This window comes from Alteromonas sp. McT4-15 (assembly GCF_020515205.1).
Taxonomy (GTDB): domain Bacteria; phylum Pseudomonadota; class Gammaproteobacteria; order Enterobacterales; family Alteromonadaceae; genus Alteromonas.
Genome location: NZ_JAJALG010000013.1, coordinates 57,672 through 98,818, shown reverse-complemented (window position 1 = coordinate 98,818; position 41,147 = coordinate 57,672). Strand labels below are relative to the sequence as shown.

The 41,147-nt window shown below is 43.1% G+C and carries 37 protein-coding genes and 1 other annotated feature (1 of these 38 only partly in view); of the genes, 17 read left to right on the top strand and 20 right to left on the bottom strand.

Going from position 1 to position 41,147, the window contains the following annotated elements; all coding sequences use genetic code 11:
• Positions 1–280: 280 nt before the first annotated feature.
• Positions 281–682, top strand: coding sequence for a hypothetical protein (locus tag LHL20_RS11485; protein WP_226433429.1), 402 nt, complete (start codon positions 281–283; stop codon positions 680–682).
• A gap of 20 nt (positions 683–702) precedes the next feature.
• On the opposite strand, the gene LHL20_RS11480 is transcribed toward LHL20_RS11485, so the two are convergent.
• The 5 genes from LHL20_RS11480 to LHL20_RS11460 all read right to left on the bottom strand — a co-directional run bounded on the left by LHL20_RS11480 (position 703) and on the right by LHL20_RS11460 (position 4,789).
• The gene (locus LHL20_RS11480; protein WP_226433428.1) at positions 703–1,848 is read right to left on the bottom strand and encodes a RelA/SpoT domain-containing protein; all 1,146 of its coding nucleotides are present in this window, start codon (positions 1,846–1,848) and stop codon (positions 703–705) included.
• 88 nt (positions 1,849–1,936) lie between these two features.
• Entirely contained in the window at positions 1,937–2,197 is a 261-nt protein-coding gene (locus tag LHL20_RS11475) for a hypothetical protein (protein WP_226433427.1), read from the bottom strand.
• 63 nt (positions 2,198–2,260) lie between these two features.
• On the bottom strand, positions 2,261–2,638 hold the full coding sequence (locus tag LHL20_RS11470) for a hypothetical protein (protein WP_226433426.1): 378 nt from the start codon (positions 2,636–2,638) through the stop codon (positions 2,261–2,263).
• 330 nt (positions 2,639–2,968) lie between these two features.
• Positions 2,969–3,943, bottom strand: a complete 975-nt coding sequence (locus LHL20_RS11465) for a MarR family transcriptional regulator (RefSeq protein ID WP_226433425.1) — start codon at positions 3,941–3,943, stop codon at positions 2,969–2,971.
• A 618-nt stretch (positions 3,944–4,561) separates the two neighbouring features.
• Positions 4,562–4,789, bottom strand: a complete 228-nt coding sequence (locus tag LHL20_RS11460; protein ID WP_226433424.1) for a hypothetical protein — start codon at positions 4,787–4,789, stop codon at positions 4,562–4,564.
• A 363-nt stretch (positions 4,790–5,152) separates the two neighbouring features.
• On the opposite strand from LHL20_RS11460, the gene hsdR reads away from it, so the two are divergent.
• The 10 genes from hsdR (at position 5,153) to LHL20_RS11410 (ending at position 19,437) form a co-directional block, all read left to right on the top strand.
• Entirely contained in the window at positions 5,153–7,597 is a 2,445-nt protein-coding gene (gene hsdR, locus LHL20_RS11455; protein ID WP_226433423.1) for an EcoAI/FtnUII family type I restriction enzme subunit R, read from the top strand.
• Positions 7,598–7,641: 44 nt separating this feature from the next.
• The gene (locus LHL20_RS11450) at positions 7,642–9,117 is read left to right on the top strand and encodes a type I restriction-modification system subunit M (protein WP_226433422.1); all 1,476 of its coding nucleotides are present in this window, start codon (positions 7,642–7,644) and stop codon (positions 9,115–9,117) included.
• The gene (locus LHL20_RS11445) at positions 9,117–10,868 is read left to right on the top strand and encodes a restriction endonuclease subunit S (protein ID WP_226433421.1); all 1,752 of its coding nucleotides are present in this window, start codon (positions 9,117–9,119) and stop codon (positions 10,866–10,868) included. The genes LHL20_RS11450 and LHL20_RS11445 overlap by 1 nt, the downstream gene beginning before the upstream one ends.
• Before the next feature lie 15 nt (positions 10,869–10,883).
• Positions 10,884–12,122, top strand: a complete 1,239-nt coding sequence (locus LHL20_RS11440) for an SIR2 family protein (RefSeq protein ID WP_226433420.1) — start codon at positions 10,884–10,886, stop codon at positions 12,120–12,122.
• 12 nt (positions 12,123–12,134) lie between these two features.
• The gene (locus LHL20_RS11435) at positions 12,135–13,859 is read left to right on the top strand and encodes an ATP-binding protein (RefSeq protein WP_226433419.1); all 1,725 of its coding nucleotides are present in this window, start codon (positions 12,135–12,137) and stop codon (positions 13,857–13,859) included.
• A 410-nt stretch (positions 13,860–14,269) separates the two neighbouring features.
• Positions 14,270–15,214 (top strand): hypothetical protein, encoded by a 945-nt coding sequence (locus tag LHL20_RS11430; protein WP_226433418.1) that lies wholly within the window; start codon positions 14,270–14,272, stop codon positions 15,212–15,214.
• Positions 15,215–15,220: 6 nt separating this feature from the next.
• A complete protein-coding gene (gene recR / locus LHL20_RS11425) occupies positions 15,221–15,820 on the top strand; it encodes a recombination mediator RecR (protein WP_226433417.1) in 600 nt (199 codons plus the stop codon).
• A gap of 159 nt (positions 15,821–15,979) precedes the next feature.
• The gene (htpG, locus tag LHL20_RS11420; protein ID WP_226433416.1) at positions 15,980–17,902 is read left to right on the top strand and encodes a molecular chaperone HtpG; all 1,923 of its coding nucleotides are present in this window, start codon (positions 15,980–15,982) and stop codon (positions 17,900–17,902) included.
• A 323-nt stretch (positions 17,903–18,225) separates the two neighbouring features.
• Positions 18,226–18,870, top strand: coding sequence for an adenylate kinase (gene adk / locus LHL20_RS11415; protein WP_202261948.1), 645 nt, complete (start codon positions 18,226–18,228; stop codon positions 18,868–18,870).
• Positions 18,871–19,041: 171 nt separating this feature from the next.
• Positions 19,042–19,437 (top strand): MAPEG family protein, encoded by a 396-nt coding sequence (locus LHL20_RS11410; RefSeq protein ID WP_159626337.1) that lies wholly within the window; start codon positions 19,042–19,044, stop codon positions 19,435–19,437.
• Between the two features lie 66 nt (positions 19,438–19,503).
• On the opposite strand, the gene LHL20_RS11405 is transcribed toward LHL20_RS11410, so the two are convergent.
• Complete coding sequence (locus tag LHL20_RS11405; protein ID WP_226433415.1) at positions 19,504–22,098, bottom strand: TonB-dependent receptor; 2,595 nt, start codon at positions 22,096–22,098, stop codon at positions 19,504–19,506.
• Between the two features lie 203 nt (positions 22,099–22,301).
• Positions 22,302–22,940 (bottom strand): signal peptidase I, encoded by a 639-nt coding sequence (lepB, locus tag LHL20_RS11400; RefSeq protein WP_226433414.1) that lies wholly within the window; start codon positions 22,938–22,940, stop codon positions 22,302–22,304.
• 298 nt (positions 22,941–23,238) lie between these two features.
• Between lepB and LHL20_RS11395 the strand changes: the two genes are divergently transcribed.
• Complete coding sequence (locus tag LHL20_RS11395; protein WP_226433413.1) at positions 23,239–26,145, top strand: M16 family metallopeptidase; 2,907 nt, start codon at positions 23,239–23,241, stop codon at positions 26,143–26,145.
• A 141-nt stretch (positions 26,146–26,286) separates the two neighbouring features.
• On the opposite strand, the gene LHL20_RS11390 is transcribed toward LHL20_RS11395, so the two are convergent.
• The 9 genes from LHL20_RS11390 to hisG form a co-directional block, all read right to left on the bottom strand.
• Positions 26,287–27,213 (bottom strand): LysR substrate-binding domain-containing protein, encoded by a 927-nt coding sequence (locus LHL20_RS11390; protein WP_226433412.1) that lies wholly within the window; start codon positions 27,211–27,213, stop codon positions 26,287–26,289.
• 377 nt (positions 27,214–27,590) lie between these two features.
• Positions 27,591–28,208: a bifunctional phosphoribosyl-AMP cyclohydrolase/phosphoribosyl-ATP diphosphatase HisIE gene (gene hisIE / locus LHL20_RS11385; protein WP_226433411.1), complete on the bottom strand. Its 618-nt coding sequence runs from the start codon at positions 28,206–28,208 to the stop codon at positions 27,591–27,593.
• Positions 28,205–29,017, bottom strand: a complete 813-nt coding sequence (hisF, locus tag LHL20_RS11380; RefSeq protein WP_014950033.1) for an imidazole glycerol phosphate synthase subunit HisF — start codon at positions 29,015–29,017, stop codon at positions 28,205–28,207. The genes hisIE and hisF overlap by 4 nt, the downstream gene beginning before the upstream one ends.
• Positions 28,999–29,736, bottom strand: coding sequence for a 1-(5-phosphoribosyl)-5-[(5-phosphoribosylamino)methylideneamino]imidazole-4-carboxamide isomerase (gene hisA / locus LHL20_RS11375; RefSeq protein WP_226433410.1), 738 nt, complete (start codon positions 29,734–29,736; stop codon positions 28,999–29,001). The genes hisF and hisA overlap by 19 nt, the downstream gene beginning before the upstream one ends.
• Positions 29,736–30,377 (bottom strand): imidazole glycerol phosphate synthase subunit HisH, encoded by a 642-nt coding sequence (gene hisH, locus LHL20_RS11370; protein ID WP_226433409.1) that lies wholly within the window; start codon positions 30,375–30,377, stop codon positions 29,736–29,738. The genes hisA and hisH overlap by 1 nt, the downstream gene beginning before the upstream one ends.
• The gene (hisB, locus tag LHL20_RS11365) at positions 30,377–31,447 is read right to left on the bottom strand and encodes a bifunctional histidinol-phosphatase/imidazoleglycerol-phosphate dehydratase HisB (protein ID WP_226433408.1); all 1,071 of its coding nucleotides are present in this window, start codon (positions 31,445–31,447) and stop codon (positions 30,377–30,379) included. Before hisB ends, hisH begins: the two co-directional genes overlap by 1 nt.
• Positions 31,444–32,523, bottom strand: a complete 1,080-nt coding sequence (gene hisC, locus LHL20_RS11360; protein ID WP_226433407.1) for a histidinol-phosphate transaminase — start codon at positions 32,521–32,523, stop codon at positions 31,444–31,446. The genes hisB and hisC overlap by 4 nt, the downstream gene beginning before the upstream one ends.
• Positions 32,523–33,827 (bottom strand): histidinol dehydrogenase, encoded by a 1,305-nt coding sequence (gene hisD / locus LHL20_RS11355; RefSeq protein WP_226433406.1) that lies wholly within the window; start codon positions 33,825–33,827, stop codon positions 32,523–32,525. Before hisD ends, hisC begins: the two co-directional genes overlap by 1 nt.
• 14 nt (positions 33,828–33,841) lie before the next feature.
• Positions 33,842–34,744 (bottom strand): ATP phosphoribosyltransferase, encoded by a 903-nt coding sequence (gene hisG / locus LHL20_RS11350; RefSeq protein WP_226433405.1) that lies wholly within the window; start codon positions 34,742–34,744, stop codon positions 33,842–33,844.
• A gap of 51 nt (positions 34,745–34,795) precedes the next feature.
• Positions 34,796–34,914 (bottom strand) — a sequence feature (His leader region).
• Between the two features lie 236 nt (positions 34,915–35,150).
• On the opposite strand from hisG, the gene LHL20_RS11345 reads away from it, so the two are divergent.
• A complete protein-coding gene (locus tag LHL20_RS11345; protein WP_202261937.1) occupies positions 35,151–35,396 on the top strand; it encodes a hypothetical protein in 246 nt (81 codons plus the stop codon).
• Here the strand turns inward: LHL20_RS11345 and LHL20_RS11340 are convergent.
• The 4 genes from LHL20_RS11340 to LHL20_RS11325 form a co-directional block, all read right to left on the bottom strand.
• On the bottom strand, positions 35,393–36,163 hold the full coding sequence (locus tag LHL20_RS11340) for a ParA family protein (RefSeq protein WP_226433404.1): 771 nt from the start codon (positions 36,161–36,163) through the stop codon (positions 35,393–35,395). The genes LHL20_RS11345 and LHL20_RS11340 overlap by 4 nt on opposite strands.
• 98 nt (positions 36,164–36,261) lie before the next feature.
• Positions 36,262–36,834: a YSC84-related protein gene (locus tag LHL20_RS11335; RefSeq protein WP_202261935.1), complete on the bottom strand. Its 573-nt coding sequence runs from the start codon at positions 36,832–36,834 to the stop codon at positions 36,262–36,264.
• Positions 36,835–36,993: 159 nt separating this feature from the next.
• Positions 36,994–37,239 carry a DUF6482 family protein gene (locus LHL20_RS11330; RefSeq protein WP_159626303.1) on the bottom strand — a complete coding sequence of 82 codons (246 nt, stop codon included), beginning with the start codon at positions 37,237–37,239 and terminating at the stop codon, positions 36,994–36,996.
• Between the two features lie 82 nt (positions 37,240–37,321).
• A complete protein-coding gene (locus LHL20_RS11325; RefSeq protein WP_226433403.1) occupies positions 37,322–37,810 on the bottom strand; it encodes a DUF2244 domain-containing protein in 489 nt (162 codons plus the stop codon).
• A gap of 226 nt (positions 37,811–38,036) precedes the next feature.
• On the opposite strand from LHL20_RS11325, the gene LHL20_RS11320 reads away from it, so the two are divergent.
• The 4 genes in view from LHL20_RS11320 to LHL20_RS11305 are tightly spaced (at most 60 nt apart) and all read left to right on the top strand, a layout consistent with a single transcriptional unit that may run on beyond the window.
• Positions 38,037–38,897, top strand: coding sequence for a sulfite exporter TauE/SafE family protein (locus tag LHL20_RS11320; RefSeq protein ID WP_264180903.1), 861 nt, complete (start codon positions 38,037–38,039; stop codon positions 38,895–38,897).
• A gap of 60 nt (positions 38,898–38,957) precedes the next feature.
• Positions 38,958–40,265, top strand: coding sequence for an alpha-amylase family glycosyl hydrolase (locus tag LHL20_RS11315; RefSeq protein WP_226433401.1), 1,308 nt, complete (start codon positions 38,958–38,960; stop codon positions 40,263–40,265).
• On the top strand, positions 40,246–40,572 hold the full coding sequence (locus LHL20_RS11310; RefSeq protein ID WP_226433400.1) for a TVP38/TMEM64 family protein: 327 nt from the start codon (positions 40,246–40,248) through the stop codon (positions 40,570–40,572). The genes LHL20_RS11315 and LHL20_RS11310 overlap by 20 nt, the downstream gene beginning before the upstream one ends.
• Positions 40,573–40,590: 18 nt before the next feature.
• Positions 40,591–41,147, top strand: the 5' portion of a protein-coding gene (locus tag LHL20_RS11305; protein WP_226433399.1) for a phosphatase PAP2 family protein. It continues 175 nt past the right edge of the window; 557 of the gene's 732 nt are visible here — the first part of the coding sequence; the start codon lies at positions 40,591–40,593; the stop codon falls past the right edge of the window.

The following is a 41,147-nucleotide window of genomic DNA, read 5'->3' as shown; positions in this document are numbered from 1 at the left end:
ATCCGATCACTTAAGGTAAAACTGGCAAGGACGAAAAAGAAGAAGAAAAAGTGATCGGATAAAACCGAAATGACCGTTCGGATTCACCGAAATACGCAACTGCTAACTTCAATTTCATTGACTGCGATAGCTCAGCAGCAATGTGATTGCCAAATCGATTCGCTTCACCTTCCAAATATTCTATATTTTAATGCTTCGTCCAATATATGGCGTTAGCTTTTCACAAAATTCCCCTGGAGAGTGGCTAGTTAGTTCTGAGGTTTACTATCAGGACTTATAAATGAGCAACAAGACAAATACACATGATCTGAATATCAAGTTTATTCATCAATTTAAACGTTCAACCAGAACAGAGTGGCCGGATAAGTTCCGTCTATGCTGGTTCTTTGACCCAAATACACTCGATTATATTTACGAGCATAAAGACGAATATTTCATCACTAATGGTTTTGTTCTGTCAGATGCTCTAGTACAGCAACTACCGGAGGGGTTTCAAAAGAAGTATTTTGAACCCCATGAGCGATGTTTATTGTTTTTGCTATTCGAGATTCAAATCGTCAATTTCATCAACTCTGATGTTGTTGACGCTGACGAATTTGAGAACACGTTTGGAGTTTCAAAAAAGCGGTATTTTTCTGCTGATGCGATTGACGAATGGACTGAACAGATCGATTTACTCTAGGGCTGCTTTGCAGCCCTTTTTTAGAAGAGATTCGACATAGTTCGTCTTATTACGCTTTGTCGAACGATTTTTTCAGCATGTATTAGGGTTGTTAAATGTTCAATAAACCTAGAGGAGTCTGCAAAAAAGTTGGGATAAGCTTCCTTTACATCTTCTATACTGCTCGTATAAACGAGAGCAACAATTAAATTATTGTGGGGGGAGGCTGCAACACTTTCTTGATGTGCATACTTTTCTTGTGCTGAGTCTGAATCTCTTTGGTTGAAGATAGTGTATTCCAGCTGACCATTATCTGGATCAATCACTAACAAAATATACCCAGCTTCTTCGTGATCTTTAAGCTCGTCACCAACAATTTTTAACGAATTAGCAAACGATGAAAATAACTTTACAACATCAAGCTTTCTAATTATTTTTGCTAAGCTGTCTAACATTTCGCCAGTGTCGACTTTTGACTGTTCAGACTTGATGAAATATCCACTGATACGATCTTCTAGACTGAGATTATGATAGTTAGTAACTTTATCAAGTACAGAAAACAAACTTCCAACGAGCCTGAAGAAATCTTCCCATTCCTTTTTTCCCTGGTTTGTCTTTAAAGATTGATTGGTAAAAAGGTCGATTATTTCGAGTGCAGTTGCCCAATAGTGCTGTAAATATGTCCTAATCTGAACTTCTATATTTTTTAGCGTCTTATCTTTAGAAGGAAATTGGCCTATTATATGGTAGCTTCGATACCCATCAGGCTTGGGGTTCGTTATGTAGTCTTTGAACCGAAAGCGATTGTCAGAATATTTGAAAGTGTTATTTTTTCTTAGCTCCCTCGTTATTTTTCTGACTTTTTTTTCGCTTGATACAACAGCCCTGCATCCGCCTATATCTTGCATTTTTTTCAGCGTCATGCTTTCAAAGCGTTGTAGTTTAGACACTATAGAAACGTATCTTTTTAAACGTTTAGCAAAAAGAGCGTCCTTTTCTATGGGGAGGACTACTTTTTGCAAAAGAGTGAAGGCCATTTCTAATGAATCGGAGTGCTCACTTCTCCAGAAAACGAGGACATCAAAGCAGTGGTTGAACTCGCTATTATCCTCATAATTTCCAAATGCTAAGAACTTACCCGCTTTTGTAATTTGCTTCCCTGAAAATTTTGGTTTGCTTACTTGCAAAATATCGACTCTCTATAATCCAACGCGATTTCTGGAAAGGGTACACTTTAATATAGATAAAAAAAAGCACCCTCACGGGTGCTCAATATCATTCGCCTTCCAATTTTCGCATAGCAAAAAACGCAATTAACGCAAGAGCTAGACCGACCCCAAGACACCCAAAAGCAATTAGGTACAGTCTATTCGAAAGGGGTTGGTATACAATGAACTCTGGATAATCCAGCAGCAAAAAAGCGAGGTTCCAGAGCGTATTAATTGTCGCAATAGCAATTATTGCATTGCTCAGCGACATCCACTTCCCGCTTAGTTTCAGGCACGCGTTGAAAAGGCTTTCATAGTATATTCTCATTTGTTTTACTCCTAGTTAGTCCTTTAACTAACTAGGGGCTTTGTAGGCGAATTATTCGTCTACCTACCAACTCTCGTAACGTGCTGCTATAGACTCCTTAGTAGCTCGGATTTCTGCTAGACATTCATTTAGTCCCTCTGCTGCATCATTCTCAAAGTCACAGCGCATATCATGTGGTATGTATGGTTCTAATGCGGCTGTTGCTGACAGTTTTATGTCCCATAACTTTTCGGCTAGCTCTTCAGCTTGTTTTACAATTTTGCTTCTTTCCTCCCAGTCAATATCATGGTTTGAAATTATTTCTTGGCGAATGATTTCTGAATTATAAGTCTTGTATTTACAGCGTATTGCAATGTGAAGCGTACGTTCTAGACGTTCAAGACGGAAGTAAGTAGTCCCAAGGTTTGTAGCTTTCGTTTTTTTGATGTCCGTAATCGACATGATTACCTCGTTTGTGATGAATTTTGAAAAATTTTGACAGATAGGGATACACAAAGCGCTGTAAACAGAAATTTATCCAGGACGGTGACTACATATTTATGTATGCAGAACCACAGTCTTACTTTCTTTAGCCATATTCTTCAGTCATATGGGAATAATATTGAAAGTGCGGTAAACCTCGGCTGCGCTTTTGTCACGGTTCGCAGCCAGCCTAGAGGTGCTGGCTGTAGATGATGAGCAATAATCATCGCGATTTGCGTTTGTTGTCGAAGCAATAGAGGACAAAAGATGGGAGCCATCAGGCTCCCTATAGGTCAAACTGAGTTTTTGTTATTCAATCAACCCCATTAACTTTCCTGCTTCTATGAATCCGTCACGGCGGATTTGAATAACTCTGTCTCCTGTTGTGTGAGCTAACTTTTCGAGTTCTTCTAACTGTTGTAGATATGAATCTTTCCGAACTAACTCTAACTTGTCGTCGCCTAACTGACGTTTACTATTGAACATGAGTTCGTAAATAACATTACATTCTTGAGCTTTAAACTTAATGCGGCTCGCCAGTAAAGTTTGTTGCTCACGAGAGAACTGTGAGCGATTAGCTGAAAACAACTTCGAATGGGCCTTTTCGATCTGAGTCAAAAAACGCTGTCTGTGGCTGTACATGTAAACGAACTCATATAAGCCATTAGTGTCTTCAAGCTCTTGTAGATATTTAGTGAGGATGCCCTCTCGGAGCTTGCCGTTCCCCTTATTCTTTGCATTAGATGTCTCCATTTCAATTGCGACAGTACACCCTGTGTCGGCATCTACAACTAAACCATCGACCAATCGCTGGTCATTGCCTCGATTTTCAAGCAGTATCGCGAGGTCTTTTTCTGATGCGAATCCAGTGATCTTTTGACGCTTCGCTAAATCCAAAATTACTATTTGAACTGAGAGATCATGTATTAAATTTCGCTCATTGATTCTGCTCGCATCAGAACGAAGGTGCAGCTCTCTATTCAAAAGAAACTCAGCTTCTCTGATGCCTTGTGAGGTGAGTAAAATAAATCCCTTATCAGTGTTTGCAAAAGAACTGTGCAAAGTAATCAGCTGCTTTTTCTTCATGCGATTTACGAGTTTGTTCACTGCCTCTCGACTAAGTCCCAAGTGACGCTGTAATACGCTCTTACTGGAAACTCGAAAAGCCCCGAGAATTGCCAGAACGGCATTCTCTCTTTGCATACCCAAAGTACCTGGATCTGAAGCTCCCGCTATAATGATATGCGTCAGTGATTTTTCAATTGCTCTTTCAACGTAGTTCATATTTTCTCCTGTATTTTTACGTCGAAAGTAAATAGATTCACACGAGGATAAATAGGCAGGGTGGGGCACAATGCTTTGCACTATGCCCAAGCTTCGCAACGCTAAGCAGTGTGCTTAGCAATAGTGATTTTCTGACGAAAAACACAAACAACTTCGTTGTAGCAACACTTCTGCAAGCCTGAGCGGACGCGACTCGTCGCTGCTCAGGCACTCATTGCTACGCGAATTCGACAGAAGCGTTGCTCGGAGTCAGCTACCGCTGATTTAGCCACATTCCACCATGCTCTACTCAGGGAAAGCTGCGCTTTGAATACCCCATCGCAGAGTTCACACCGTTGGTGTTTCAGTTGCTTGCAATTACTCCGTAATTACAAGCAATTTTGCATAAGCAAAATGAAATCTGGCTAAATCTGCGATGCTGCCTCCGGCTCCGATAATTGTTCTGTTTCACAAAACTATTATCTGCGCAGTCGTTATTGAGCTTTGCTCAAGCTTTTTTACATAATCGTACCGATTACGTTGTTTGCATCTTCGATGAGAGCGAAAAGCAAGTTGCGGGTGGTAATGGACAAATAATTAGAAGAAAAAAGAGCACCCAGCGGGTGCTCCAAGAACGTTCTATTTTTTTCGCAGCCTTGCACTTTGTAAGTGACAAGCAAGCGATAATAAATAGATAAGCAAAATTAGCAAATAGCCTTTCATTCCGGTAAACGGATAACTCTCTGCCACTTCGAATTGAGTTATTAGCTGGACAACAAAAATCACAAATAGAATGTCTCCAATCGTGATTAGTTGTGAGCTAAGTACGTCAAACAATGCAATAAAAAATTGCCGATTACATTTCATGTATTTCTCCTTTTATGTCTTCGGACTTAAAAAGGGCCAGACAAGGAGAATTTTTGAGATTGCAGCAAAGCTTTTTTTTTAACCGCTGACTTCTGGAGTGATTCTGCTTTTGATAGTAGTTTCAAATCGCGTAATTATTACGCTTTAATCATAAGTTGATTTGATAGTCAGAGGTTCGCGCAAATCAGACATGTCGGATGTATGAGTGACAATAAAGCGGTGTTCTGATACTTTTGTCTAATAAAAGGCGAATACACGCGAGCATCGCACAAAAGGACTATCTCGTCACGCTGAAGGGAATCAACCCAGTTCTCATTAGAGCACGGTCATTGGCCCTTCACGTGAACTGTATACGGAGTACGTATGAGTTCAGTGAACAAAAAAGCGCTATCAGAAACCGATATCATATCTAAGTACATCATACCTGCTATAAAGCAGGCTGGTTGGGATGATATGACCCAAATCCGGCAGGAAGTAAAACTGCGTGATGGTAAAGTTGTCGTTCGCGGTATGGTCGCTGCACGTAAAAAAGTAAAATCCGCTGATATAGTGCTTTATCACAAACCTTCAATGCCCTTGGCTGTTATAGAAGCCAAAGCCAATAAGCATGAAATCGGTAAAGGGATGCAGCAAGGGCTAGATTACGCCAAACTACTCGATGTGCCCTTCATTTTTGCCAGCAATGGTGACGGTTTTATCTTTCATGACAAAACGAATTCTCAGCAACTTGAAACCGAAATTAGTCTAGAAGACTTCCCAACGCCTTCACAATTGTGGGCAAAGTATTGTGCGTATAAAGATTATAAAGAATCACAGTTACCCATTATCACGCAAGACTACTATGACGATGGTTCTGGTAAATCGCCGCGTTACTACCAGTTACAAGCAATTAATAAAACCGTAGAAGCAGTATCCTCAGGAAAAGACAGGATTTTGCTTGTAATGGCAACAGGCACGGGTAAGACCTATACGGCCTTTCAAATTATCTGGCGCTTGTGGAAAGCCAAAGCGAAGAAGCGTGTTCTGTTTCTGGCAGACCGAAATGTTTTAGTCGATCAAACTCGTATTAATGACTTTCAGCCTTTCGGCCAGGCAATGACGAAAATCACGGGCAGAAAAGTCGACCCTGCTTATGAAGTTCACCTGGCGCTATATCAGGCATTAACTGGCCCCGACGAAAGCCAGAAGGCTTATAAGCAAGTCGATCCCGATTTCTTTGACCTTATCGTGATTGATGAATGCCATAGAGGCAGTGCATCAGAAGAGAGTGCGTGGCGCGAAATTCTTGAATACTTTAGCGCTGCTACTCAGATCGGCTTAACTGCCACACCTAAAGAAACCGATGAAGTGTCTAACATCGACTACTTTGGTGAGCCAGTTTATATGTACTCATTAAAAGAAGGCATTGAAGATGGCTTTCTTGCGCCTTACAAAGTGGTTCGTGTGGATCTCGACATTGACTTACAAGGCTGGAGACCAACCAAAGGTCAGGTTGATAAGCATGGCAATGAAGTTGAAGACCGTATCTATAACCAGAAAGACTTTGACCGCACCTTAGTCATTGATGAGCGCACTCAATTGGTGGCAGAGACAATTACTAATTACCTGAAACGTACCGATCCCTTAGCAAAAACAATTGTGTTCTGTAACGACATCGACCATGCCGAACGAATGCGCAGGGCGCTAATTAACTGTAACCCAGAACAATATGCCAAAAATGATAAGTACGTCATGAAGATCACAGGTGATGATGCCATTGGTAAAGGCCAGCTGGATAACTTCATTAACCCCAAACGCACTTATCCTGTTATCGCAACTACATCAGAACTTATGACAACGGGTGTTGATGCCAAAACCTGCAAGCTGGTTGTGCTCGATCAGAACATTCAGAGTATGACCAAGTTCAAACAGATCATCGGCAGAGGCACCCGTATCGATGACAAATTTGGCAAGCTCTGGTTCACTATCCTCGATTTCAAAAAGGCCACAGAGCTTTTTGCAGATGAGCGTTTCGACGGTATTCCTGAAAAAGTTATCAACACTAAGCCCAGTGATATCAATGATGAAGATTCTGATTTTAACGATATTCTAGACGGGCACGACACAGAGGGTGAACCCGAAGGCACTACAGATAGCCCCGATAGTCTTAGCTGCGATGATGACTTTGATTTCTCTGAAGTTGGAGATTCACCACAAACAGGTTGGGACGAAGATGAAGAAACCACCGTCACCAAATATCACATCAATGGTGTAGCGGTTAAGAAAGTAGGGGAGCGCGTTCAGTATTATGATGAAGACGGCAAACTCGTTACCGAGTCATTTAAAGACTATACCAAGAAGACTCTCACGAAATCTTTTGCATCCCTCGATGACTTCATTAAGCGCTGGAACAGTGCTGAGCGTAAACAAGCCATCATAGATGAATTAGCGTCTGAAGGTGTTATTTGGGAAGTATTGGAAGCAGAAATTGGGAAAGAATTAGACCCATTTGATATGATATGTCATGTTGTTTTCGACCAGCCTCCGCTAACGCGCAAAGAACGCGCAAATAATGTTAAAAAGCGCAACTACTTCACCAAGTACAGCGAAATGGCGCAGGCCGTTTTGAATGAACTGTTGAATAAATACAGTGATGAGGGCGTAGAAGCCCTTGAAAGCAAAGACGCCCTTAAAACAGGTAAAGTTGTAGAATTTGGCCGCCCCATCGAAATTGCCAAGAAAGGATTTGGTGGGCCAAAACAGTATGAAGCAGCCATAGCTGAACTGGAAAAAGCCATCTACAGCACCACACCAGATAAATCAGCCTGAGCAACGCTCAGGCCGAATTATAAAGAATCAGAGAATAAGAAAGTATGTCTATTAGTACCGTTATTAAATCCATTCAGGACATCATGAGAAAAGACGCTGGCGTTGATGGTGATGCTCAGCGTTTAGGCCAGATGTCATGGTTACTCTTCCTAAAAATATTCGATGCCCAAGAAGAAGAGCTGGAATTTGAAATGGATGACTACCGTGAGCCAATTCCACCTAAGTACCTGTGGCGTAACTGGGCAGCGGATGATGAAGGTATCACAGGCGATGAGTTAATGGAGTTTGTGAACGATGACCTATTCCCAGCGCTTAAAAACTTAACCGCGCCAATCGTTAAGAATCCCCGTGGCTTTATCGTGCGTGAAGCGTTCTCAGATGCCTTCAACTACATGAAGAACGGCACGCTGCTACGCCAAGTGATCAATAAGCTCAATGAAATCGATTTTACCGACTCAAAAGAACGTCATTTATTCGGCGATATCTACGAGCAAATTTTACGTGATCTGCAAAGCGCTGGTAATGCAGGAGAGTTCTATACGCCCCGTGCTGTAACCCGTTTTATTGTAGACAGGGTAGACCCAAAACTGGGCGATAAAGTCTTCGATCCCGCCTGCGGCACAGGTGGATTTCTAGCCTGTTCAGTTGACCACGTAAAATCAAAATATGTAAACACCGTAGCTGACCATAAAACACTGCAAAACCAAATTCACGGCGTTGAGAAGAAACAGCTTCCACACCTGTTAGCTACCACAAACATGATGCTGCACGGTATTGAAGTACCTGTGCAAATCAGGCACGACAACACGCTAAACCGCCCACTTTCAAACTGGGATAGTGAATTTGATGTTATCGTAACCAACCCACCATTTGGTGGAACCGAAGAAGACGGTATCGAGAAGAACTTCCCCTCAGATATGCAAACAAGGGAAACCGCCGACCTGTTTTTACAGCTAATTATTGAAGTGCTCAAAGACGGTGGACGCGCAGCGGTGGTTTTGCCGGACGGCACACTCTTTGGTGAAGGTGTCAAAACCAAAATCAAAAAGCTGCTGACAGAAGAGTGTAATCTGCACACCATAGTTCGACTACCTAACGGCGTGTTTAACCCTTACACAGGCATTAAAACCAACCTGCTGTTTTTCACTAAGGGAAAGCCAACCAGCGAGATTTGGTTCTACGAGCACCCTTACCCAGATGGCGTGAAAAACTACTCCAAAACCAAGCCCATGAAGTTTGAAGAGTTCCAAACTGAACAGGAATGGTGGGGCACAGAAGAGGATGGATTTGCCAGCCGAGTAGAAAATGAGCAAGCCTGGAAAGTATCTATCGAAGAGGTCATCGAACGCAACTTCAACCTGGATGTTAAAAATCCGCACGTAGGCGAAGTAGAAAGCCATGATCCTAATGAACTGCTTAAGCAATACGAAACACAGCAACAAGAAATTCAGGTATTGCGCGATCAGCTTAAGGGCATACTGGCAGAAGCCCTGTCATCAGGCACTGAGGGTAAAGCTTAATGTCAGTAGAGAGAATTATTACTGAAAATCTGGATATCTGGACATCGGCAATCAAAACCAAATCAGCTTCAGGGCGGGGGAGTTCCACTAAGCTTGAATTATATGGGATTAAAAGACTAAAAGATTTGGTATTAAGTTTAGCGATTCACGGTAAGCTAACTACGCAAAATATTAGTGACTCATCTGTAGATGAGCTTATCTCAGTTTTAGTCAGTAAAAATAAGACTGATGGAAATAAGGTTAATTTAGAGAAAGTAAATTTATCTACAGTTGTGCCGTTTCAAATTCCAGAATCATGGCGTTGGCTAAACCTAGGTTTTTGTGCGAGGGTTTTCTCTGGTAATACATTTAAGAGTCAAGACTTTTCAAAAGAAAATGGGTGTCGAGTAATAAAAATTACGAATGCAGGTGTGGGCAAGTTAGTCGAAACAGATGAGTTTTTACCTGAGCGATATAAAGAGGAACACAACAAATTCCTAGTATTTGAGGGCGATATAATATTGGCTCTAACTAGACCATATATAAGTGATGGATTAAAAGTTAGCCTTTGCAATAAAACTTATGACAAATCTCTTTTAAACCAGCGCGTCGCAGCTTGCAGGGCGTATATCAATAATAGATATCTGTATTTGGTATTGAGAAGTTCCTATGTTTTGAACACATATCAAAATAGGTTCAGTGGTAATGGTTTGCAACCAAACCTAAAGGTGAAAGACGTTACAGAATTACCAATACCGATTCCACCCGAAGAAGAACAAAAGCGAATTGTTGCTAAGGTAGATGCGTTATTGGCTCTCTGTGACCAATTAGAGTCACAAACCGAAGCCAGTATCAAAGCGCATCAAACACTCGTAAAATCATTATTAGAAACGCTCACTAACGCAAAAGATGCAGACGAACTAAACGAAAGCTGGCAGCGCATCAGCGCACATTTCGACGTGCTATTTACCACAGAAGACAGTATCGACCAGCTGAAACAAACCATCCTTCAACTCGCAGTCATGGGCAAACTGGTAAAACAAGACCCCAACGACGAACCTGCATCAAAACTACTGGAACGCATCGAAGTAGAAAAAGTACAGTTAATAAAAGATAAGAAAATAAAAAAACAGACAGAATTAAAAGAAGTTAATGAAAGCGATTTTCCATTTAGCACTCCAGAAGGATGGGCAGTAGTTAGACTAGGAGCTTTAATACCTCAATTTCAAAATGGAGTCTCAAGTAGAGGTGACAAAAAGGGTAAGGAGACAATAGTTCTTAGACTAGCAGATATAAAGGACTGGAGAATAAGTGAAAATGACACAAGACGTTTAATAATAAATGAGGAGACTATCGAAAAATACTTATTAAAGAAAGGTGATACTTTAATTATAAGGGTAAACGGTAGTTCAGAAATTGTTGGTCGATTTATAACTGTAGAAAAAGTAACTGATGCCATTTACTGTGATCATTTTATCAGAATGCGTTTCCCAATACCTTGTATAGAGCCAAATTATCTTGCGATTTTAGGTTCTTCTCGTCTAGTTCGAGATAAAATTTCTGATCTATTTATTAGTACCGCAGGTCAGAAAACAGTAAATCAAACGCATATTAGTTCTTTAACCCTCAGTATTCCCCCAATAATGGAGCAAAAAAGGATATCTGAGAGAGTACGTTATCTGGTTGCTATTTGTGATGAATTGAAATCAAAATTACAGACAGTTCAAAGAACAATAAGTAATGTGGCGGATTCAGTAAAAGCCAACTACTAGAGTCAAGGAGAGAGAATGAGTAGCTTGAAATATCTATATGCTGGTAATGACAGAGATGCTTCTGGCGGGCTTTTGCAAACTGAAGTAGATCTGAGTGGTGATGATGTTCAGGAGCAGTTAGCGCCAGTTACTTCATTTTTAAATCGGCTAGTGGACTCTGAGAATCTGATAGTTTTAGCTGGTTCAGGAACATCGTTGTCACTTAATTCACAAATTGTGGGGCAGCCTAAAGTTGCTCCTAGCATGTGGGATTTGTGGAATTTATGTAAGAATGCTGACGATAAGTTATTCGGTTTAGTGAGAAGTGCCGTTAGATATAGTGAGACTGCACAGACTAATTCTACAGGCGAGATAATAGAAGATATTGAGTTGCTTCTTTCATTATGTGACTCCTATATAGAGCTAAAAACTTTATCGAGAACTAGGCAAGGGCAGCTTGAACGTTTTTTAAAGTTGGCTAAAAAAGTTATATTTGATGCCACTAATTTTTGTGACAAAGTTTCAAATGAAAAGTGGTCTGCACACAATAGGTTTATCAGAACTCTTTCTAAAAGAACTCCAAAGCAAAAAAGGCTAAAGCTATTTACAACGAATTATGATTTGGCTTTTGAGAATGCAGCATCCAATAATGGAGTAATCGTTATTGATGGCTTTGAATTCTCTAAACCGTCCCGCTTCAATCCTGCTTGGTTTAATTACGATATAGTTAATAGAACACAAGCTAATGAACAGACTGGTTCTTACCTTTCAAATTTAATGCATTTATATAAATTGCATGGTTCTGTCGACTGGGTAAAAATTAACGGGTCTATTCGGAAGCTATCTTTCACTGAAGATGGGGATTGTGAGCCAGTATTCATATACCCTAGTAGTTCCAAGTACCAAAGTTCTTATGACTCTCCCTATATTGATATGATGTCGGCTTTTTTAGATGCACTCCAAAAACCGAAAACTTCTCTACTATGTGCAGGATTTGGTTTTAACGATAAACACTTGAACAATGCCATTTCGATGGCCTTGCGTACGAACCCTGAATTCAATTTAATCGTAGCAACAAAAGATCCTTTTAATCCAAGTGGAGCATTTAACTCGTCAGTTCGGTCAATGTTAACTAACTTAATGATTGCTGGAGATGCCAGAACAATGATGGTTGACTGTTCTTTTGATGATTTGTGTTCACTTATTCCTGAAAGGCAGAAGGTGACACCCGAAGAAAGAGTTTATCAGGCTATTAAAGATCTAGTTGGTCAATAAAAAGGATTTTACATGTCTGCGAGTGATTGGTTTTCTCCACATGATTCCAAGAGAAGAATTGGTAGCTTAATTGATGTTTCTGCAACCGATGCTAAAGTTAATTTAACTGACTCTGGTTCTGGAGATAATGTTTGGCTCCTCGGCGGCAGGCTTTCAGCTGGTGAGGTCAATGAGTATATATTTATTGATGCTGGAGGCCATTCTATTCTAGGTCGTATTGTAAAGGTCTGGCTTGAGAGTGGTGAAAGATTAAGTGTTGATGCTCTGGACGATAGTATCCCCACGAATAATCCCATCGGCCTAGTTCAGCTATTGGTTAGTGTGGATGTGGAAAATGGTGAAAATTATAAGGGTATTCGGCGTTACCCTAAACTAGGCGCACAAGTATATTCTGCTCATCCTCTATTAGTATCAAAATTAGCTGAAGGATTGTCGTCGAAGGATGGTGATATCAATTTACCGATAGCAGAAATGCCTCATGATCGATCAGTAAAAATTAACCTCAGCCCTGAGAAATTATTCTCAAGACATTGCGCCATCTTAGGGACTACTGGTGGTGGTAAAAGCTATACAACAGCAACATTAATAGAGCAGGTTAGACAAGCTGGAGGTAAGGTTTTATTAATTGATGCTACTGGTGAATATCGTACACTCCCGTGCACAAGTTATTATGTCGGTGCAAATACCCGTTCCACAAATACAAATGTCACGTTTCCGCATTGGATGTTTACCGATAGTGATTTACGTGCTTTGTTGCGGCCCTCAGCCCAAAGTCAATCGCCTAAATTAGAGTCTGCAATTCAGAGCCTAAAAGTAGTCACCTCATTTTATCAAAATCCAAGTCATGGCTTGCCAATTTCATCAAACTATCTATTGGTGAAAGCAGAGCAGCTTAAGGCTCCGATAGAAACTGCAATTCAGAGCATATCTGGACGGATCAATCAGATACCGTGGAGGTTTAGCCTCTTAGCTGATCAAATTATAAATGAGTGTGTATGGCCTTCTGCTGGTAATGCTCGTGCTCCAGACACAACCAAGTGGGGAGGAAAGGCTGATAACGATGTTGGACATTGTTTAAATCTGTTATCAAGAATAAAAGCAATGTCAGAAAATAACCACCTTCGTTGGATGATTGATTGTGATCCTTCATTAAATACGATACCAAGTTTATTAGATTCTTTAGCAGCGTCTGCAAACAGCGAAATATTGAGGCTTGATTTATCTTCAGTGCCTTTTGAAGCGAATGCTAGAGAGGTATTAGTAAATGCAATAGGTAGAAAGTTACTTTCCCTAGCTCGAAACGGAGTAATCTCCCAAGAAAATCCTCTATTAGTTTTCATTGATGAATCGCACCAATTTTTGAATAAGAAAATTGGTGATGAAACGAGTAGAGTAGAATTAGATGCTTTTGGTAATATAGCTAAAGAAGGCAGAAAATATGGCCTTAATGTAACAATAGCAACGCAGCGTCCAAGAGACATTCCAGAAGATGTTTTAAGTCAGGTAGGTACAATGATCGTGCACAGACTCACTAACCAGCTAGATCAGGACATCGTCAAGAAAGCTGTCGGTTCAATCGACCAAAAATCCGCTTCTTTTCTACCAGTTCTAGGGCAGGGAGAAGCGTTACTTTTAGGAGTGGATTTTCCATTTCCTATGATGGTAAAAATTAGGAAACCTACAAATGAACCTGAATCAACAAGTGCGTCCTTTTCTTCAGCGTGGGGGCGTAGATAAAACTTGTAATAGTCATGGGTTTCAAAAAAAGATAATATCTGTTCCCTTAAGTTCCCTTAAGTAAGCTCCGGCTCTTGGTAATATATGGGGTCAAATAGGGGCCAAAAGTTAAGTAATAAAGAGTAATATTGAGTGATGAAAACCATGTCAATAACGCTACAAGCCGCGAAATACCGCAAATCAGCACTCATCAGCAACGAAGCCTCATTTGGCTTCAAAATGCCGTTTTAAAGAATAAATACCCCAAGTCGGGAGCAATTCTGACTAGGTGTAATAGAAGGGCCATTTTTGTTTTAACGAAATGGTCCTTTTTCGTTTTTACACGTTTATAATTTAATTGAAGCATACCGTAGTTGATGCATACCCTATCTTAAACTTAATTCATTATCCCATTTTTAGAGGTTTTCGTAGTGCTAAGGAAAGGCTTAGTTATCTCTACCGTTTTTTTGCTGCCTATAGCGGCAGCAGCGTTCTTTTTAAGTGTTCATGAGTTATTCAGCATGAAGACTGTTAATGTCGACCCAAAGTTAAAAGAAATATCGGGCATCGAATTTGATAAATATAAGCGCCTTTGGGCTATCAACGACAGTGGTGATGGTCCGAAGCTGTATATGCTAAATAAAGATGGCACTATTGCTCGAGAAGTAACGGTGACCAACGCCAAAAATGTCGATTGGGAAGATATGACTCAAAATCGCTTTGGGCACTTTTTCTTAGGGGATTTTGGTAATAACGACAATGACCGTCGTTGGTTGACCATATATAAAATTGAAAACCCAATAGATATAAAAACCGATACCACTAAAGCAGAGATTATCAAATTTACCTATCCGCAAATGGCGAAAGGTAAAGTAAAACCCGAAGACAAAAATTACGACTTAGAGGCTTTTGTTGAGTATAAGCGTAACTTGTATTTGTTCACTAAAAATCGCACAAAACCATTCGATGGTATTACTAAGCTTTATAAGGTCGGCGACCATGCGGCAAATTTTGATGCTGAATTCATCGGTGAGTTTAAAACGTGTACAACACTAGAGAAATTATGTTGGATCACGTCTGCTGCCATTAGTCCAGACAGAACGAAATTGGTACTTCTCGATTCTACCAGCCTTTGGTTGTTCGAGAATTTTGTAGGTGACAACTTTTTCAGTGGCGATGTGTCGCGTATTGACTTAGGTGTTGTTACTCAAAAGGAAGCGGTAACGTTTTATGATGACAATACTCTCATATTTACTGACGAAGAGTACAAAGGCTTATTCGGTGGAAATGTATATGAAGTTAAACTCGACCAGGTAAAGCGTATCGTGATTAAATATCGTGAAGATTCAGATCAAAATAAACAAACAAAGCAGTAAATTTTTATGAAGTTTAGTCCATTACTTTCAGAGCTTATTCAAGCATTGACCTGTTTACCTGGAGTGGGGAACAAAAGTGCTCAGCGTATGGCGTTTCATTTGTTAGAGCGAAACCGCACTGGCGCAATCGACTTGAGTAATGTTCTGCATAACGCGATGGAACATATTCATCACTGCAAACGCTGTCGAACCTTTACCGAGGATGAACTTTGCGATATTTGCCGGCATCCAGAACGGGAGGCTAGCGGATTACTTTGCATTGTTGAAAGCCCACAAGATGTTTTAGCTATTGAGCAGACCCTGAGCTACAAAGGCCAGTATTTCGTGCTGATGGGGCATTTGTCGCCAATTGATGGTGTAGGGCCAAATGAAATTGGTCTTGATGAGTTTGAATCTCGACTTAAAGCTGGCGGCATCAATGAAGTTATATTGGCGACCAACCCTACTGTTGAGGGTGAGGCTACGGCACACTATATTGCTCAGCTATGTGCCTCTCACAGTGTAGAGGCTTCTCGCATTGCTCATGGCGTACCAGTGGGGGGAGAGCTCGAATATATCGACGGTAATACGTTAACTCATGCTTTTTCAGGCAGACGAAAGCTTTAACATTTTACTCAAACAGCGGTTTATTTGTATGTAAGCCGCTGTGCACCAAAAATTTTCACCGCTAATTAATAAATTTTTGTGCTAAACGTTGAAAAATGCATCCAACGTCCTCACCTCGCTAACAGTAGCGAAATCCATTCAATGAGGAGATATTGGATTATGGCTGAAGCAGCCCACAAAGAAACCCACGGTTTTCAAACAGAAGTAAAACAGCTTCTTCATCTAATGATTCACTCTTTGTATTCAAACAAAGAGATTTTCCTACGTGAGTTAGTGTCAAATGCCGCCGATGCTGCAGACAAGCTCCGTTTTCGAGCGTTGGAAAATGACAGCCTTTATGAAAACGACGGCGATTTAAACGTTAAACTAAGCGTAGATAAAGAAGCAAATACCGTCACTATTACCGATAATGGTATTGGTATGACCCGCGACGAAGTTATCGCTAACCTAGGTACAATTGCAAAGTCAGGTACTAAAGACTTTTTTAGTAAATTGTCTGGCGATAGCGCCAAGGATTCACAGCTAATTGGCCAGTTTGGTGTTGGCTTCTACTCAGCATTTATTGTTGCCGATAAAGTAACGGTTCGCACACGCGCAGCAGGCGCTGACGCCTCTGCGGGTGTTGAGTGGATTTCAGACGGTGAAGGCGAATTCACTATCGCTGAAATCAACAAGCCGACTCGAGGTACAGAGATTACCCTTCATCTTCGTGAAGATGAAAAAGAGTATGCTGACGCGTGGCGTCTTCGCTCTATCGTGAGTAAATACTCTGACCACATCAGTATTCCTGTTCAAATGTGGAAAGAAGAAGTACCTGAAAGTGAAGGTCCTGATGGTGAAAAAATTGCAGCCCAGCCAGGTGAGTGGGAAGTTGTAAACAAAGCTACCGCGCTGTGGACTCGCGAAAAGTCTGATATTTCAGATGAAGAATATAACGAGTTCTATAAGCATATTTCGCACGACTTTGCTGATCCACTCGCATGGGCGCATAACAAAGTTGAAGGGAAAACAGAGTATACCAGTCTTCTGTATATCCCTTCAAAAGCACCGTTTGATATGTGGAACCGCGATCAAAGCCATGGGTTAAAACTGTACGTACAGCGCGTGTTCATCATGGATGACGCTGAGCAGTTCATGCCAACGTACCTTCGCTTTGTAAAAGGCTTGCTTGATAGCAACGATTTACCGCTTAACGTATCTCGCGAAATTCTACAAGATAACAAGATTACACAAGCACTGCGTCAAGGCTGTACGAAGCGCGTATTGCAAATGCTTGAGAAAATGGCGAAAAATGACGCTGAGAAATATCAGTCTTTCTGGAACGAGTTTGGTAATGTGCTTAAAGAAGGTCCTGCGGAAGACTTTAGCAATCGTGAAAAGATTGCTGGTCTACTGCGCTTTGCTTCAACTCACGGTGACTCAGATGCGCAAACGGTATCACTAGCTGACTACATTGAGCGCATGAAAGAGGGCCAAGACAAGATTTACTATGTAACGGCAGATAGCTTGCAAGCTGCTAAATCAAGTCCGCACCTTGAGATTTTCCGTAAGAAAGGCATTGAAGTACTTCTTATGGGCGAGCGCATTGACGAGTGGCTAATGTCTCATCTGACTGAGTTCAACGAAAAGCAGTTCGTTTCTATTGCGAAAGCAAACTTAGATCTAGGTGATTTAGAAGACGAAGAGACTAAAAAAGCACAAGAAGAAGCCGAGAAAGAGGTTGAAGGCGTTCTAGAGCGTGCTAAAGCAGCGTTAGGTGATAAAGTTCTTGATGTGAAATTTACTCACCGTCTTACTGATTCACCTGCGGTTATCGTGGCTGACGATAACGGCATGACAACGCAAATGATGAAGTTGATGCAAGCAGCCGGACAAACTGTACCGGATGTGAAATATCACTTCGAGCTAAACCCGGAGCACAGCTTAGTTAAACTGCTAGCAGATACGCAGGATGAAGAACTGTTTAATCAGTGGGTTGGTGTATTGTTCGATCAAGCAGCGTTGTCTGAACAAGGTAGCTTGAAAGATCCATCAACCTTTGTTCAAAACCTGAACACACTGCTGATGAAGTTAGCAAAGTAATGCGCTAACAATATTAAATAGCTAAAAACGGGCGTAACGCCCGTTTTTTTATACGTGTTGTCAACAAATGTAAGTTTGTGATCTTAATTGTGCTATATTCGAAGCGTTTATAAGGCTCTTAAGATAAAAATCTCACTATTATTGGCCTGCAGAATAAAATATTGGTAGACGTAAATAATCAATTACGCCTATAAGCTGAATATATATTCGCCATTAGTCTTAAGATTCACCTAACGGTGCTGCTTACACTTGTCACTCAACTGTTGAATGTGTAAAGTGCCGGAAGTAAAAAAGTTCAAAAATCATAAGCGGAGAACGCACTCATGCGAATCATTCTTCTCGGCGCTCCTGGCGCGGGTAAGGGCACACAAGCTCAGTTTCTAATGGGCAAATATGGTATTCCTCAAATTTCAACTGGTGACATGCTTCGTGCGGCTATCAAAGCTGGCACAGAGTTAGGCTTACAAGCTAAGCGCGTCATGGACGAAGGAAAATTAGTATCTGACGAAATCATTATTGGTTTGGTTAAAGAGCGCATCGCACAAGACGATTGCAAAGATGGTTTCCTATTAGACGGTTTTCCTCGCACAATTCCTCAGGCTGATGCCATGAAAGAGGCAGGTGTTTCGGTTGATCATTGTATTGAATTTGATGTGCCGGACGACGTGATTGTTGAGCGCATGGGCGGCCGTCGTGTTCACCCTGCATCAGGTCGTGTATATCATGTTGTTTACAATCCGCCTAAAGTGGAAGGTAAAGACAACGAAACTGGCGAAGACCTAATTGTTCGCGATGACGACAAAGAAGAGACTGTCCGTAAGCGCCTAGCAATCTACCATGAGCAAACAAAGCCACTAGTAGATTATTACAGTGCAGAAGCCGCGGCAGGTAACTGTGCTTACCACAAACTAGACGGTACACGTCCGGTTGAAGAAGTCAGTAACGAACTGGCTGAGCGCTTGGGTTAAGTACCCGCGTTTCAAGTTGTAGAAAAGGGCCGCATAATGCGGCCTTTTTTGTGGCTTGTAACTTTTCAACTGATGACGTTTAATAACGTTTTAAGAAGTGGGTTTAGACAAGGCCGTATGAAGGTTTTGATAGTCTCGATTTACATATAACAATAACATGTGGAGCACACCATGGTTTTGCCAATTACGGCGTTTTACGCAAGCTTGTTAGGTATTTGCTACCTTTATTTATCAATAATTGTGATTGGCGCACGGCGTCGGCATAAAGTTGGTATCGGTGATGGTGGACATGAGGATTTGAGTCGTTTAGCGCGAGCACATGGTAACTTCAGCGAATATGTTCCTATTACTTTAATCATGATTGCATGCTTTGAGGCAAATACAGGCCAAATGTGGGCTGTACATGCGCTAGGGAGCGCGTTATTGTTTGGTCGCGTTTTGCACGCATATGGTCTTGGTAAACACGCTGGAGTGAGCTGGCAGCGCTTTGCTGGAATGATCCTTACCTTTATTGCAATGCTATGTGCTGCGATAGGGAATTTGATACTTATTCACTTTGGCCTTTAGCCGACGTTGTGAAATATGAAAACGCCCACAGAAGTGGGCGTTTTATTTTAAATGATGTACTTTACATTAAAAGCGGTAGGTAACTTTTGAGTATACGAAACGCCCTCTAGGATTGTGTACGCCACCTACATAGCCATACAAGTCACTATCGCCATTACCAATAGCAAATGGTGGCTCTTCATCAAGTAGGTTGTTAGAACCCAGTACAAGACGAAGATTGTCGCTGTAGTTATAGCCTACTTGCAGGTCGACCAACATTTGTGAGTCTACGGTGCGAGAGGTATTCTCTTCAAAGTCGAGTACACCGTCGAAATTAATGTCTGGCGTATCTTCAAACTCACCGATAAAGCTAATATTTAGGTTGGCATCAAACGCGCCTTTTGACCACGTTGTTGCAAATAACCAGCGATGTTCTGGATAGCCGTATTCTCCTGTGAAATCTAGATTGTTTCGCTCAAAGTTGTTCAGATAAGACCAATCTAGGCTGAAACGTACATTGCCATACTCGTTCATATCCATACTGTAGTTAGCATTGAAATCTATGCCCGATGCTTCTTGCGATGATACGTTTTGGTATGTGTTAAATATTTTCTGGATTACGCCCAAAGACTCTCCTTGTTGAGGCGCAAGGCGCACACAAACCGTACTGTTCTGATTATTACATTCAGCGTCGTACACTAGGCCAAATTGCTGCTCATCAATCTTGTTGTCTTGCGTAATACTCCAAACATCAATACTTAAGCCCAATTCTTGAATGGGTGCATAAATGACACCTACGTTCCACGATTCAGATTCTTCGGCATCAAGATTTGGGTTACCCCCAAACTCAATGTTGTAGTCGAGTGAATCACAATCTTGTCCTGTGGCATCACAACGATATTGGTCAACAAAGAAAACACTTTTTTGTGAAGGACCTAGGCCAATCTGTGCCAATGACGGCGCACGGAAACCCTGTGCCCATGAACCTCGAACAGTAACTTGATCACTGGGTGCCCAACGAAGTGCAATTTTAGGGTTGGTGGTGCTACCAAAGTCACTAAAGTGGTCGTAGCGACCCGCTAGTTGTAACTCAAGTTGTTCGGCGAGCGGAATTGAAAGTTCTAGATACGCAGCGTATTGATCTCTCTCTGCTGCGGCAGATACAGATTCAGTACCAAAGATTAGCCCGCGTTGAAATTGAATGTCTGGTACATCAGACACTTCTTCTTCTCTATATTCGACACCTGCCGCCATCATGACGACGTCGTCGCCAAAATCGAAAGCCTCACCAGAGATATGCGCATCAAAACTCGTCATTCGCGACTCGCCGCGACGAACTAGGCTAGTCGTAATTTCATCAATAACACTTTGTGGGTTGGTTACGCCACCAAATGGGTTGTAGTTGCCAAGATTGATTTGTTCTTGGAGCCAGTCTACGCGAACCCAGCCTTGTGATTGGTCACCACTTTGTTCTGAGCGACTACGCCCTTTTTGCACTGATGCTTCCCAGTCGTAATCTGCAATTTGACCACGAAGACCTGCCACAAGACGAAGGGTGTCTGACTCTATATCCCAGCGACGAGGACCTGCATCTACCGGACGATAGCGGCCAATATCAATATCTTGCCCGAACGGGTTATTAGGGTGAGATCCCGGCACTGTCAAACCTGCATCTTCATCTAAAGGTGTGGCAGCACCACCTGCTTCTGATGTGTTGTGTTGCATGGCAACTTCTAAAAATGCTGTGGTGTCAGAAGAAATTTTATAGTCGAATTGCCCGATAAAGCCAACACGCTCAGATGCTGGGATCGTCAACCCAAATGGGCCATAGTCAAATAAACAACTGCCCGATGCGGTTGCATTTTCAGCTGGACAATCTGGGTCGATAGTTTTAACGCCATCTACATAAAAATAACCTGGGTAGCCTCGTGATGAACGAAAGTCCATACCGCCATAAGGCGATTGGTTAGCCGTACCAAATCGGCCCATTTCATCAGCACCTAAGGTACTATTATTAAAATAGTCGATGATTACTGTCGCACTGCTTTTTTCGCTTTGCGAACCCCATAGAATACTGGCTGTCGTTTCATCATAGTTCGGACCTGTTGTACCGCCGTAACCGGCATTGAGTTCAAGGCCGTCAAAGTCTTTCTTAAGCACAATGTTCACTACGCCTGCTACGGCGTCAGAGCCGTAAATAGCGGAAGCGCCATCTTTTAATATATCAATACGCTCAATAGCTGCGACAGGAATTGAATTAATATCAACAAACGAATTGGTAATACTTTCTGCGAAAGAGCTTATCGCGACGCGACGCCCGTTGATAAGTACCAGTGTTGCATCTGGCCCCATACCGCGAAGCGATACCGCTGCAGCACCATTAGCCGTTGAGTCTTGACTGTTATTTCGTGTTGAGAATGTACCTGCGCCAGTCGCAGGCATACGCTCAAGAAGTTGTTGGAGGTTTTCATAGCCCATGCTATCAATCATGCCAGCATCAATAGATTGAACAGGCGATGGGCCTTCCATATCAGTGCGCTTAATGCGCGAGCCTGTAACCGCAATGCGTTCTAAATTATCTGCTTCTTCGTCAGCTTGTTGCGCGTAGGCAGGCGTCAGTGTAGTTAATCCCGAAAATGCCAATCCCACTGCGATGGCACTTATTTTACAACCATGTTTCATTATTATTTCCTTATTTCCATTTACTTGTTGTGTGTTTGCAAGCAGTGTTCTGTTGCAAATTTATGAATAGCATTGGTTACACTTAAGTTGCAATAGTGAAAGTAAGGAAAGATGTGACACTTAGTTACAAAGTGTGTAAACCATGTATTACTAAGTACAAGGAAAGAAAGTATTTGAGCAGAAAGTAGTAGGAGTAACTAAGGTTACTCCAATGCAACGAAAAAGCGTTCTTTACGCGGTAGGTAAGCATTTTCTTTGTCTACGGAAAAGGCGATCGAAGTGGCTTTACCCCTAATCTCTGAAAGTGGAATAAAGCCATAATAGCGAGAGTCTACACTGTTATTTCTATTGTCTCCCATAGCCACTACATAACCTTCAGGCACAATAGCGTCGTCGAAACTTGAAGCAGGACTGTTAATTGGGCTTAAAGCAATGGTACGGGAACTTGATAAGATGTCCTCGCGAAACACGTGTTCGTTAGGCGGTGTAAGCTTCGATTTCTCTCCATTTATATGAAGCACATTACTATGCAAAGCGATATTGTCTCCTTGCACTGCAACCACGCGCTTAATCAAACGAGTTTGTGCTGCTTCACTGTCAATAATGATAATGTCGCCACGTTTCACTGAGCCAGTATTTGCAACGCTGATGTCAGTAAAGGGAATATCAAGTGTATACGCCATTTTGTCTACCACGACGCGATCGCCTACTTGGATAGTGGGCTCCATTGAACCTGACGGAACGTGATACCAATCTGCAACACTGCTTCTAAAGGAGAACATCAAAACAATAAACAATATAAAGGTGAGGTTTTCTTTTACGTATTTTTTTACGTTCAACATTTAAATGCAGCCTTGTGTAATAGGTAATCTCGATGTAGGACGTTAATTGTGTTTATCAGTTCATAGCAAAATGTAAGGATATGTTTCGTGTCAATGTCCCCAGCTGTCTTTAAAATGGCCGCTATAAACGTACCAAGAAAGTTAAAATCTCGTTGAAACAATGGGTTAATGATAAAGTCTTTAGTGAATATTTGTTTGAACGTTTATAGAACAGTAACTTAATCATTATTGCCAATGTAGCTTGCTACAAGGCTTTGTGTTAATTCTTAACGCTTTTACTGACAAAAGAAGCGGAACCATGTTTAAACGCTCAAAAATTTTTACCGGGCTAGCGGCTGCTGCATTAGTAGCGTCAATAGCAGGCTGTAGTCACTCAAATACCGCTAAACCATTAACCTCTGATCAATCTCTTTCTAAAACCACAACCTCTCAAGTGGAAACCACCGTTGAAAGTTCAGCGACGTTCAATGTCGAGTTTGAACGATTTACTCTTGATAATGGCTTAACTGTACTTCTACACGTTGACCGTTCTGATCCTGTCGCTGCCGTGGCATTAACAGCGCATGTAGGCTCTGCTAGAGAAAAAGAGGGAAGAACGGGGTTTGCACACTTGTTCGAGCATCTGTTGTTCTTGGAGTCAGAGAATTTAGGAAAAGGCGGACTAGATAAACTAAGTGCGCGCATTGGTGGTTCTGGTGCTAACGGGTCGACCAGTAGGGACAGCACTAACTATTATCAAACTGTGCCTATTGATGCCTTAGAAAAAATGATTTGGGCAGAAGCCGACAAGCTTGGTTATTTCATTAATACCGTGACAGAACCTGTACTTGCGAAAGAAAAACAGGTGGTCAAGAATGAAAAACGTCAAAGCGTTGATAACCGTCCTTACGGCCACAATCAATATGTCATTGATAAAAACTTGTACCCCAAAGGTCATCCGTACAGTTGGCAGGTAATTGGTTCGCTAGAAGACCTTCAAAACGCCACGCTAGCTGATGTGAAAGAATTCTTTAATCAATGGTATGTGCCCAATAATGTAGTTCTAACCATTGCTGGGGATATAGATATTGCTCAGACCAAGGCGTGGGTAGAGCATTACTTTGGTGAAATTCCTGCTGGCAACAGTATAAAACCCTTAGCACAGCAACCTGCTGCGTTAACTCAAACAGTGAAACGCTTTCACGTCGACAACTTTGCCCAAGCGCCAATGCTAACTATGGTTTGGCCGACGGTGCCAGAATATCACCCTGATTATTATGCATTAGAAGTCCTATCCGAGTACTTGGCGCAGGGGAAAAACGCGCCATTAAACAAGGTGCTAATTGATGAGAAAAAACTCACCAGCAATGTTTATATGTATGGTTATGATTCTGAAATAGCAGGTCAAATGCAGCTACAAGTCATGGCGTTCAACGACACTGACTTGAATAAGGTTGCAGAGGCGATTAACCATGCATTTGCAGCGTTTGAAAAAGACGGTATTGCTGAAAAAGATTTAGCTCGTATCAAAGCTGGGCAAGAAACAGGGTTCTATCAGGGGCTATCAAGTGTTCTTGGTAAGGGATTCCAACTGGCCCAATACGAAATTTTTGCAGGTGGGGCACAGTACATCAGTGAAGATGTGCAGAAGATATTGTCAGTCAGTGCTGACGACGTCATGCGTGTTTACAACACATATATAAAAGATAAGCCGTTTGTTGCAACTAGCTTTGTGCCAAAAGGCCAAGAATCTCTGGTGCTTAATAACTCGTTAGAAGCGGCAGTGGTTGAAGAGCAAATTGTGGCAGGTGCAGAAGAGAGCTTTGATGCGTCTATCACTGCTGACTACGAACGCACCCCATCTAGTTTCGACAGAAGCAAAGAGCCACCATATGGTGAGCAAGTTACCATTACACCGCCGGTGGTGTGGCAAACTACGCTAGACTCTGGCATTCACCTAGCTGGCATAGAAAATGACGAAGTGCCGCTTGTCGCGTTTGAGCTTAAGATTGATGGCGGCATGCTACTTGACCCACAAGATAAAACAGGCGTCGCTAATCTACTGTCTGGTATTTTGCTTAAAGGTACACAAAGTAAGGCACCTGAAGTGTTAGAGCAGGAAATAGAGATGCTTGGCGCTTCACTTGACGCACAAGCGACCGATGACGCCATTGTTATCAGCGGTACTTCACTGTCAAAGCACTTTGATAAAGTGATGGATATTGTTTCTCAAGTCATACTTACCCCACGATTCGACGCGACAGAGTTCGATCTTGCCAAAGATGATGTCATCAATGAGATTAAACAGATTAAAGCAAATCCAGCTGCAATCGCGTCGGTGGAGTTTGGTGAGCTTCTCTATGGTGAAGAGCATCCATTGGCGCAACCTGTTATTGGTTCAGTCGACAGCGTAACCGCCATTGAGGTGAGTGATTTAAAGCAGTATTTTGAGCGAAACTTTACGCCTACTTTAGCCAAGCTTCATGTAGCGGGGGATATTTCGCAGTCGAAGGTAAGTAGCGCACTGGCTAATTTAAACACAAACTGGAAGGCGAAAGCGGTAACGTTACCTGAAGTATCTCAAGTTGCGTTACCTGAAAAAGCCAAGGTTTATTTTTATGACGTGCCCGACGCGAAGCAGTCAGTGCTATATTTTGGTCATCCAGCACCTTCTGTGTCTCACCCAGATAGTTATGTTGCCAGTGTCATGAACTACCGCTTAGGCGGTGGTGGTTTTGCCTCTCAATTGATGCAGGAATTGCGTGAAAACAAAGGGTATACCTACGGAATCTATTCTGGATTCTCTAGTGATAAGAATACAGGCGTATTCGCTTTAAGAAGTAATGTTCGCTCAAACGTAACGTTGGAAGCCATTGAAGCCATACGCGATATTTTGGAGTCTTTCGGGAGCAACTATTCAGCTGAAGATTTGTCTGTGACAAAGGGCTTTACGCTTAAGTCTAACGCGCGTGCCTTTGAAACACTGGGCGCAAAACTAAATGTAGTGGGTAACATTAGCGACCTTGGGTTTGCTGACGATTACGTAATGCAGCGCGAGCAGCAAGTTAAAGCGTTGACGGTTGACGATATGAAGCGTTTGTATCAAAACTATGTTCATCCAGACAAAATGATTTATTTGGTGGTTGGTGATAAGGCAACACAATTTGAGCGTCTGAAGGCGCTCGGATTAGGAGAGCCTGTATTGCTAAACGAAACTAAAGAGTAAAAGAGCACATAAAGGCTTGCTCAATAACTGCACTTTAGCACATGTCGTAATTGTGCACGTTTAATTGAAGTTGCAAGCCTTCGCTTAACCAGAGCGTGTGACCCGGCAAATACCTATTGCAAACGGCAACACGCTGTTACTTCAATGGGCAGGTAGGCCCATTTCGTGTTGCCACATCTTCCTTTTTAGCCAATTGCAGAAAAGCGTTATGCGTTTGTGCTTAGAAGAGTGTTCAAGATAAATGATGTGTGATTTCCACCTGACTGGGTGAGGTATATTGACAGGCACAATAAGTTGGCCTGACTTGATGTATTGCCCAATCATCATATCAGAAGCCAACATAACGCCTTGGCTCGACAGTGCTGCACTTAGCGCCAGATCACTTGAAGAGACCTCAGTTTTGTTAAGAGGCTTTTTCATTGTATCCACTTGAACGTGTTCAAAATACGTCTCCCAATTAACCTTGTCACTCATGGGTAACGCCAGCAAACGCGTTCTTACTAAGTCTTCAGTGCTATGTATTTGTTTGTCTCTTGCAAATGACGGAGAGCAAACTGGAACGACGCCATTCTCACCAATTTTCTCAACAACTAACCCTTCTTTTTGAAGTGCCGAAGTAGACGTGCTAAATCGAATGGCGACATCGACGTTACCTTCATGTAAATCTTCACATAGATTTGACGCTTGCACGTTGATATTTATTTCGGGGTGAATGTTAAAAAAGTCGTAAAGATTGGGCAGTAACCACAACGCGCAATAGGCTTGTGTTGAGCTTATGGTCAGGCTCCCTTGAATAGGCTCTTCCTGAACTTGATTTAACCCATTAACAATTTCTGAAAAGCCTGTCTGACAGGCGTGAAGTAATGTCTTTCCTTGTGAGGTAAGTACCATTTTTCGTCCTTGTCGTCTAAATAAAGCCGCGCCAATGTTTTCCTCGAGCAAGCGCATTTGTTGACTCACTGCGGCTTGAGAGACAAAGAGTTCTTCAGCGGCTTTACTGTAACTTTGATGCCGCGCTGCTACTTCAAAACACAGTAAATTGTTTAACCATCGTAGACGTCTGTCCATATGAATATTTATATAAGTTTACCTTATATAAAAGGTTAGGTTTTATCGTTGGTGAAGTAAAGACAAATCAAGGATGCTGAGCACTCGATGAACAGGCAGAAGGTAGGTGTGACAATGTTAACTAGTGTGCTGAGTAGTATGAAAAGTAAGGTAGGCCAATTTAAAGGTGCTAAGCGTTTTATTGCGCTTGTGAGCGAGCATAGATTTAAAGTTAGACAGCGTATGAGTGAATATTTAGTGCATATTGGAAATAAGCTAAACTTATCTATGTGGAGCGCGTTTAAATAATGCTGCGGGTAAAGTTGTTAGCACAACCCTGTAAAGGCCATCGCATGTGTATACCATATGGCTGTACAAGGTTGTGCTAGGTAAAACCTTTACTTATGACGCTCGCGAAGTACATCAAGTGCGTCGTTTAGCGACATGTCGCTAGCTTGAAGTAACACTGTTAGGTGATACAGCAAATCAGCGGCTTCGTTTTTCAGTTCTTCTTTGTCGTGTACGGTGGCAGCCAATGCGGTTTCAACGCCTTCTTCACCCACTTTCTGTGCTATTCGCTTAATGCCTTTGTTGTATAGGCTTGCGGTGTAGCTGCTTTTGGGGTCGGCATCTTTGCGGGCAGCCAATATTCGCTCTAAGTCTGCAAGAAAGGTAAATGCCGGCGTGTTCCCGTCAAACCAGCAGCTTTCAACGCCAGTGTGGCATGTTGGTCCATTAGGGTTAGCAAGTACCAACAGTGAATCTTGGTCGCAGTCGCAGGCAACGCTCACTAAATCTAGCGTGTTGCCTGACGTTTCACCCTTAGTCCAAAGGCGCTGCTTTGAGCGGCTGAAAAAGGTCACTTTACCCGTCTCAAGGGTTTTTGCTAGGGCGTCTTGGTCCATGTAACCCTGCATTAATACCTTACCTGATAGTGCATCTTGCACAATGGCAGGCAACAGGTTATCCATTTTGTCCCACGCTAGCTTATTGCTATTGTCATTAGTAATGATCACGGGTTTACTCCTTCTGCTTGCGCCGTTAATCCGTGACGCTTGCGCATGGCAACGCCATTGCTAGTTAATTCTGCTTTTAGCTCATCAATGTTGATAATGCCTTTATGAAATACCGATGCCGCCAGTGCGCCATCTACGTCAGCTTGTTGAAACACATCAGTAAAGTGGGCAATTTCACCTGCACCTCCTGATGCAATTAGCGGCACTTCACATACATCGCGTACGGCTTTCAGCTGCTTTACGTCGTAGCCTTTGCGCACGCCGTCTTGGTTCATGCAGTTAAGCACAATTTCACCTGCTCCGCGCGATTGCACTTCTTTAATCCAGTCGATGGTTTGCCACTGGCTTTTTTGTGTACGGGCTTCATCGCCGGTGAATTTGTACACTTCGTATTGGTCTGTGGCTTCGTTATAAAAGCTATCGATACCAATCACCACGCACTGTTGACCGTAAACATCGTGCAGCTGGTTAATAAGGTCTGGGTTGTTAAGGGCAGGGGAGTTAATTGAAATCTTATCCGCACCCATTTCCAAAATGCGCCCAGCGTCTTCAATGCTTTTAATGCCGCCTGCCACGCAAAACGGAATATCAATAACCTGTGCAATACGGCTTACCCAGCTTTTATCCACTACGCGGGCATCAGAGCTTGCGGTAATATCGTAAAATACCAGCTCATCGGCCCCCGCTTTTGCGTATTGCTCGGCAAGAGGCACAATGTCGCCAATGATTTCGTGGTTTCTAAACTGAACGCCCTTAACCACTTTGCCGTCGCGTACGTCTAAACACGGTATTATGCGCTTTGCCAACATGCGATAGCCTCCTTTACCGTAAACTTACCTTCAAGCAATGCGCGACCTAAAATAACGCCGCCAACGTTTGTGGGTTTGAGCGCTTCAATATCAGCGATGCTGCCAATACCACCCGACGCTTGCCAGCTAACATGTGGGAAACGGGCTGCCATTTCTTGATACAGTTGGGTGTTCGCGCCTTGCAGTGTGCCGTCGCGACTAATGTCGGTGCACAGTACGTGCTTTGCGCCCACAGTAGCGAAGTCTTCAAGCAAGCCTTCAAGGGCTACGCCAGAATTCTCTTGCCAGCCGTGGGTAGCAATAAGCTTTTCACCGGTGTCGCTAATATTGATATCAAGAGCCAGTACAATGTGCTCTGGGCCGTACTTTTCTACCCAAGACTTCACAAGCTCGGGTTGTTTTACTGCCAAAGAACCAATTACTACGCGACTTACGCCCGTTTCTAGCAATTGCGCCACTTCCTCTTCGCTTCGAATACCGCCGCCTGCTTGAAACTTCATGCGCTTGGTGTCGACCATAGACTTAATAAGTGAAAGCTGACGTTTAGTTGTGTCTTTGGCGCCAGTTAGGTCAACAATGTGCAACCAGGTTGCACCTTGGTCGGCATAGTCGTGAACCACATCTACTGGGTCCAGTTCGTATTGGGTTTTTTGCTCGTAGTCGCCTTGATAAAGGCGCACTACGTGTCCGTCAATAAGATCAATCGCTGGAATAATCATTATAGGTTCACAAAGTTAGTCAGTAGTTGTGCTCCGGCCTCGCCAGAACGCTCTGGGTGAAATTGCACCCCGTAAAAATTGTCTTTATTTATAGCGGCCGAAAATGCGTTGCCGTAAGTACAGCTTGCAAGCGTGTGCTCGTACTCAGGTACGGCAAAGCTATGCACAAAATAAAAGTACGTATCTTGTGGGATGCCTTTGAACAAGCTTTGGTTGTTGTGACTGCTGTTATGAGAGACAGTGTTCCAACCCATATGAGGTAAGCGCACGCCTTTCGATTCCATGCGCGCCACGTGCCCGGGCATAAGGTTTAAACAGTCGATGTTGCCTGTACCTTGAAAGCCACCTTCGGCGCTGGTTTCAACCATAAGTTGCATGCCTAAACACACGCCTAATACAGGTTGGGTCAGCGATTGAAGGGTGTCCACAAGCGCTTTTTGCTTGATGCTTGCCATGGCTGCAGCGGCGGTACCTACGCCGGGTAAAAACACTTTGTCAGCGCTTCTTATTACGTTTACATCGTCAGATACGCCTACTTCAACACCCAAGCGTTCAAGCGCAAAGCGCACTGATGAAATGTTGGCGCACCCGGTGTTCACTATCACTATTTTTTGTCGCTGGCTGGTATTTACCACTGACATTACAGCGCTCCTTTACTGCTTGGCAGTACATCGCCTTGGCGTGTAATAGCTTGACGAAGCGCACGTCCAAATACCTTAAACAAGCTTTCTACCTGGTGGTGTGCATTGCCTTCGCTGGTGGAAAGGTGCAGCGATAACCCCATGCTTTGCGCAAGCGAGTAAAAGAAGTGTGGTACCATTTCTGTGGCCATTTCACCTACCTGATCGCGGCTAAATTCAGCATCGAATTTAAGGTGAGGGCGGTTAGAAATATCCATGATACATTCCGCACGACACTCATCCATTGGCAAAGCAAACCCAAAGCGACCAATACCCCGTTTGTCGCCCAGCGCTTTTTTAAGCGCTTCACCTAGTGCAAGCGCGGTATCTTCTACACTGTGGTGATCATCAATGTGCAAATCGCCATCAGTAGTCAGGTTTAACTCGAAACCACCGTGGGTAGCAATTTGGTCGAGCATGTGGTCAAAAAAGCCCATGCCAGTTTGAATTGTAGACTTAGCTTGCGAGTCTAAATCTACTCGAACGCGAATATCGGTTTCAGAGGTGGTGCGTACTACTTCTGCAATACGTGAAGACGCTAACAAGCTTTTTTGAATATCGTTCCAGTTTAGGCTCTCGCGGTTGTATTGGAAGCTGCGAATACCCATGTTTTCGGCAAGCTGAACGTCGGTAATTCTGTCGCCAATCACAAATGAACGGGTGAAATCCACTTTGCCTTGCTGCAAGTATTCTTGCACTAGGCCAAGCTTCGGCTTACGGCATGTGCAATTATCAGCATCAAAGTGCGGGCAAATAAGCACGTCGTCAAACACTACACCTTGGCTTTCAAATACGGCCATCATGGCGTTGTGAGGCTTGTCGAAATCTTTCTGTGGGAAGCTGTCTGTACCCAACCCGTCTTGGTTACTTACCATCACGAGTTTAAACCCAGCTGCTTTAAGCTTAAGTAGCACAGGAATAACGTTTGGCTCGAAAACAAGCTTCTCTAAACTATCTAATTGCTTATCTACTGGCGGCTCTTCAACAAGTGTGCCGTCGCGGTCAATAAATAAAATGGCTTGCTGACTCATGCCGCGTCCTCATTATTTTTAAATTCGTTAATTAACTGCATTAAGCGCTGATTTTGCTCTTCAGTACCGATGCTCACGCGCAAGCAGTTTTGTAAGTTAAGCTGTTTTGACTGGTCGCGAATGAGCATGCCTTGGCTTACTAGGTATTGCATTAAAGCCGGCGCCTTTTCATAGCGGAACAAAATAAAGTTTGCTCTTCTATCACCTATTAATTCAATGCCATCTACAGCTTTAAGTGCTTCTGCTAGCCCTTCTTTTTCGCGATTAATGGTAGCGACTTGAAGTTCAAGTAATGCTAGTGACTCTTTTGAAAGCGCTTGAGCGGCAATTTGCGCGACAGGCTCTGGAATAGGGTAGGGTGCAATTACCTTCAATAGCGCTTCAATCACCGCTGCTTGGGCAAGCGTAAAGCCGCAGCGAAGGCCAGCTAATGCAAATGCTTTAGACAGCGTGCGAAGCACCACCAAGTTCGGGTAATTGTTTATTTCATTTGCCCACGTGTTATCAGCATCAAACTCAATGTATGCTTCATCCACCACAACCAACGCTTTATCGGCAAAGTGATTAAGCACGGTTTTAATGTCTTCGCGAGCAACCGGTGTCCCGGTTGGATTATTCGGCGCGCAGATAAAAATCACGTTCACGTTTTCTTCAGCGCAAACCGCATTTACGTTAAGGCTAAAGTCGTCATTAAGCGGTACTTTTTTGATGCCCACATCACAGGTTTCAGCGCTAATCGCATACATACCATAGGTTGGCGGGCAGATAAGAATGTTGTCTTTACCCGGTGTACAGAAGGTACGAATAAGTAATTCAATGCCTTCATCGGCGCCGCGGGTAACGATTAGCTGTGACTTATCAAGCCCAGCGTAGCTTGCGTAGCCATTGACTACCGCTTCAGGCTGGCACGATGGATAACGGTTAAAGTTACTGCTATTTACACTATAATCGTTTGCATAGGGTGACTCGTTAGCATTAAGCCAGTCTTGACCACCAGAGAACAAGCGACGTGCCGACTCATAGGGCTTTAAAGGCACTAAGTTGTCGTTAATTAGGTTATCGATAAGTGCCGACATTAGGCGTCTCCTTGCTTAAGTGCCTGCATACGAAGTGCAACGGCCTGTTCGTGTGCATCTAAACCTTCTGCTGCCGCTAGTGCCATAATCGCAGGGCCTAAATTGCGCATGCCATCTGCACTTAGCTCTTGAATTGTGTAACGGCGCATAAAGTCTAACAGGCCAAGACTAGAATAATTCTTAGCATAGCCGTAGGTAGGCAATACGTGATTTGTTCCTGATGCATAATCGCCAGCAGATTCAGGTGACCAAGGACCTAAGAAAATAGAGCCTGCGTATTTGATTTTGGGCAAATAATCACGGGCATTTTCGACTTGTACAATCAAGTGCTCCGCCGCATAGGCATTGCTTGTTTCAATGGCCTGCTCAATTGAATCGGCTAAAATATAACGCGCATTTTCCATAGCTGGGCGAGCTATGTCTGCGCGAGACAATGTGGATAGTTGACGTTCAACAGCAGCTTTGGCTTCTTCAATGAGCTTGGCACTGTTTGATACCAAAATCGCTTGTGAGTCTGGTCCATGCTCGGCTTGAGACAGCAGGTCTGCTGCCACAAATTCAGGGTTTGCGTTGTCGTCAGCAAGTACCAACACTTCTGATGGGCCCGCCGGCATATCAATAGCAGCACCATCAGCGCGCTGGCTAACTTGTTGTTTGGCCTCTGTCACAAAGCTATTACCCGGGCCAAAAATCTTATCGACCTGAGGAATAGTATCTGTACCAAGAGCCATAGCGGCAACGGCCTGAGCGCCACCACACAAAAATATCTTGTCGATACCGCACTTTCTTGCCGCATACGCAATTTCAGGCGCGATAAGCTGTTCTGTGTTGGGCGGAGTGCAAAGTAGTTTATTTTCACAACCCGCCACTAATGCAGGCACGCCTAGCATTAATACGGTAGACGGTAATGGCGCGCTTCCGCCTGGAATATAAAGTCCTACGGCATCAAGAGCCGTAAAGCGAAGCTCGCATTTAACGCCTGGTGTCGTGGTTAACGCGATGTCACTTGGCATCTGCGCTTCGTGAAACGTTTTTATGTTGTTAAACGCTGTGTCGATAGCGCTTGCTACCTCAGGTGTCACCCTAGCAGCAAGGGCATCAATATTGTCTTGCGAAAGCACCAAGCTGGTGAGTTCTGGGCAATCGAATTTACGCGTATAATCAAGTACTGCCGCATCGCCTTCTGCTTCAACGCGGGCGATAATGTCGCCCACGGTTTGCTTTAACTGTTGGCTATTGGCCATAGCCGGGCGGGCTAGCGCCTGTTTTTTCTCATTTGCCGAAAGAGATGACCAAGTAATCATAATTGCCTGCCTTTTTAGCCCATCATTTTTTCGATTGGCATTACAAGAATCGAGCTACAACCAAGTGCCTTAAGCTTTTCCATGGTTTCCCAGAACAATGTTTCTGTAGACACCACGTGGATAGCCACTTGTTCGTCATTTCCAGCAAGAGGTAATACGGTTGGGTTTTCAGCACCTGGAAGTAAGCTTTTTACCTGCTCTAAATAGGCTTTTGGTGCGTGTAGCATGATGTACTTGCTTTCTTTTGCTAGCAATACACCGTCAACGCGCGGCATTAAGCGATTAACCAGCGTTTCTTTTTCGTCGCTTAATTCGCCGTCAGCGCGTTTAATTAATACTGCTTTACTGCGGAAAATAACGTCTTTCTCAACAAGGCCGTTCGCTTCTAGCGTTGCGCCTGTTGATACCAAGTCACAGATAGCGTCAGCTACACCAGCGCGCGGAGCAACTTCTACTGAACCTTGAAGCATTACGGCTTTGGCATTGATACCTTGGTCTTTGAAATAGCGCTCAAGTAGGTAAGGGTAGGTGGTGGCCACTTTTTTACCCTCTAAAGACTGAATGCCTTCATATGCCATTTCATTAGGTACTGCGATTGATAGTCGGCAACCGCCGTAATCTAAGCGACGTAGTACTTCATACTCAAATGGCTTGCCGGCTGCTTTACGTTCGAGCATTTTTTCTTCAAGCTCGTTTTCGCCGATAAAGCCAAGGTCAACAACGCCATCCATAACAAGGCCTGGAATATCGTCGTCACGCACGCGAAGTAAATCGATAGGCTGGTTCGTTGAATGCGCAATCAGCAGGCGATCACGAATGTTTAATTTGATGCCAATAGCTTTCAGTAAAGCGATGCTGTCATCGCTTAAACGGCCTGATTTCTGTACGGCAATTCGAAGTCTTTTGCTGTTACTCATTGAAACGTTCCTTACACGTTGTATTTAAACTTTTTATTGCGCCTTAAACGAAAAAACCCTCGGAAGTTTCCTTCCGAGGGTCGAGAATTTGTACTATCTGCGCCACTGGAAGGAGTCATAGACCTTCCAGCACGAACCTGAAAGGTTATGCTTTGTGGTGATGGTGATGAATCGCTGCGCAGTTAATCATTTCTAAAAAATTAATTCCTAATTCTGAACGGCTGAAACATTATCGTTTTGACATACGATTTGCAAGGCTAAAGTGAACTCTTTTTAGTCAATGGGTCTAAATAAATGTATATATAGTAAAACTTTTCGATATGAATGATTGTGATCCTAATGTTTTTGAACTAGTCAGCAGATATAAAGATTAGGTGAAAAGGTACCATTTAACGTTGAGGAATGTATGAGTAACGATCTTTTGTTTCCAATTTTACCGCGCAACACTAAGGTACCTGTTGAAGTTGATGAGCGCGTGAAAAAAGTGCAAAAAACAAAAAAGTCTGACCATCTTTCAGAAGAAGATCGCGATCAACCCCAAGATGTGAAGCATGCTGAAGCCATTGAGAGAACCTCTAAAAAATCGTATGACAGCGAAAGCTCGCAGAACGAAGACGGTAGCGGGCTTAAGCATATTGATATTGACGTTTAGCGACTGGTATATAGCTCCTCAAAAAGTGCGGCGATCTGATTACTGACCTTATGTTTAGGCAAGTATAAAGGCAGAGGAATGCGTTTAGAATGTGACTCTTTTATTTTTACAGTCGCGCTTATGTAATTCTCCAAAACCGGCAGACCTTGCTCTTTTAACTGGTTAACTAACTGGGTGGGTAAATTGGCTTGGCTGTTGAACTGGTTTATTACCACACCTTGAAACATAAGCTCTGGATTGTGATCACTTTTCAATTCCATCACGTTTTCTAGCAAGCGATGGATAGCTTGTGCTGAAAAGTCATCGCAATCAAACGGGACACAGAAACCATCCGCTGCAATTAGTGCTGCTTTAGAATAAAAATTAAAATTGGGTGGCGTATCAATAAAGATGTAGTCAAATTTGCTTCGCAATTCTTTAAGTGCATCGCGAAGTTTAAAAATCTTGTAGCGTGTTTCAAGCTCTCTCTCTACTTCCGCCAACGCGGGTGAAGAGGGCATTACGAACAAGTTATCAAATGCCGAGGAGTGAACAAATTCTATTGGTTTCTTAGGTGTTCTAAAAATACCAACGACTTGCTTGAACATATCTGTGACAGTCAACGTGTTTTCGGTGACATCAACCCCCACATAGTGTGTGCTATTGCCTTGGGCGTCTAGGTCTACCAGTAGGGTTTTGTAACCCAGTTTGGCACTCTGTGCGGCCAAGTTCGTACTAATCGTTGACTTGCCTACACCACCTTTCTGATTGAACACTACACTTATCATACAAAGTCCTTTTACCTGAGTAGTACAAAATATGCCCAAGTAACTAATGATATGCAAAAGAAAAATGGCGCCAAAATAAGCGCCATTTATCGTGAGTATTAATTGAGTTCTTTATCTACCCAAAATTTTGTACCTTTGACCGTTGCTTGTAGTGCAAGGCCACTTTCGGTCATGGTGTAAACGGTGACATTGCCAAGGTAGCCTTCACCTTCCGCTGATGCACCTTTGTTACCCGCCTTAGCTGCGGCGTCAGCGTTGCCGCCCACTGTCCAGCCATTTTCTATGAAATAACGCATCGCCTGCGGTGTGTGGAAGACCATTACAATACGATAATCTTTTGCGCCCAATCCAAGACCTACACCACCTTCTGCCATGTTCATGTAGGTTTTGGCACCCGTTGTATTATTATTAACGACGCCGTATCCCGTGCCTGCTGCAAAGAAAATGACATTAACGTTGGCATTAGTGAATACGGCATAACCGGCTGCGTCTCTAATCTGCGAGCGGGTGTCTGGTTTTTCGGTGTAAAGTCGCGCTAACGCATTATCTTGCATATCGAGGATCGCTTGTCGTTTTTCTGCGACAGTGCCGTTGCCCATAGATGCACAAGCAGCAAGCGTAAGAACCGCTGCTACGAAAAGTGTTTTTATTGCTAACTTGCTATTTTTCATGCATTTCTCCTTAGCATGTGAAGTAAGTCTATGGCATAGCATTTTGCTCTGTCGATGCGATGGCCATGCCCAAACTGTTGCTTTCTTAAGGATATACGCAATAAACGTGCAAATTAGTTTTGTTGGCAATGAAATTCCGTCAATGTAAACGCGGATTTGCTACCATTCAATTTCGAGGTCCAAAGGACTTGGCCGCTCGTGTTGACCAACCATTTCTTCGTAAGGCGTGTTTTGACGAAGCCAAACATGATCAAACGACTCGCTGTCGAAATGCGCTCGAATTTCATTAAGACAATGAAATGTCTTTGGCTGTGCTTTATTGTCTCTCACTAAAGTACGTGTTGCGCCCATTCCGGTAGATGCTAAATAGTTACCACCTTCTAGTGATTCAATATATAAATTCATGATTGTGCCCTCATTAGTCCCACTTACATTTTTAGTTCAATGGCGAGGAAATGATCATTAATTTTGTGTCATGCATGGCCGCTTAGCCATTCCACCATTTGTTTTTGCACACCATAATCCCTGCCTCAGAGAAGTGATGCTGCAATAGTGATTTGTCTTTTTCGTTCAAAAACGCACCTATTTCACACTTCGCCTGGGTTGTGGAAAAAACAAGTTTGGGGATACGCCTGTTGTGAATATCTTCGATGTAAAACAAAGAGGTATGAAATCTCTGAAACACAAGTTGTGTGCCTTTTGAATTTATGATTTTTATCGTTTCGTTATTAATCACAACCTCTTCCCACTGGTAAGTCGCTCTCGATACTAAGTACATAATGAGTGAGAGTGCTAACACCTCGAGGCCCGCAAAAGGAAGAATGACCCATGCGCCTACAAGCGTCCAAGCTACTGCGATAGAAACAACAAAGCAGGTAAAGCCAAGCATTAGTAGCTTGGTCTGTTTCCATGTCGCGGAGCGGTTTGGTGATAATCGAAGCTGAGTGCTATCGTCAAATGTTGATATTTCTATCATCTTAGCTCATTAAAAAAGCGTAGTATAAATAGTGAGCCATCAGCGACTTTACTGTGCATTACAAGCTCACTTCTTGGTACCCTTAAACATAGTACTGACCTTATACGAATGATAGGTCGCAAAAAGATTGAAAATCACTCAGTGTTAGCATTGAGTGAAATAGCAAAGAGGACGTTGAGTGGCACTAGTTGTAAAGCACTTATCGAAGAAGTCGGTAACCATATTACTGGTATTAGTTTGGGCGAGTGTATGGCTTTTCCAGTCCAGCCCTCTCGATTTGGCGAAGGGGTACGGGCTTTTTTCTCTACTTGGCATCGTCGGTGCTATTTTTGCCAACTCTACTGGCGCGGGTGGGGGGGTTATTTTCGTTCCTTTTTTTAACTATTTGTCATTCTCCCCACAAGCCATAGTCGCCACAAGTTTCGCAATACAGTGTTGCGGTATGACTGCGGGAGCAATTACCTGGTGGCATTACTATCGAAGCCAACATCAGTTTGATGGATATTGGAAAGCACTACCTAGCACCTTAGTGCTTTCTATTCCTGCGTCTATTATTGGTATTTTGTTTTCGCAATTTTCAACGCAAGGCAAGGCGGTACTTAACAACTTATTGGGTGGCGCAAGCAATCTGCATATGTTGTTTGGCAGCTTTTCCGTGCTTCTGGCGGTCGCCATATTTGCCTCGATCCCAATGATGAAACGGTCTCATTTTAAAAAAGATATCACACGTACAGATGTTCTCGTTCTTCCTGCAATAGCTTTTATTGGTGGCGTTATCACAGCATGGCTTTCTGTAGGGGTAGGCGAACTGGTCGCAGTATACCTAATAATTCGAGGTTTCAACGTTACTATGTCTATCGCTGTTGCCGTCATTTTATCTGCGTTTACCGTTTGGTCGGCTCTACCATATCATGGCCTTATAAGCGATACCGTTGTGTGGGAAGTGGTGTTATTTGCTGGCATTGGCGCTATTGTTGGAGGAATGTTAGCGAAGTATTTAGTCCTCGCATTTTCTGTACAACGACTGAAACTATTCTTCGGTTTCTGGGTATTAATACTAGGCATATCTAGCTTACCCGTATTTTAAATTCAACCGCACTTCGCGTGCGCACGCCATTCTTTACATCAAAACGATAAAGGAGCGCTTATGCAGGCACAGTCGATAGAACCTCAAAATCTCTATTCCATTAAGCAACCGTCGTGGTCGTCACATAGCGTTATTTATCAAGTAAATACAAGACAATTTTCAGCATCAGGCTCCTTCTCAGGCGTCACCGAACAACTTGAGAGAATTAAGGCGTTAGGGGCAGATATACTGTGGTTGATGCCTATTCACCCAATTGGTGAAAAAAATAAAAAGGGTAAATTAGGTAGCCCTTACGCCGTAAAAGATTATCTCGCCATCAATCCTGAATTTGGTAATGAAGAAGACTTTCGAACGTTGATCAAAAAGGCGCATGAACTTTCACTTAAAGTCATTATAGATTGGGTTCCTAATCATAGCGCGTGGGATAATCCGCTAGTGGAATCAAATCCGCAATGGTACGCCAAGGACTACAAGGGCGACTTCAGGCCATCTCCTTGGTGGGACTGGAGCGATATTATCGAGTTTGATTACAGTCAAGTAGGGTTGCGCGAATACATGATTGCCGCAATGAAGTACTGGGTCGAAACGTTTGATATCGATGGTTTTCGCTGTGACGTGGCAGGTTATGTTCCCAATGATTTCTGGCAACAGGCAAGAACTGCACTCGATTCGGTAAAGCCTGTGTTCATGCTAGCTGAGTGGGAAAATAGAGATCTTCATGAAAAAGCGTTCAATATGACATACGCGTGGAGCTGGAACGAGACCCTCCACGAGCTGGCCCATGGGAAATGTTCACTAGATAGGCTGCGCAAATATTATTCTTGGAACGAGCGCAGTTGGCCCTTAAATGCTTACCGTATGACGTTTGTAAGTAATCACGATAAAAATGCGTGGGATGGTACCCAGCGAGAACAATTTGGCGATGCTCTTGAAGCTTGTATCGCGCTGTCGGTAATCGGGGAGGGTATGCCACTCATTCATAATGGCCAAGAAGCTGGCGAGACTAAACGCTTGGCGTTTTTCGAGCGTGATCCAATCGAATGGCAAGAGCATGCCATAGGCACTTTGTACCGCAAACTGATATCGCTTAAACAGTCTAAAACCGTATTAGGGAATGGCGAGTATGGAGCAAGAATGATTCAAATACCCAATTCAGATATGGATAGAGTATTTAGTTTCGTGCGCCATAACGAGTCAGAGAAAGTATTTGTTGTCATTAATTTCTCGAGTGACCACGTAGAGGTAGCGTTTGAAGAGCCATTGTTTGAAGGCAAGTATACGCACTGGGTCAGTAATGAGAGTAGGATGTTTAGCGCTGGCAGCGTGTCTAAAATAGCGCCTTGGCAGTTTGAAATTTGGGTTAGGTGAATCCGAAGTTGTTTTACTCAGACTTAACCCATTTATTCCTGCGGTACTAAAAAACTACGGCTTTGGCATAACAGAAATTTCTTTTAAGCAATATGCGTGGGCTACTCTAATTGGGCAATTACCTTTGGTCAGCCTCTATACCTACCTTGGTTGGGTGGGCGGAAACTCCATGCCAAACAGTGATGCTCATCCGCCAACGTATCAATGGGCGATCCTAGGTGGCGGTTTGCTCGTTAGTATAATAGTAACTTACGTTGCATACAGGCATACAAAAAAGAAGCAGCGTGCCTCGGCAACACCTGCATAAGGAGAAAGACAGGTGAATGTGAAAAGTTTTACGAAGCCTGATATGACTATGGTGCTAGGCGGATTAATACTCGCAGGATGCCTATGGGCATTTTTGGAGTTAGCAGGAATGGTGGTGAGTGGTGGCACCGCAGCAGTTGATGAAAAGCTATTATTGTTGTTTCGAACCGCTGATGATCTCTCTGACCCTGTAGGTGCGCATTGGGTTGAAGAGCTGATGAGAGACATCACTGGTTTAGGCGGGGTCGGTATTCTCACCTTTTTTACGTTGGCGTCAGCTGCCTATTTGTTGTTAATTAAGAAGCCCAAAATGGCGCTTTTTATTGTGGTGGCCATAGTCTCGGGTACCTTACTGAGTTTTGCGCTTAAATATGGCTTCGACCGCCCACGTCCCGACCTTGTGCCACATGGCAGCTATGTATACACCCACAGTTTTCCGAGCGGACACTCGCTTATGTCGGCATTAGTCTATTTTACCTTGGGTACTTTACTTTCACTCATTGAAGGCAGAAAGCGCGTAAAAGTATTTTTGATGTCTGTCGCTGCTCTTCTTACTGTTAGTATTGGTATTAGCCG

Bases quoted from the DNA above. Each gene is read 5' to 3' on its own strand.
- LHL20_RS11485 (WP_226433429.1), top strand. From the start codon at position 281: ATGAGCAACAAGACAAATACACATGATCTGAATATCAAGTTTATTCAT.
- LHL20_RS11475 (WP_226433427.1), bottom strand. From the start codon at position 2,197: ATGAGAATATACTATGAAAGCCTTTTCAACGCGTGCCTGAAACTAAGC.
- LHL20_RS11470 (WP_226433426.1), bottom strand. From the start codon at position 2,638: ATGTCGATTACGGACATCAAAAAAACGAAAGCTACAAACCTTGGGACT.
- LHL20_RS11465 (WP_226433425.1), bottom strand. From the start codon at position 3,943: ATGAACTACGTTGAAAGAGCAATTGAAAAATCACTGACGCATATCATT.
- LHL20_RS11460 (WP_226433424.1), bottom strand. From the start codon at position 4,789: ATGAAATGTAATCGGCAATTTTTTATTGCATTGTTTGACGTACTTAGC.
- hsdR (WP_226433423.1), top strand. From the start codon at position 5,153: ATGAGTTCAGTGAACAAAAAAGCGCTATCAGAAACCGATATCATATCT.
- LHL20_RS11450 (WP_226433422.1), top strand. From the start codon at position 7,642: ATGTCTATTAGTACCGTTATTAAATCCATTCAGGACATCATGAGAAAA.
- LHL20_RS11445 (WP_226433421.1), top strand. From the start codon at position 9,117: ATGTCAGTAGAGAGAATTATTACTGAAAATCTGGATATCTGGACATCG.
- LHL20_RS11440 (WP_226433420.1), top strand. From the start codon at position 10,884: ATGAGTAGCTTGAAATATCTATATGCTGGTAATGACAGAGATGCTTCT.
- LHL20_RS11435 (WP_226433419.1), top strand. From the start codon at position 12,135: ATGTCTGCGAGTGATTGGTTTTCTCCACATGATTCCAAGAGAAGAATT.
- recR (WP_226433417.1), top strand. From the start codon at position 15,221: ATGAAGTTTAGTCCATTACTTTCAGAGCTTATTCAAGCATTGACCTGT.
- htpG (WP_226433416.1), top strand. From the start codon at position 15,980: ATGGCTGAAGCAGCCCACAAAGAAACCCACGGTTTTCAAACAGAAGTA.
- adk (WP_202261948.1), top strand. From the start codon at position 18,226: ATGCGAATCATTCTTCTCGGCGCTCCTGGCGCGGGTAAGGGCACACAA.
- LHL20_RS11410 (WP_159626337.1), top strand. From the start codon at position 19,042: ATGGTTTTGCCAATTACGGCGTTTTACGCAAGCTTGTTAGGTATTTGC.
- LHL20_RS11405 (WP_226433415.1), bottom strand. From the start codon at position 22,098: ATGAAACATGGTTGTAAAATAAGTGCCATCGCAGTGGGATTGGCATTT.
- lepB (WP_226433414.1), bottom strand. From the start codon at position 22,940: ATGTTGAACGTAAAAAAATACGTAAAAGAAAACCTCACCTTTATATTG.
- LHL20_RS11395 (WP_226433413.1), top strand. From the start codon at position 23,239: ATGTTTAAACGCTCAAAAATTTTTACCGGGCTAGCGGCTGCTGCATTA.
- LHL20_RS11390 (WP_226433412.1), bottom strand. From the start codon at position 27,213: ATGGACAGACGTCTACGATGGTTAAACAATTTACTGTGTTTTGAAGTA.
- hisF (WP_014950033.1), bottom strand. From the start codon at position 29,017: ATGTTGGCAAAGCGCATAATACCGTGTTTAGACGTACGCGACGGCAAA.
- hisA (WP_226433410.1), bottom strand. From the start codon at position 29,736: ATGATTATTCCAGCGATTGATCTTATTGACGGACACGTAGTGCGCCTT.
- hisH (WP_226433409.1), bottom strand. From the start codon at position 30,377: ATGTCAGTGGTAAATACCAGCCAGCGACAAAAAATAGTGATAGTGAAC.
- hisB (WP_226433408.1), bottom strand. From the start codon at position 31,447: ATGAGTCAGCAAGCCATTTTATTTATTGACCGCGACGGCACACTTGTT.
- hisC (WP_226433407.1), bottom strand. From the start codon at position 32,523: ATGTCGGCACTTATCGATAACCTAATTAACGACAACTTAGTGCCTTTA.
- hisD (WP_226433406.1), bottom strand. From the start codon at position 33,827: ATGATTACTTGGTCATCTCTTTCGGCAAATGAGAAAAAACAGGCGCTA.
- hisG (WP_226433405.1), bottom strand. From the start codon at position 34,744: ATGAGTAACAGCAAAAGACTTCGAATTGCCGTACAGAAATCAGGCCGT.
- LHL20_RS11345 (WP_202261937.1), top strand. From the start codon at position 35,151: ATGAGTAACGATCTTTTGTTTCCAATTTTACCGCGCAACACTAAGGTA.
- LHL20_RS11340 (WP_226433404.1), bottom strand. From the start codon at position 36,163: ATGATAAGTGTAGTGTTCAATCAGAAAGGTGGTGTAGGCAAGTCAACG.
- LHL20_RS11335 (WP_202261935.1), bottom strand. From the start codon at position 36,834: ATGAAAAATAGCAAGTTAGCAATAAAAACACTTTTCGTAGCAGCGGTT.
- LHL20_RS11330 (WP_159626303.1), bottom strand. From the start codon at position 37,239: ATGAATTTATATATTGAATCACTAGAAGGTGGTAACTATTTAGCATCT.
- LHL20_RS11325 (WP_226433403.1), bottom strand. From the start codon at position 37,810: ATGATAGAAATATCAACATTTGACGATAGCACTCAGCTTCGATTATCA.
- LHL20_RS11315 (WP_226433401.1), top strand. From the start codon at position 38,958: ATGCAGGCACAGTCGATAGAACCTCAAAATCTCTATTCCATTAAGCAA.